Consider the following 50,769-nt stretch of genomic DNA (forward strand, 5'->3'; position numbering starts at 1 on the left):
GGCGCTACTGCCAATCAGCGTGGTTACAATGAACTGACCAGCACCCTTAACTATACCTATTCGTTTTGATAACATATCCTGCATTGAAAATGCCTCGTATATTCCGATATCTGTTTGGCCTGCTGATACTACTCACGGGCTTCTATCATGCTGACGCCCAGCAATCCTGTCACGGCAAGTACGCAGATCGTACCGCCCTATAGCGTTTATCTGCCGGATTACGCAGTACCCGGTAGTGATAAACTACGTGTGTACTGTTACAGAATGACCTGACAGTCCCACAGTTACGATATCAGACTACAGTAACTGTAGAGCAGATGGTACCGTGATCATGCGGTCATCTCCGAATTTTATTCCCAGACCTCTGACCTTAAGTCCGGGCATTCCTACTATTATCGGCGGTATTGATCTGGCGGATTATCTGAATCCGGGGAATCTCCAATATAGCGGTGGCTTCAGCCGTGAAGTATATGAGAAGACGCGCTCCCTGCCGGAAGGGGCTTACCGCATATCATTTACGGCGTATGATTATCGTCGTCCGCAGGTACAGGTGAGTAACACCGCGCTAATGTATTCTTCTTCCGGAAGAATGATCCACCTTTACTGAACCTGCCTATCTGTAACAGCCGGGTGGAAAAGCTGGATCCGCAGTTCCTGACATTCAACTGGAGCACCCGTAATTCACCCGCCCTTTGCCCGGCAGTGGTACAGAATACGTCTTCTCCCTGTATGAAGTAAGACCGGCGGGCAGTAATCCGGACTATATCGTCAGAAGCGCGAAGCCTATCTATACACTGGTGACCGAGATGAATACCATTGTATATGGTCCGGAGAACCGCAGCTGAGAGATAGTATGCAGTATGTCTGGACAGTGCAGGCACGGGACAAGAGCGGCAGGGATATGTTCAGCAATAACGGACTGAGTCTGAGTTGTACGTTCAATTATCTGGGAAATAATCCTTTCACACAAAGAAATATACCAAACCTGTATTGGTGGGCGTAGTACGGACAACGCAGCGTACGTTTCAGCTGGCCGCTGGCAGACGCAACATATCAGGTAGAGGCCTCTCGTTTGCAATACCGGGCTGCTAAAACAGGAAGTACAGAATTTGACTGGCAGACACAGGAATCAGCGGGAGACACCGCATTCACTGCAAATGGCTTAGAGCCCGGACGTGCTTATGAAGGCAGGTTACAATGGAAAATAGAAGGTTATCTACGGGCCTCTGAGCAATGTTGTGACCCTGAAGACAGACTCTGCCAAAACCTTCGTTTGTGGAGATCCTGCGTTGCTGACAGCGCCTGCTAATAAGAACCACTCGCAAGCGCACATGTAGGAAGTATTTTCGTGTAGGCAATTATGACGTGATCCTGACCGAAGTGAGTGGTAGTGCCGGAAGTTCACCGGTAAAGGCCGTGTTTATCACACTGGGCTTTGGGATCGGTCTGCAGATGGAGTTTAAGAACGTTACCGTCAATACAGACATGGTGGTGACAGCAGGAGAGATGCATGCAGTGACGCGAAGGCATCGATAAATTCATTCAGGATAAAGTAGATGAACAACGCGGAGGTAATGATGGTAGGGTACGTGAAACAGGTGATTTACCGGATATCACCACAAAACTGAAGATCTTCTCTCCGCAGTATCAAAGTAGATATCAATGCAGGTACAATTACTCTGAAAGATAGTGAGACGGGTAAAGAGGAAGTCATTATTATAAGACAAGGGTAAGACCCTGCCCTTAGTGCTGGAAGATGCAGATGGGAACCTGTATAATATCGATAAAGGTGGGAAGGTGACTTCCGCCGGTAACGCGATAGTTCACTGACGAAAGAAGTACTGGCCTCGCTGAAACACTCAACCTCAGTAAAGGTACGTCCTGTTCACAGCTGCTGATGGCAATGCTTATGCGTTTGATGAATGGAAAGAAACTTATAAAGACAGCCCGTACCCGACAATAAATATGAATCGCTCGCAGATGGTAAATACCGCGTAAGCGCCAAAAGCCATTTACCGGGTGTGCAGGAAGAAGTGATAGCTGTACTGAAAGGTGCAGGCCCTGACATCACTACGTCTAAATTGAAATTTGTTACTGGTAAGGGAATTGTGCTGGAGTCAAAAGACCTCGGCAATGGCAGATATACCGTGAAGGTAACAGGTGTCCCGGCGGCGATGCACAGGAAGTATATGCGGCTTATCCGGATGGAAAAGGTGGCTATATAACATGGGTAAACTGCTGATCGCAAGTTATCAGCCATTACAGAAGACCGTAGTGTTGGTGCCGGTGGGTGCTGCGAATCTGAATAAAGAAGTCCTGCTGGATAGCCTGCAACGCATCTATGGAAAACTGGGTATTAACTACTCCGTTGAAGTGGATGAGTCTTTCAGAAATAACAGGGAATGGGACAGCAATCATGATAATATATTACAGGACAAGGGTAGTGCATTCCTGAGTAACAACTTTACGGGTGAAGAGAAAGCCCTGAAGAAACTATACGGAAGAAGACAAAATTGAGAGATGATGCGGTGTATCTGTTTGTAGTGGATGAAGTGGCATTGTCCGATGGTGACCTGCTGGGTAAAATGCCGCGTAATAGTCAGTTTGGTTTCATCTTCACAAAGGATGCCACACGTGAGGCGGTCGTGCGTACGGTTTTACATGAGATCGGACACGGCGACTATACGCTGGAACATACTTTCAGTGAAGGTGTCGGACTGGAAAACGCACGACAGATAATCTGATGGATTATACTGGTGGATACAGACTGCTGAAATTCAGTGGGATATCCTGCATGATCCGGGAAGTGTCTGGGGCATATTTGAAGATGATGCAGACAGTGAGAATTTCTTTGGTGTAAACATCAGCAAGATCTCCTAAATCAGGATAAGAAGAAGTCTCCTTCCTGACACCTTCGGCAACCGTATTGGTATTGCCATGGGAAAAGCTGGCGAGGTTGAGTTCCAGTATGGCGCCGTATACAAATCATCCGGAACTGATCAGCTGACTTTTGGCCCGGATCTTACAGTGGGTGCACTGAGAAGTTTTGAATTAAAAGATACCGGCACGGCGGTACAGCGCTATCTGTACTATGATAATACCGGCACCTACAGAACGACAAACTGGTATTGCGTTCCAACAGGAGGCCGCCGAAGGTATGATAGACGGGTTATCTATCCGCTGCAGTGTGATGGTAAGGTGAGAATGTATAAGTTCACACGCAGGGTATTCCGCTCTATAAAGAAGGAGATCCGATAAGAAAGTTTGCGGACTTTGCAGAAACGTTAGACCATTCGCTGTCAACACGATCATGAACGATCCGATGTCGTTATTGCTTTAAGTCAGGAGCTGCCGGCGGTAAACGACAGATGTCCATATTGTATTGCTACTACCACGGTGAGTATGATGAAAGACCATTGTGGAGGTGCAGAATATCTCTGGCTGGACAAGATCGCACAGAGCGACAGGTATATCCGGAATATTTCGTCAGGTTCACACAGCCGGAAGTAGTGATCGATGAGAGTCGGACCGCAGAACCAGTAAAAGAGAAAGGCAACTGGGAAATACCGGTCAGTTTTACAATGGAGGCATCAGCCACCCGTATCGGATATCCTATCTATGAGGATGCAGAAAATATCCATGGGGTAAATTATTGGCAGATATGCAGATATAAAGGCAGCCTATAAAAGTGACAGGGTCAGATTCTATAAGAAGTTCTACACCGAGTTGCTGATTTTATCAGTAAGACAGCAGTGGTAGTGGATAACAAGTTCTGGGACACACTCACAAAGAAGGCATCTCCATATGTTGTATTTGATCAGGTGAAAAATGATCCTGCTTTACATCTGCAGACGATAGCAGTTGATAAAAGGGCTATCGGTCTGGAAATTCTTACAGAGTCTTTCAATGCGGGTGTCGTTGTTGTGCCGCATGATAATGAGTTATACCTGAAGTTGTTAACCAGCTTTAAAGGTGCTGCCGATCAGACGGCTCTGCTGGAATATATAGAAGAGAATATGAAGTTCGGCGGTGTCTATGCGCCGTTCAACAGATTCCTGAAGCCGAGGAAGATGCAGGTTGCGACGATGATGGCATACAGCAATATGATTACTGCTTCAGGGCATTGTAATTATCTTGTTGAAGAGAAGGCCGAACAGATGGCGCATAAGAAGGTCATTGCTAAGCTTGAAGGAAATATGCTGCAGTTTGATAATGCAGGCATCGATTTCCCGAAAGATGGTAATACCATGTACATTGATGACATCCCATACCAATATAATGATATTGTAGCGGTAGAAGTGGCAGGTAGCTTCACCATCACTATCGATGGAAAACCCAAAACATTCCCGCAAGGTACCATTCTGAATATTCCTGCTTTACAACTGGGGATGATGTCGGAGATCAACACAGCAGATGTGGCACAAAATACCATGTGGCTGGCTGTTGATATCGGAACAATGGCGATCGGTATCGGAGAAGCAAAGGTCCTCTTCAGCGCCGGTAACTATGTCAGAAAGACCATTGTAGCAATGGACATCATTGGTTCTTCGGTAGGTATGGGCTTACAGCTGCTGGATGCGGATGCGATATCTCCGGAACTCAGAACCTCCCTGCAGATCGCCTGCTTCATTACATCTGTGCCGAACATGGCATTGGCTATACCGAAGATAGATAATGTAGTAAAGGATCTTGATGTTGTTATTAATACCAAATATGGCAAGAGTGGTCTGACGGCAAAAGAAGCGAAGGAGCTGGAAACCTTACGGGCAGTGAGGGAAAAATTGCATAGCAGTGCGAATCTGTCAGATCTGGCGGAAGATGGTGCAGAAATCACGAATCGTGCGGTGACGATCTCTGGTAATGACAATGTGAAAAATGTGACGGAATGGTTGAAGAAAGCGGAGGGATCAGATAATAACCTGTATCTGGTAGTACATGCTACAGAGAATGGAGAGGCTTTCAGTGTAATACATAAAGGTGAGGAGATCGTCATGAGCCATCGCTCACTGGCAAACTGGATCCGCGCAAATGAGAAAAACTTCCCGGCCGACAAACAACTGGTATTGCTTTCCTGTACCAATATAGAAACGGCACAAAACCTGAGCAGGAAACTGAAACGTTCAGTGGTAGCCAATGATGGTCCGGTGAGGGTATATTCAAATGGTGTGATCGATGCTGATAATGGGTTTAGATATATAGATGAAGCAGGGAATATTGACAATACAGGCGCTATTGCGGTAGGCAGACAGGGGCCGGTATTATCTGAAAAAGAGATGGTTCAGTTAGGCGCAAAATCATCAAAAGCTCTGACGGCCGCCGAACTTGTCATAGAATTTGAGCGCAGGTTTAAGATCGGTAACGAACTGGCATTGAAGCTGTCTAAGAATGCAGATTTTGTAAAAGCATATGAGGCAGATGCAAGGATTTTCGAAGTGATAGAGAAGTGGCTTCCTGATCTGGAGGTGACTGTAAAAGACAGGAAGTTTGAAACATATCGGGAAGCATTATTATCGGCATGTGCAGATGATCCAAAATTATTCACGAAAATGAATACCTCGATCAATGAAGCAATTGACATAATAGCCAATGCTGAAAATGTTACTGCCTTTGAGCGATTCAGTGACGCACGTAAAGTGATGACGGAATATATGGCAGACGCTGCGGGCTTGAATAAAGACTTTTTCGCTAATGGGGTATTAAACTCTGCGGTATTCAGATATGCACCACTGGATGGAAACGGATGGGGCAAAATTGATAAGGCCAGAAGAGACTTCAACATTCCTGACAATAAAAATGTGCTGGTGGTGCGTCGTGAGATGGAAAATGGGGAGAATTTCGATGAGGTCGCACATAGCGGCTTCCTGGGTGAAGGGAAAGGAGGCCAAAGCGCTGCAGGCACTATTGAAAAGGTGAGTACAGGAAATTTCGGCCAGTTTAAGGTAGGCATCCATCGTCTGCAGGATTCTGAGTCAAAATACTTCGAGTATCTTTTACAAATGATAAAAGATGACAAATTGAAAGCAACAGAAATTAAACAATTAATTTTGTACACAGAACGACCGGTGTGTCCTTCCTGTTTGAATATTATTAATCAATTCCAGAAGGATCATAAGGTCAAAATTATTGTTTACGAAGGAAAATATCGTAGGTAATGAGTCATCCTACATTTTTGTATCTGGATTTTTTACAGGAATATGCAAAGGATCGTGATTATGACGATTATGCCTGTACAGATGAAGAGGTAAATGAACTCGAACGTTTGCTGAATGTAAAATTTCCGCTGGCGTATCGGGAGCTCTGTAAGTTGTTTGGTAAGTACAGGGCATTCAATATAGTTGATAGTAGCTTTGAATATCCGGCATATCAGGAAATGAGAGCAGCGGCAATAAAAATGGCGCTTGCTGATGGGGAGATTACGATTGATGAAAATATCTTTGTTTTTAGTTGTGATCTTGAAGCCCCTCTATATCTTATTTTCCATTAAACGAGGGAGACGACCCGCCTGTATATGAATATGTAGAAGGACTGGAAGATGTGGGCTATAAGGTAGCAGATCATTTTTCAGCATACATGAAAATGTTACCCTGGTATAGGGGATATCTGCTGTCGAAAGAGGCAAAAACAAAATAGAACGCCTGCAGCTGGAGTGGCAAGGCATTTTATTAAAATTAAATCGCCTGATCTGATTACAGATCAGGCGATTTAATTTTATCGGACTAAAAAATAGTTTTAATCCGCAAATATCAGGATCATCTTAATAATAAAAATGATAAACGCGATCACTCCCCAGATCACACTCGCACCGCTGCTATTTTCTTCTCTCGCACTCTCCACTGCTGCCGCTTTCTGTGCTGCATTTTCCATCTGCTGATACAGTTGTTCCGCATCATAAGTCGTCTGTGCATCTGCTTTCAGCTGACGTACATCTGTAATGATATTGCGGGCGCTGTTGAAATCTTTGGTCATCAGTGAACGTACCAGTTTAACGATTTCGTTACCGTAGGCTGTTCTGAATGCCTGAAAATCAACCGGCAGATAGTTCAGAATACAAATGGTCATCACACCAGTCTGTTCAGACAGTTCGATCATATCCACCTGATATCCTAACTGGATATTATTGCAGAGCGATATTAACCGGGCTTTTTTGTCTTCCAGCAATTTGAAGATCTTATCGAACGCCATCTTTTTGTGTGTGTCATCCAGCAGTAGTGGATTGGCGGCGATATCGCTGATCAGGTTTGTGTCTTTCAGATCAAAACACCTGAATATAGCCTTCACATAGATGTCTTCGAAATAAGGAGAAATAAAAGCCAGAAAGGCGGGATCCTTGTAGAGTTCTTCTTTGGCAAACTTCGCATTCTTGCGCAGGGTGCCGGTTTCAAGAAAATAACTCAGCGCAGGGTCGTTGCTGATAAAGGAGCGGAAAGCTTTCTCCTGTTCGGAGATAGTCGCGCCCGGGGATAGTGCGTATTTCATGGGTTTAGGTATATATAGAGCTTAACAGTTGCTGTTGTGATATGGCCGGGATATTGTCCGGAGTGCAATATACGCCGATATTTAAATATGTAAAAATATGTAATGTCTGGTGTGTAACGTAAAACGCGAATGGGGTATACCCATTCGCGTTATCAAGAAGTTGTATAACAATAAGTTAGTTTGACTTTAATTTATCTTTAAATACTTTTTTGAATTTAGCCAGTTTGGGTTGGATCACAAAATGGCAATATGGCTGCGAACCATTTTCGTTATAATAGTTCTGGTGATAGTCTTCCGCTTTATAAAAATCCGTCATAGGGGCTATTTCGGTGACCACCGGTTTGTCATATGCCCCGGATGCATCCAGTTTTTGTTTATACAATCCGGCCAGTTTGTGCTGATCCTCATTATGATAGAAGATAACCGAGCGGTATTGGGTACCGACATCATTCCCCTGCCGGTTTAGCTGGGTCGGGTCATGGCTTTGCCAGAAAGCCTGTAAAAGCTCGTCATAAGAGATTTTAGCCGGATCGTAGGTCACCTGTATCACTTCCGCATGGCCGGTAGTCCCGCTGGAAACGTCTTCATAACTGGGATTGGCTATGGTGCCGCCTGCGTAACCGGATTCCACACTGATCACGCCATCCAGATACTGAAACTGTGCTTCTGTACACCAGAAACATCCGCCACCAAAGGTGGCTTTCTCTGTTTTTATGTTATTACTGACTTCCATATCGTCTGGTACTTTATCCTTTGATTTTTCTCCTTGTCCGCAGGCACAAATAGTAAGTGCCAGTAAACAGCTTAATATTGAGTATCTTCGCATGATTTTTAATGTTGAAAGTGGCATATTGCGATCAGGGCTCAGATACCCGGAGCGAGTTAAATTACGACAAGATTAACGGAATAGATCAGCAAGTTAAGTAACTTTAACATTCCTTTTGCCGGCCCGTAAAAGGTTCGGAACGGCATCAGCCAATTTTAACCGTCTGTAAACAAAGGGTTTACAGGCTTTGTATGGATAAGTAAGATGAAATATTTTCCCGATTCAGCACTGGTACAGCTGGAATTTGACAAGGTACAGGCTTTGTTAAAAGAGCATTGTAAAACGGAGCTGGGCAAACAAATGGCAGATGATCTGCGTTTGCATACCCACATTGATTATGTAAAAACGGCCCTGCAACAGGCCCATGAATACAAGCAGCTGACTTTGCTGCAGGAACACTTTCCCAACGACTACGTACTGAACCTGAAAAATGAACTGCGTTTGCTGAGCATCCAGGGTGCTGTACTGAGCGAAGAACAGATTATGCAGCTGCGTAAGCTGGCGGAAAGTATGCACAGCATTGTACGCTTCTTTGATCACGACAGGCGTGTCACTTATGCAGGACTGTTCAGCGTGATTACTCATACCCACTATGAGAAGAAAATCACAGCCCTCATCGATGAAGTACTCGATGAGCATGGAGAAGTACGCGATAACGCCACCCCTGAACTGGCGAAGATCCGTATGAACCTGTTCCGTAAAAGGAACGAATTACGCCGCGCATTTGAGCGCTGTCTCAGTAAACTCAGCAAACTGGGCTACCTCGCCGATACGGAAGAAGCCTTCCTGAACGGCAGAAGGGTATTGGCGATCTATGCTGAAAACAAACGTATGGTGAAAGGGATCCTCCACGGAGAATCTGACACCCGTCGTACCGCTTTCGTAGAACCGGAAGAAACGATAGAACTGAACAATGACGTAATGTCCCTTGAAAGGGAAGAGAGCAAGGAAGTGTATAAAATACTGCGTACACTGACTCACCAGCTCAGTCAGCACAGTCATCTGCTCAATAATTATCACGAGATACTGGGACTATACGACTTTATCAGGGCAAAAGCCAGACTGGCGCTGGACATGGATGGTAACTATCCCATGCTGACGCCACATGCCGAGGCGCATCTCGTAGATGCACACCACCCTCTGCTGCTCCTGTATAACCGCCGTAACAAGAAACCCACCATTCCGGTGAACCTGACCCTGAACAAGGATAATCACATCCTCGTGATCAGTGGTCCGAATGCCGGTGGTAAAACCGTTACCATGAAAACGGTCGGCCTGATCCAGCTGATGCTGCAGGCGGGCCTGCTGGTGCCTGTACACCCCAGCTCACAACTCGGTATTTTCCGCCAGCTCATGATTCACATCGGTGATACCCAGTCTCTGGAATTTGAATTGAGTACTTACAGTTCTCACCTGAAGAACATGAAGTATTTCATGGAGAACGCCAACGGCAAGACCATGTTCTTCATCGACGAATTAGGTAGTGGTTCTGACCCGAATCTCGGGGGCGCCTTTGCCGAGGTGATCATGGAGGAACTGGCCAAGAAACACGCTTTTGGTATCGTTACCACCCACTACCTCAATCTGAAGGTAATGGCCAATAAGGTACGTGGTATCATCAACGGTGCGATGGGCTTTGACGAGGAAAACCTGTCACCTATGTACAAACTGATCGTAGGTAAACCGGGTAGCTCCTATACATTCTCCATCGCGCAGCGTATCGGTCTGCAACCTGCCCTCATCGCCCGCGCCAAAAACCTTGTGGACGAAGGACACTTCCAGTTAGATAAACTGCTTAACAAAGCAGAGCAGGACCTGCAGAAGGTAGAAGCCAAAGAGAAAGAACTGCAGAAACTCCTGAAGGAAAATGAAAAGCTGAAACGTGAATACGAAATCCTGTCTGATAAGGAAAGGAAAACCCAGCAGTTCACCACCCTCAAGCTGCAGAACCAGATCAAGGAAGAAGAACTCCAATACCTCAAGGATATGGAGCGCAAGTTGAAACAGATCGTTTTTGAGTGGAAACGCACAGATGACAAACAGAAAGTCATGAAACAGGCAGAAGCCCTGTTGTTCCACAAACGTCAGAAACAGATCAACGAACGCTTCGAAAAGAAGATTCAGGATAAATTCCAGGAGGTAGTAGGAGCCGACCTGAAACTGGGCGATCAGGTAAAGATCAAAAGCAATGGTCAGGTAGGAAAGCTGATGGAGGTACGCGATAAACGCGGTATCGTAAAACTCGGCAATATTCCGATGAACGTGGCGATGTCTGATCTCGTACTGGTGAAAGAACGGCCGAAAGAAGAAACGGCTAAGTAATGTTGAATGAAGAACTAAGCATTTAATACATATTATGATAGGAGGGCGCTTCATTTTGAGGCGCCCTTTTTCTTTGCACCCTGCCCTTGACACAACATAGCTGTTCCATAGATGCCTCGGGTATACGCCCGGTATAGTTCGGGTGTGAGCCGTTTTTTGCTCTGATAAGGGGCATTCAGGACAAACCATTATTTCCTTTACCTGATTTCGCTTCGATATGCTCTATAAATCAATTTGTTACCGTAGATATCCCGTAGATAAGCCGTATATAATCCGTACCTATAAGAATAGCTTATATACGGCTTATCTACGGAGTATCTACGGCTTATCTATGAATTATCTCAAATATTGAATGCCGACCCGGTCGAAAAACGCTAGGGTTGGGGTAGCCCCTTTAATCCCCTTAAGCCGGAACCCGTAAATGCCGGTTGATATGTTATGAAAATTAATAATCTATAGTTTTTTACCCATGTCTCTGCTTTTAATTCCTGATGCTTTCAATATTTACTTAGCCGGCTAATTAATTTGTATTATCTTCGTGCTATGAACAGACCGATGATGTGTAGTACCATCAGTCACCTGCTCACGCAGATCTGCAAGGTACACAGGAATAAAGGCAACCAGATGCTGGCTGCCCACCAGCTCCATGCCGGTCAGGAGCATTTTCTGGCGCAACTGCTGTGTGGAGGACCTATGACGATGAACGAGCTCACGGAAAATCTGGAAGTAACACCCGCAACAGTGACAAGAACAGCCGAACGACTGGAGAAAAACGGGTTTCTCACAAAAGAAAAATGTAATAATGATCAGCGGGTTGTGAGAGTCAGCCTGACCGATAAAGGCAAAGAAGCAGCCACCGATATAATAGATACTACTTGGAATAAGCTGGAGCAACAGATGGTAAAAAATATGAGCACAGAAGAAAAGATATTGCTCAGACGACTGTTAATGCAGGTATTGGAAAACATCGAAGAGGAAGAATAAGGGCATTTTTCCTTTTTTTTTAAATTATTTATTTAGCCGGCTAATTAAATGCAGGATTGAGAAGTAGCGCAAACCGTATGGAACTAAATTATCGAGATATAAATTAATATCAGAAGAATAACTATGATTTGTGGGTGGAATGTATACTTTTGTACCACCATAACGAACACCATACGTTAATACTACTTGTTACCACCTGCTTCTGTCCGGATCCAATAATGAGATCTGCCTGATCCCCTTATTTACTGTAGTGTGCATTACTAATACCAAACGTCAAGTATTATGAGGAATAATGTATTGATACCCGTTTACGACTATGCCGACGTCAACAGGCCTGGTAATCCTGTGAGAGGATTTCATATCGACCGTACAACTTATCTGGTACAACCTGAAGATGTGTCCGAACCGCACAGACGTTCCAATTATAGCCTCACGTTGTTATTATCCGGCGAAAGCATACAATATATAGACTTCGAAAAATATACCGTGAAAGCACCGGCACTGATCATGTTATCTCCTGATCAGATCTACCGGTACACCGGTGATAGCTTGTCTGAAATTGTAAATATTTCCTTTTCTCCGGAGTTTCTGCTGCCGGAAACATCTGCCAGCGGAATGGTCTGCTGGTCCTGTGTATTTGAAAAAGCAATTGTGCCATTGACTGACGGACAGCTCAAAGAGCTGCTGGGCTTCGCACGCCTGATGCTCAGAGAAACGGAAAACCCGCAGCCACTCAGCGACCTGATTATCCGTAGTCAGTTGAAATCACTGATGGCAGCTACTGCCAGACTACCGCAACTCGATATCGCATCTATACAGTCAGATACTTTACCTAACCGTATCGTCAGACAATTCAATGAACTGTCCGACATTCATTATAAAGATAAAACGCAGGTAGCCCACTACGCAGAACTGATGTTTGTAACACCGGGGCACCTGAACGATACGATTAAATCCGCATTGGGAAAGACCGCTAAACAAATTATAGACGAAAAACGTATTACTGAAGCGAAGCGGCTATTATATTGGGGTGAACATACAATTAAAGAGATCGCAGGACAACTGAACTTTGAAGATGACGGCTATTTCAATCGCTTCTTTAAGAAACATACAGGTGCAACACCTGCTTCTTTTCAACGTAGCATCCGTGAAAAGTACAATTAATACCGTAATTAGTTAAATGATTTTCTTTTTTATACGTCCTATTTTTGTAAATCGGATAGAATGGAAACTGTTTTAGCAATCGTCAACTAAAACCGAACGCTCATGAAGTACAATGATCTCACCTGTTAATTATCAGGAACCAAATTTCTCTATTAGCTATTATTAGTAAATCTACCTCGTAGTTCCAACACTACGCAACAACAACTATTTTCTTTCCATCAACAGGGAAGGGATATGGCAAGGTTTGCCCATAGCTCCACAATGTGTCTGAAATCGCCAATAAGGATTACAGCGTGACCGGCTATTGTCAATAATCAAGAAAACACAAAACCGTATGAACCACTTATTTCAACAAGTTTACAAACAAAAGCCTGTAGGCTTTCTCTATAGCCTGATACTGCTGGCAGTATTATCAGGTTGCGCTTCCTCTTCCGCTAATCCGGAAGGTGGCGCACCGCCTGTGACTGCTCTGCCTGTATTCAAGGCTGCCGCAGTTCCTGCTTCTACTCACCGTGAATATAATGCTGCACTGGAAGGTAAAGTGAATGTAGAAATCCGTGCACAGGTAGATGGTTATCTCGATAAGATCTTCGTAGATGAAGGTGCTTATGTGAAAGCCGGACAACCATTATTCCGCATCAACGATCGTCCTTATCAGGAACAATTGAGCAATGCATCCGCCAGTCTGCTGGCTGCACAGGCCAATGAAGAAAAAGCTTCACTGGAAGTATCCAGACTGACACCACTGGTAGATAATAATGTCGTATCAGACATTCAGCTGAAAACGGCCAAAGCCGCTTATCAGGCTGCCAAAGCAAATGTAGCACAGGCACAGGCCATGGTCAGCAATGCACGCATCAACGTAGGATTTACTTTGATCACAGCTCCTGTAAGTGGTTATATCGGACGTATTCCTTATAAGAATGGTAGTCTCGTAGGGCGTAGTGAAGCACTGCCACTCACCGTTCTCTCCGATGTAAATGAAGTATATGCTTACTTCTCCATGAGTGAAGTTGACTTCCTGCAATTCAAGGATAAATTCCCCGGCAATACCATCGCAGAAAAAGTAAAACAACTGCCTCCGGTTGAACTGGTATTACCTGATAATACGATCTATCCTGAAAAAGGCCGCATCGAAACAATGGAAGGACAGTTCGATAAAACAATGGGTGCCGTAAGCTTCCGTGCTGCGTTTCCTAATCCGAATGGCCTGCTGCGCTCCGGCAATACAGGTAAAGTAAAACTCTCCGAATCATTTGCCGCTGCACTGGTAGTACCTCAGGAAGCTACCTTCGAACTGCAGGATAAGATCTTCGTTTTTACTGTTGGCGACAGTAATAAAGTAGCCAGTAAACCCATCACCGTGTCCGGTAAAAATGGCGCCTACTATTTCGTAGCGAAGGGCGTTACAGCTGGTGAATCTGTTGTGTACACCGGATTGGACCGTCTGCGTGATGGAATGGTCATCCAGCCACAACCCATTTCAATGGATAGTCTGCTGAAAGCCAGACCACTCTGATTGACGACAGTATAGTAATGTACTCCCCGCTATCACGGTTTGCAAAGACCGCAGGGGAGCGTACACGCCGGACATCCTGACAAACAACTAACGCAAGCAAATTATGTTAAGAAAATTTATAGAAAGACCCGTACTGGCAACGGTGGTGTCCATTATCCTGGTACTGCTGGGATTATTGTCGCTCGCCACCCTGCCCGTTACGCAGTTCCCCGATATCGCTCCGCCCAGTGTGGCTGTAACAGCGTCTTATCCGGGTGCGAACGCGGAAGTGGTAGCCCGCTCAGTAGCGACGCCTATTGAGGAAGCGGTGAATGGTGTGGAAAACATGACCTACATGACTTCCACTTCCAACAACGACGGCTCCATGACGCTCACCGTATACTTCAAACTCGGTACTGATCCTGACCTTGCCGCCGTAAACGTACAGAACCGTGTTGCAAAAGCGACGAGTCTGTTGCCCGTAGAAGTAGTAAGCGCCGGTATCACCACGCAGAAACAACAGAACAGTATGATCATGGTGGTGAATCTCGTCAGCGAAATGGCGGAATATGATGAGAAGTTCCTGCAGAACTATGCAAAGATCAACATCATCCCTGAAATACAACGTGTGACCGGCGTAGGCCAGGCAATGGTATTCGGTGCGAAAGATTACTCTATGCGTATCTGGTTACGTCCTGATCGTCTGGCTGCCAATAACCTGTCCCCACAGGATGTATTGACCGCTATCCGCGAACAGAACCTCGAAGCAGCGCCGGGCCGTTTTGGCGAAAGCAGCAAGGAAGCATTCGAGTATGTGATCAAGTATAAAGGCAAACGTAATCAGAACGCACAGTATGAAGACATTGTACTGAAAGCAAACGCAGATGGTTCTCTGCTGCGCCTGAAAGACGTGGCACGCGTGGAATTTGGTTCCTTTACATATAGCAGTGACACACATGTAAACGGTAAATATGGTATCGGAATCGCGATCTATCAGACGGCAGGTTCCAATGCCAATGAAATACAGACACAGGTAAATGAGCTGATGAAAAAAGCAGCCGGCCTGTTCCCGAATGGGGTAGACTATTTTAATATCTACAGCACCAAGGAATATCTGGATGAATCGATCGATCAGGTAAAACATACACTGATAGAAGCCTTTATACTGGTGTTTATCGTCGTGTTCATCTTCCTGCAGGATTTCCGTTCTACACTCATTCCTGCTATCGCAGTACCTGTAGCGATCATTGGTACCTTCTTCTTTATGCAGCTGTTTGGTTTTACCATCAACCTGCTGACCTTATTCGCACTCGTACTCGCCATCGGTATCGTGGTGGATGATGCCATTGTGGTCGTCGAAGCCGTACACTCGAAGATGGAGACAATTAATATGTCGCCAAGGGTAGCCACGATCACCAGTATGCAGGAAATATCCGGTGCGATCATCTCCATCACCCTTGTAATGGCCGCGGTATTCATTCCGGTTGGTTTCATGCAGGGCCCTGCAGGTGTATTCTACCGGCAGTTCGCCTTTACACTGGCCATCGCAATCCTGATCTCAGCACTGAACGCTTTGACCCTCAGTCCGGCTTTATGTGCCCTGTTACTGAAGAATAATCATAGTGATCAGGCACATGGCGCTGCTTATACAAAAGGCTTTGGTAAACGCTTCTTTACGGCTTTCAACTCCGGTTTTGAAGCAGTGACCAATAAATATATCAGCAGCATCCGTTTCCTCGTAAGACGTAAATGGATCGCTTTAACAGCTCTGGCCATTGTCATCGGTGTCACCGTATGGCTGGTAAAAAGAACGCCGACCGGCTTTATTCCTACTGAGGATAATGGTTTCGTGGTATACTCTGTGACCATGCCACCGGGATCTTCGCTGCAACGTACACAGGAAGTAGTGAATAAGGTAGAGCAGGAAATGAAGGCGCTGGAATCAGTAAACAGCTATCTGAGTGTATCCGGCTTCAACATCCTGACCAACTCTAACAGTTCTGCCTATGCAGTAGGTTTCGTGAAATTGAAAAAACACGAAGACCGCGGAAAAATGAAAGACCTGAAAGATGTAATGGGTATGATGCAGGGCAAACTGGCCGGTATCAAAGAAGCCAGCATCTTTATGTTCAACATGCCGACCGTACCGGGTTTTAGTAACGTGGATGGTTTTGAAGTGATCCTGCAGGACCGTACCGGCGGACCACTCGATAAACTGGCTAATACGGCGTATGGTTTTATCGGTGAACTGATGAAACGTAAAGAGATCGCTTTCGCTTTTACCACTTTCAATGCCGGTAACCCGCAATACAATCTGGAGATTGATGAAACAAAAGCCAAACAGCTGGGTATATCTGTATCTGATATCCTGCAGACAATGCAGGTATATTATGGTAGCACCTTCGCATCTGACTTCAACCGTTTTGGTAAATACTATCGTGTAATTGTACAGGCAGAAGCACCTGCCCGTGCAGAAGCCGCTTCACTGAATGATATCTTTGTAAAGAACAGTACTGGTGAAATGGTACCGGTGAACGCAGTCGTTAAACTGGAAAGAGTATATGGTCCGGAAACAGTGACCCGTAATAACCTCTTCAATGCGGTAACGATTAACGGTCAGCCGAAACCCGGTTACAGCTCCGGCGACGCGATCAGGGCAGTGGAAGAAGTTGCACAGCAATATCTGCCAAGAGGGTATTCCTATGAGTGGGTGGGTATGACGAAAGAGGAGATCGCAGCAGGCGGACAGGCAGGTATTATCTTCCTGTTATGTCTCGTGTTTGTATACTTCCTGCTCGCAGCACAGTATGAAAGTTATATCCTGCCATTGTCGGTGATACTGTCTATTCCGCTGGGTATTTTCGGTGTATTCGTATTCATCAACCTGTTCGGTATTGATAACAATATATATGTGCAGGTAGGGCTGATCATGTTGATTGGGCTGTTGGCGAAGAATGCGATCCTGATCGTGGAATATGCAGTACAGCGACGCCGTAATGGTATGGGACTGCTCGCTGCTGCTCTGGAAGCTTCCCGTTTGCGTCTTCGTCCGATCCTGATGACATCCTTCGCCTTTGTGGCAGGTCTGACACCTCTGATGCGTGCGACAGGCTCTTCTGCATTAGGTAACCGTTCCATCAGTACCGGTGCTGCGGGTGGTATGCTGACCGGCGTGATACTGGGTATCTTCGCTATTCCTGTATTGTTTATCATTTTCCAGTATCTGCAGGAAAGGATCAGCGGTAAGCCATTCAAGACGACGCATACAGATGTAGCAAGCGATGCGACCGTATAAGCGCATCTAATATTAAAGTATAAAGAAAAAGAGGATGACACTAAAATATATTCGCCTTTCAATCGTCTCTACACTTATAGTTGCAGGATTGGCATCGTGTCGGGTAGGCCGCAATTACCAGCGGCCCACCCTCGCACTGCCGGCTCAATACAATGATACGGTGGCGACAGCTTCGGCTGACAGCAGCATTGCGACGTTGGAATGGAAACAGTTTTTTACAGATACGACTCTGCAGGGATTGATAGGAAGGGCGCTGAGCGGGAACTATGATTTGCAACTGGCAATTAAACGCATAGAAACGGCACAGGCATACTTAAAACAAGCGAAATTAGGTTGGCTGCCAACAGTGAATCTCCAGGCGGCAGCGTCTACTTCCATCCCTTCAAAGAATAGTTTGAATGGTACCAGTCTGAATACATTTCTGGGTACCGAGCATATTGAAGACTATAGTCTGAATGCCGGATTATCGTGGGAGATCGATGTATGGGGTAAGATCAAACGTCGCAAGGAAGCGGCACTGGCCAGCTACCTCGGCACGTTTGAAGGTATGCATGCGGTACAGACAGGACTGGTGGCAGATATCGCCAATAGTTATTACAACCTGCTAATGCTGGATGCACAACTGGAAATCGCAAAGAGTAATGTATCACTCAGCGATACGATTGTACAGATGATCCGTCTGCAGAAGACGGCTGGTGAAACAACCGAACTGGCTGTACAACAGGCAGTGGCGCAACGGCAGACAGCCGCCTTACTGATACCGCAGTTAGAACAGGCAAAAGTCATCGAACAGAATACCCTGCGTATACTGGCGGGAGAGCTGCCCGGTACTGTGGCGTACAATACGACACTGATCACTACTCCACTCCGCGAACTGATGCCCGCAGGCGTACCCGCAGCCCTGCTGAGTAACAGACCGGATGTAAAGGAACAGGAAATGGCATTGGTCGCTGCAAATGCAGAAGTGGGTGTCGCACAGGCAAGTATGTATCCTGCATTGAATATTACAGCCACTGGTGGCGTGAATGCCTTTAAAGCAAGCGACTGGTTTACACTGCCGGCTTCATTGTTTGGTATGGTGGCCGGAAGTCTGACACAGCCGGTATTTCAACGCGGACAGCTGAAAACAAATCTGGAAGTAGCAAAGATCCAGCGTGAGGAAGCGGTGATCCGATTCAGACAGATAGCGTTGAACGCAATAGGAGAGGTGTCTAATTCACTGGTAAGACTGGATAAACTGAAAGAGCAACAGGTAATTGCTTCTGATCAGGTAACTACTCTGGCATTGGCCACGTCACAGGCAAGAATGCTGTTCCGTAGTGGGATGGCTAATTACCTCGATGTGATCACCGCGCAAAGCAGGTCTTTACAGGCATCACTGACACAAGCTGATATTACCCGTCAGCAACTGAGTGCTTCTGTGGAGTTATACAGAAGTCTGGGTGGAGGTTGGAAATAGGGTCAAAAGATAAAACAGTTGTAATAGGTAGATAAATGTTTGTAACCCAATAGCGCCACAACTCTGTGGCGCTATTTATTTTTGTTGTCAACTATAAAAAAAAAGCTGTTTCTGAATAGAAACAGCCGTTTGGTAACCAATGCCAACTTGATAAAAATATCAGGTTTAATTTTCGCTGATGATCCGATATCTTATTGATAACAATACAAAGATGAAAAAAATGATCCTGTGTAGCAATGCAGGAATCAGGGTTTAATTTGTATTAATTATGGACGTTAGTACTCCTTACTGAATAGTCTTACATAGGTCGATTGCGCATGCTGCAGAATGCCCAGTGTGTGTAGAAATTTAACCGATACTTCATTGCCGGCATGCATGCTGACCTCAATACCTGCAAAAGACTGCGCATGCCCCCGCATTGACAAGATTCCTTATAAAAGTACTGGCAATGCCCTTCCTGCGATGCAGACGGCGTATATGCATGGACCCGCTATGGGGCAAGTGTCAGATTATAGCATGTATTGTATTTTTTATCGGCAAAGACGCAATGCATGAAGCAGTAAAAGTAAAGGATGAAGAATTTGGGTACAGTAGAGGTCTTCGCGGTAATGCTTAATACTATAAAAATGACAACACTTGCAGGTAATTGGCAATTGCTCTGGCACCATATTGGAAATAGCTTTGCAACTATTAGCCTCCGGCAATTGTTAATTCATCAACATAAACTTTAAACATAATGAGCACAGAGATCAGGTTACCACTGGATCCGGATGTAGATCCTGCAATTGATAGCAAAGTAAAGGCGTTCCTGCATGCTTTAAATACAAGCGGCGGTCAACCACTGGAAACATTATCACCTGTGGACGCACGCGCTGTGCTGACAGGTGCACAGGAATCCGTACAGGTGGATATTTCAGGTGTGGAGTTTTCTGAGAAGACCATCACATCTGAAGGCATTACTGTAAAACTGGACATCGTACGCCCCGCAGGTGTCAGCGGTAAACTCCCGGTGTTCATGTTCTTTCACGGTGGTGGCTGGGTACTGGGCGATTTCCCTACACATAAAAGATTGGTACGTGACCTCGTAGTGGCATCTGGTGCTGCTGCCGTGTTCCCAAACTATACGCCTGCACCGGAAGCAAAATTCCCTACACAGATCAATGAAGCTTATGCAGCTACCAAATGGGTGGCAGAGCATGGTGATGAGATCGGTGTGGATGGTAAAAATCTGGCGCTGGCGGGTAATAGTGTAGGTGGTAATATGACCGCTGTTGTGGCTATTCTGGCAAAAGAAAAACAAGGCCCTGCTATCAAAGGACAGGTAATGCTCTGGCCGGTAACAAATGCCGATTTCGAAACCGGTTCTTATAACCAGTTCGCAACAGGCCGCTTCCTGACAAAGGAGATGATGAAATGGTTCTTTGATAACTACTCCACATCCGGACAGCGTAGCGATATTCATATCTCTCCTTTACAGGCGACAACAGAACAACTGAAAGGACTGCCGCCCGCTTTGGTGATGGTAGCTGAGAATGATGTACTGCGTGATGAAGGAGAAGCGTATGCACGTAAACTCGATCAGGCAGGTGTACCGGTAGCGCTGGTACGTTATCAGGGAATGATCCATGACTGGGGATTGTTAAACCCGCTGGCGACCGTTCCGGGCACACGTTCTGCGATGGATCATGCAGGTGCGGAACTGAAGAAATATCTTCAGCAGTAAACAAACACTTTTATATAAAGCTCCTGACAGATCAGTAATGACCGGTCAGGAGCTTATCTTTTATATGCCTGTAAAAAGTTAACCCGGGTTACAATTGTTGCGCGTAGCCGTCTGTAGTTTTGTTGGCTACAGGACACAGTCCTTTTCTGTCCGGACCGGACGCAGTAAGTACAATATTGCTCAAAATTGCAGCATAAAAAACTGACACGAATGTCCGTCATCAGGCCGGAGTGATGACCAGACATTCTTTTCTGAAATCAGAGAAAGTAATGCCGGTAGCATTTTTGAAAAATTTGCTGAAGTGCGCAATGTCTGAAAAACCAAGATACCACGCCACTTCTTTCATACATTCATCAGAATAGGCTACTCTTCTCTTGGCTTCCAGTATGATACGCTGACGGATATGATAGCTGGCAGGATAAGCAGTGGTCTTTTTGATGATCTCATTGAGATAGTTCGGCGTTACCGCCAGCAGCTTTGCATAGTCAGCCACTTTCCGGTGTGTTTTGAAATTGACTTCCACCAGTGATTTAAACTTCTCCGTGAGCTCCAGATTACGCGTCTGAATAACGGTTGTCAATGGTCCCTGAAACTGACGGGTAACATAGATCAGGAAGATCTTCAGATAACGGCGCAGCATTTCGGTTCTGAAGAGATAAACATTATTACTTTCTTTCAACATCTTCTGCGCTACTTCCTGCATCTCTCTGGCAATGTCATTATTCACACGGATACCGGCAGAACGGGAGAACGCCTGAAAAAGTCCTGAATTATACATCAGGTCAAATTCCTGCTCACCCATGTGAAGGAATGCTTCTGTAAATGATAAGATAAATCCTTCGGTGCTCTCATCTTCTCTCAGCTGGTGTAGCTGTCCCGGTGTGATACAGAAGATACTGTTGCTTTCCAGATTGAAGATTTCCAGATCCAGTACAAGAGAACCGCTTCCTTTAGTGATCCAGATGATCTCAATATAATTCTGCTTATGCGGTGTACTATTATGTGCGATGATCTCTTCCCGCATACTTTTAAATGTGCGGATCTGGAATGGCAGATTGTCGTCTACGTCTTCGAGCTTTAATAAGGGGCAATATTCCGGATACTTCATAATGCAGTGGTTTTATGCCAGAATAGAGGCCAATTGTATGCCTGAGTTGCCGTTGGTTGATAATCAGCTGTTTGTATGTTTTGGTCGCGATATAAAAACACGATATTTCGTCATATCGCAGCCTTTCACGTGAATTCCTTTATTAGATTTCGTAAAAATCAATCAGGAATTGTCCGATTAAGCCCCTTGCACCATTAGTCAGATCCCATTATTAATAATGGGGGATCCACTTCATGACACCTGTTCCTGATTTTTCACTGAGCGAAAAGGTCACGGCTATTCACTAAATAAAGTGGCTAAAAACAGTGAAATCACTAAATATAGTTAATTATCAGATGGCGGTTTTTTATCAAATGATTGTCTCCCAGCCATTTAGCTGTGTGGTATGTGATTTGTTTTCCTTATGCCGCTATACCGACGTCACAACAAAACAGCAAGAAGAATGATAGACTTTAGCGTACCCACAAGAGAACAGATTTATCCCGGAAACGAAGCGGCCTTTGACACATTGCAAAGAAGACTGGGAATGGTGCCGAATTTATATGCTACGATCGCCTATTCCGAAAACGGTTTAAATAAGTATCTGGCCTTCCAGACAGCAAAAACCTCCCTTTATAGCCGGGAAAGGGAAGTGGTTAATCTGGTCATGGCACAGGTGAACGGTTGCCGTTATTGCCAGAGCGTATACACATCTCTGGGCAGGAAAAACGGTGTATCGGAAGAAGAACTGATGGCAGTCAGGGCGGGAACCAGCAGTCATCCCCGATTAAACGCATTAGCCGGCCTTACAAAGGAGATCGCGGAAAATAAGGGACGGGCATCCGTAGAAACCCTTGATCGCTTTTTTGAGGCGGGTTATGACAAGGGGAACCTTGTTGACCTCATCCTGCAGATCAGCGATAACATCGCCATGAATTATCTCTATAATCTAACCCAGATAGAAATAGACTTTCCGCTGGCCCCTGAGCTGGCAGAAACGCACAACGCCTGACCAATTTTTTAGGAACCATTAATTACACTCTATGACAAAAACTAGTCGAAGTTGCATCGTACAACGAACCTCAGGCAGCAATGCTGAGCAGACCCAGGTCCGGGAAGACAGAGCGCACGTACCCTTCGAGATCTATAAACTGGAAGATGCGTCCGGCAATCATCACCTGAAAGACAGTGCTCCGCACCTGCATAACAGTTTTGAACTGGTATGGGTACTGGAAGGTAGCGGCGATTATCTCGTAGATAATGAACAGCATGAAGTCGGCGCCGATATGGTGTATTGTCTGACACCGGGACAGCTACATCAGTTCAAACCCGATACGACAACAAAAGGGTTTGTCATCACTTTCAGCCCTGAATTCCTGCTGATGCCCGAAGATAATGCTGCCCTGATATTTCATGCCAGTTCCTTTCACAAACTATCCGGTACAACCATTATTCAATTGTCAGCCGACATTCGTGAAGAAATGGAAGATCTGGCCGGAAAGATGCTGAAAGAGTTTGCCAATTTCCTGCTGCTAAGATCAGAGATATTAAGAGGACTGCTCAATATCTTCATGATCTATCTTACCCGTCAATATCGCCCCGCAATAGCACCTGTCGTAAAGGCAGGCAACAAGGTACTGGTCAACCGGTTTTTCTCCATTGTTGAAAAGAAATATATGGTATATAAGCTCGTCGCTGAATATGCCGATGAACTGGCGGTAACGCCTAATCACCTGAATGAGATGGTAAAGAAAGTCTCCGGCTTTCCTGCCAGTCACCATATCCGACAGAGGGTCATTCTGGAAGCAAAACGATTGGCTACCTATTCAGGAGCCAGTATGAAAGAGATCGCCTATAGTTTAGGTTTCGATGACATCGCACACTTTAGTAAGTTTTTCAAGAATTTTTCCGGCAGAAGTTTTACGGATTATAAGAAGGATGCCATGCAGCAGTTCCTCAGCATATAAAGATCAGGAACCGGGAATCAGGAATTTATTCATCAATAGCCCTACGCTTCATATACCATCAGTTATACAGCTATTATCGAAAGTTTTTGCAGATATGCAATAAGTAACACCCTCCCCTTATATAGTATATGAACATACCACTCCCACTTCCGGCTAAACAATTTCTGATTCCCTTGTTCCTGATTGAATCCTGCGGTATGATTTCAAGTCACAACATCTAATTTTGCATTAAGTCGCACCTATATGTAACAACACGTAGCGTAATAACCCTGGAAATTTCCTAACTAAAAACTGATAATTATGAAATCCCTTGTCAGAGCACTCGCTTTGGTGACAACTATTGCCGTTGTTTCCTGTAACAAACAATCCACTGTAGAAAAACTGAACCCCTCTGGCAGCATTGCCGCTGCTGAAGCACAACCTAACAGAGACGCACAGTTACTGGCACAGCTTTTTGCCAGTGCAGGTCCTAAAACCCAGTTCTTCACCGTGCAGGGTAAGGAGAAAGTAACGCTTACCACTTCAAATGGTAACAAATACAACATTCCTGCCGGCGCCCTGCGCAGAAAAGACGGTAGCGCACCTACCGGTCCGATCTCCGTTGCCATCAGAGAAGTATTGAGTCCGAAAGACTTTGTATTCAGTAACAGGCCTACCGCTGCTTCCGGTGCATATCTGCTGTCTTATGGAGAGTACTTTGTACGTGCCACAGAAGCAGGTGCTGATCTGGTACTGGCCGCACCAATTGCCGTACAGACTGTCGTAAGAACACAGGTTCGTCCGCAGGATAAAGTACCTATGTGGGATGGTGACACAACTGTGTACTTCACCCTCAATGGTTACAACCAGCTGAACCAACCGACTTCTGTAACACAACCTGCTTCACAGGATCCCGGTATCAACTGGACACAGGCGCCTGACTATGCCCTGTTTAACGCTACGACCGGTACACTCGACTTCCAGTTGTCCCAGTTGTTGCAATGGAGGAACTGTGACGTGTTTAGTGGTTCCGGCGGACCAAAAACAACGGTGCTGGGTTATTTTGATGTCTATAATAATGACACCCCTAACTCATCTCCTGAACAGCCAAGTATGCTGTTTTTTAAACCCAGAAACATCAATTCTGTTGTTAAATTTTTTAACATCATTCTGAATGCGCCTGCCGGTTTTAAAGGCTTCCTGAGCTATCAGTCAATTATACCTGTCGGACAGCAGGGTACATTCCTTGCGATTACTGCCCTCAACGGACAGTTCTACGCACAGCTGCTGGATGTAACTATTGCTGCACCAGCCAGTGGTACTAACTACACACCTGTCAGCTTCAATCTGCAGCCGGTTACTGCTTCACAGCTGGTGACCATGATCGCCGATCTGAACAACAGATAAACATAAAAAAATAGTGTGGCGTGCAAATGCCACACTATTTTACAACACAGACCGGCTACCCTTTAACGCTGGCTGAGTAAACGTTGCAGGGCTCTCTCTCCGTCCTTGTTGTTTGGGTTTAACGCAATGGATTTCTGATACATAAGGATGGCTTCCTGTTTTTTACCTGTCACCGACAGCGCTTCCGCATAGCTGTCATATGTATTGAAACTGTCCGGATATAATAACATGTTGATCATAAAGGTCTGTACCGCCAATTGCGCATGTGCCGGGAAAGACGAAATGTATAAGAACTCATATCCCAGCTGATTCATTTCTTTTTCGCTGAAATAGTAGTGACTGCTGTCGCTTTTTAAGGTATACAGACAACTGACCGCATTGTCAAAGCCATATTGTGTAATAGCCTGCGCAAACAGACGGACCAGAGACTGTCTGACATGCGTGGGATATGCCGGCCGCTGATTCATGATATAAAACGCAGCAGTAATGACATCTCCAAACGGCTGGGCGGGCGCATTATCAAACGCAATGATCGTCTGACCCAGATCAATATTCCTGTAATAGAAAGTGGCCAGACCGAACTTAAAACCACCATGCCCCACGGCCGTGCCGGATCCCGGTTGCCTGAAGATATCCCATCCCAGACCGTAACTACCTTTCCCTTCCCCCCGCATCGTATCCATATGCTCCCACAACGTATCTCCATTATTTAATACTACCGGTGTAAATGCCTCTTTCATCGATGCCGTACTGATTAACCGCCCTTCAAAGAAAGCCTTGTCAAATAATTGCAGATCTCCGGTTGTACTGACGATGTTTGAAGCACCTGTAGCAGCATCATTATTATAGACCGTATACCGGTATCGCTTCACATTAAAGACCGCCGTCCGCACTGAGTCATACAGCATTCCATACACATGCGGTGTAACGATCGCCGTATCCGCCGGACGGAAAGAAGAGAGATCACAGCTTGTATTCCGCATGCCTGCGGGCTGGAATATGTATGTGTCAAGATAGACGGGAAAGGATTGTCCGCTCAGCTTTTCCACCAGCAGCGCCAGCAGCGAGTAATTGGTATTGGAATACCTGAACCGGTCACCGGGAGTAAAATACAAGCGCAGTTTTTCCTTTATCAGCGTGGGAATAATGATGTCATTTGTAACGACAGTATCCGGGTACGCTTTGATCAATGACTCATACAGCTCAAGATCCGGTAGTCCGGAAGTATGTGTCAGCAGATGTCTGATCGTGATATTCCCATAAGGGAATGAAGGGAAATAATGTTGAAAGGTATCACTCAATTGCAATAAACCCTTCTCCTTTAACTGCAGGATCGCGGTTGAAGTAAAGACTTTAGAAATAGATGCGAGGTTAAACCGGGACCCGTCGTTGTTAGATCTGCCGGTGGCAAGATCTGCATAACCGAAAGACCGCTGGTAGATCGTATGCCCATTTTGTGCCAGCAGTATATTGCCATTCATATACCCTTGCTGCGCAACATGATTAAAGTATTGATTGAGCTTCCCTAACTGTCTCTGTGCAGTAAGAGGGATACTACACAGCAGGAGCAGCAGAAGGAAAGTAGTGTGTCTCATAGTAGTGTGCGATTTGACAGCAATACTAGCGAACAGAATACGGACTGTATGCTAAATGTGACGAAACGCAGGGGATAAGTGACCAAAAGAAACAGCCCCCGTTTTTACACGGGGCTGCCTGTATATAGTTAGCTTATTGGGGTATTGAATCTCTTTTCCAGGTAGTGTCTTTTTTCGATTTGTGCTTCATCTTCGATTTATTCCACGATGTATCTTTCCGGGGAACTGTGTCCTGTCTATACTGATCAAAAGAGGCAACATATGCCTCGTCTTCGGTTGTATTCGCTGCGTATGATGGCGTGGAGCTTCCCCCGAAGTAAACAAATGCGCCAGATACGATCAGCAGACAACATGTTGCAAGATGCTTTTTCATGACTCGTTGTTTTAAAGAATTAATAATAGTATTTATTGCTAAAATCCTGCTTGATTCTATCAATCATGGACAGGATTATAGATCATGCTATTACATCTCATGAATAATTAAGTATTGAATACAGACAATATGTTAATGTGGACTTCCCGATAAAAAGGGGGTAAATATGTATACAGGCACATCCATGGAATCGGATAGGTATCGTAATGTGAGGATTATCAGTCGATTCTGGATTATAAATCATATATTTGGAATGGGCATAATCATATATAGTACGTTTCGGGAATTCAGTTTTATCGTCACCATTTTCACGTTTTACACAACCGTATAATCCATAAAGCACCGGCATTATCAGTACCCCAGTAAAATTAAATTAACCTCTACATGAGATACGACTCTTTACCCCAGATCGAGGCTCGTTTCAAGAGTGAAGCAGCATCATTATTAACGCCATTTTCTCTGCAGGTTCCCAATGAACAGTTGTTTCTGAAAGGACAGTTGTACAAACCTGCTCGCAGTAATTATTTCTATCCCGCAACATATACCAAGGAAAGGATAGTGCTGCATTTTACCGCCGGTAATCTGAAGTCCGATATGCAAAGTCTGACCACACAGGACAGACATGTCTCCGTTCCCTTCGTCATCGCAAGGGATGGCACCATCTATCAGTTGTTTCCTTCGGCCAACTGGTCCGGCCATATTGGTCCGGGAGTGGGTAATCAGGGTACACAGAATGCACAGGACAAAGTAACCATCGGTATCGAATTATCTAATTATGCCTACCTCGTGCCCCAGAATGGTGTACTGGAAACGATCTATTCCCGTCAGCCGTTGAATGGCAAACCAGGTCCGGTAGACGAATACTGCGCATTAAGCAATAGCGCTGCCTATATAAAGATTAACCAGCCCTTCAGAGAGCAGGTGTATTATGCCTCGTATACCCCGGAGCAGATAGAAAGCACTATCATCCTGTTGCGCTATCTGACAGCGAAGTATAATATCCCCAGACAGTTCCTGCCGGAAGATAAAAGGTTTGGTACGACGGATGATGTCCTTACCTTTAAAGGCATCGTCTCACATATAAATTACCGCGCTTCCGGTAAATGGGATATTGGTCCGGCCTTCGACTGGAATACCCTGATCAGCGGTGTTACTGCTGCGGAGTTCACACCTGCCGCTACTGCCCGTTCACTTAGTTTCGCCGCCCGCGAACTATCACCCGCTATCACCTCTGAAGCAGGTGTCAATGCACAGTTTGCTGATGCAGCAGGTGTCGATGATGATGCGCCCGTGGCAAGTGATAACACCGGATACAATCCATTGACCTATGAAGAAACAGACACAAAAGATATTGCACAGCCAAGCGGTAAAGTATTTGCATTGCTCACAGGTATCAATGAATATGACCGGGTGCGTAAACTGAGCGGATGTCTGCACGACGTACAACAGGTAGAGAACTATCTGAAAAACCGTACACCGTTTGACTGTCGTATACAGAAACTGACAGATTCAGCTGCCACGCGTGCTGGTCTTGTAAGGGCTTTTGAAGAACATCTGGGAAACGCTACCCAAGGCGATACCGTGCTTTTCTATTATTCAGGTCATGGTACACAGGAAGATGCGGCTCCTATATGGGATGAAACAGATGGTAAACTGGAATGCCTCGTTTGCTACGATGGTGGTGCAGAAAAAGCAGCAGATTTCCTGTTGACAGATAAAGAGCTGCGCTACATGCTCGCAAAACTGTACGAAAAAACAGGGGCGCATATCGTCACTATTTTTGATTGTTGTCATTCAGGAGATAATACCCGCGGCCGGCTGGTGGATACTGCTTATAAGAATGACGTGGTCAATAAACGTATGGTGCACGACACCTCGCGTTATTCCGGTGCATTCCCTCAGCGTGAATGGACTGATTTTATCTTCGGCAGGGATATCAAAGAAGAGGATATCAAAGGCAAAAAACCAGACGAGTTTTTACCGGAAGGTCTTCATATACAGATGGCCGCCTGTGAAGTAATCAGTCTGCCGTAGAGGTGAATGGTGAGGGTGTCTTTACAAAGAAGCTGCTGGGTGCATTAGATGCCTGTACTGGTAATGTTTCCTACAATGAATTAAGCAGCCGTATCAGACAATACCTGCGCTTCAGCTTTGAGCAGACACCTAAAATTTATGTGTCAGAGAATATGGATGGACTGCTGGCACTTGGTTTCCTGAACCGCAGTCTCAGCGATCAGACCACCATTGCTGAAGTTACTTATAATGACAAAGGCTGGCAGTTGAATCTGGGTGCTATTCACGGCGTGGATAAAAACACAAAGATCACCATTGCTGATGCTGCGGATACCAGCCGTAAATGGAACGCTGTGGTGGACAATGTGTTTATCGATTATAGCAGTATTACCATTGATGGTAGCCCCGATCAGGACCGTGCGCATAAAGCCTTTGTAGAAGGACTGCTGAATGGCAGGATCCTGCTTGAGTTGAATAATAGTAATGGTCACCCGGCAGAAATGGCCAGACTGCTGGATGAAATAGAAAGTAAGGCAAGTGGCCATTTTGAATTCCAGAGTGCCGCAGGAGAAAATGGACGTAGTGCAGACTACACCCTGCACATCCGGGGAGGAGAGGCCGTGATCACACATGCCAATGATCCTTACCGTCCGGTAGTACGTCCTTTGGATCTGGTGAAAGAAAACGGTAATCTGGAGCTGGTAGAAACCCTGAAGCACATTTCCCAATGGCATTTCATCAGGGAACTGCAGAACAGCACTATTCCTCCCGGTTTCCCTGAGCAACCATTGCGTATTGAACTGACCCGCTTGTATGCGGATGGTTGTCGCGAGAAACTGGATGTTGCTGCTGGCAGAGCCACCTTCAATTTTGAAGAGCGTCCAGACCTATGGGAGGGTGCGATGGAAATAAAACTGACCAATACCACGAATCAAAATTTATACGTAGCAGCGATATATCTGGGCATACAGTTCAGCAGTTATCTGGACTATCAGGTAGATTCCCCATGGTTGCTGGAGCCGGGTAAGTTTATTATTATGGCTAAAAAAGGCAAAGACCGGATCGATATCCGTCAGGATAGTTTTGTAAGGGAATATAACTGGCCTTTGAGTATGGAGACCTTAAAGATCATTGCCAGCACTGAGCGGTTCAATGTGAAGGCATTGGCCTTGGGTAATCTGCCGGCGCCGTATGTATTGGCTGACAGAGAAAAAGGGCTGGTAAAGGGGCTGATGGAAGTCACCCGTGGTGCTGTAATGGATGACGACATTCCGGCAGTATTCAGTGGATGGATCACACAAACACTCACTCTGGTATTTAATAACCCCGGATTTAACCGCATTGATGGTGAGATCCTGAAACAACTGATGGATTACGAAGAGACTTCTTACTACGCCGCAGGCCTTTATTATGATCTGGTTCCTGATGAGAATGGGCAACCGACCCAACTACAGTTAAAACCGGAAATAAAGTTACCGGAAGAACAGAGAGGCCTCTGGGGAGATGTGGTATTGTGGGCAGCCAACACTATTGAAACCCGTCAACGCAGAAGGTTGTATAACCGGCTGAAGAAAACAGACCGGCTTCGTATTGTTGCAGAAGGCGATTCGTGGTTCCAATATCCTATCCGTTTGCTGGATACCCTCGATCATCTTTATAAGCTGTACGCCATCCGTAGTTACGCAGAAGCAGGGGATACTCTGGAGCACTATCTGAAGGAAAAAGAATACCTCAACGCTATCAAAGAAGAACAGGCCCAGATATTTCTGGTCAGCGGAGGTGGTAATGACATACTCGGTTCGCAATTCCAGCAGTTCCTGCGGGATACGCCGGCAGAAGATGATATCACACCGGGTCGTTATCTCAAGGGCGCCTTTAATGATAAACTGGATGATCTGGAAAAATGGTATAAGGATATGTTTACGGAACTGCATAACCGTTATCCTAACCTGCGGATACTGGTACACAGCTATGATTATATCATTCCGGTAGATACGGATCTGCAGCCAAAGAAAACCAGCTGGCTGGGTAAATACATGATCCTGAAACATATGAATCCACAGACGGAAAGAGAGTCAGTGATTAAGTTCATTGTGGATGAATTTAACAAACGTCTGCAGAAAGTTGTAGCGGCATTCCCGGCATAGTATACTATGTCAATGTGCGGGATATCGTGGCGCGTGATTCGTGGTATGACGAAATTCATCCTACCAATGAAGGGTTCGGATTGGTGGCCGATAAGTTTGTTGATATCATTGAATCACTGAGAAATGACCTGCAGCCATTCACGGAGACCGTGGCCGTGTCTGCAGAATCCTGAGCGGATTGTTTTGTTCACTATAAAAATGAGGGTGTAACCGTTGATCGGTACACCCTCGTTATTTATACAGTGGTACTGTTTATCGGTTGGATTTGATGAGTTTGAATGTCTGACCTTTGATTCTTATGATGTACATGCCTTCTGGCATACGACTGATATCAATGGTATTGACACCGGCATCCAGTTTACCGGTCTGGATTATTTTACCCTGAAGATCTGTCAGACTATAAACGTCTTTTGTCTTGCTTTGAATTTTCACCCAGTTGTTGGCAGGGTTTGGATAGAGTATGGGGGCTGCTGCATCCGTCTGCAGCTCTGCTTTGCTGGCCAGTGTATTGGCGGCTGCCAATGGTGCTGCACCAGTGGCTGCTGTACCACATACCTCCAGTTCATAAATGGAATAACCCCATTGTGTGTTCCTGACTGTACCATCCATCCGGATATAACGATAATTAGCATTCAGGTTGTCAATGATGTCTGTCCTGTTGCCGGTAGGCATGTTGGTTTTTGTCGTAATCGGCAACCATGTATTACCATCTACAGAACCAGTCAGTGTGTAGTTCTTCGCATTGGCTACTTCCCAGGAGATACTGATTTTATTCACCGTAGACACCACGCCCAGATCAACAGTCAGCTGCTGCGGATCAGTAAAGGCGCTTTCCCAGCGGGAGCCCAGACTACCGTCAACAGCCAGTGCCGCATTACCGGAAGTCGCGGTAGCGGTAGCCGGCAGTAAGCCATAACATCCTGTTGGTTGTTGTCCGGTAGTTGGCAGGGTAGGATAGGTTACCAGTGTTCTGGCAGGCACATTGAAGGAGGCAACGATTGCGCCGGCAGCATTGTACACATTACAGGTCTTTGCACTTGCTGTAGGGTTATATGCGACTGCGTGACTGAAAGCGCCATTCCTTTCGAATACACTGCTGGACGGGAAATTGGTACGGAAGTTAAAAGAGAAAAAGCCCAGGTTCTGGTTAGCATGGGTATAGAAGTAAGTCATACCTGCCACTTCATAATCCATGATGTATTTGCTGTCAGTCGGCGCCAGCGCAAGATTATTCGCCATAAAGCCCGCTGCATATTTAGGATCAAATAACTGTCGGAAACCGAGTGCCACATGTGCCCAGTCATCACCGAAGTCTGTTTCACTGGTATGTCCGTCTATTGCAGCTGATTCTGTCATCATATCGCTGTATTCTCTTTTCGCCCAGGTGGTATCTTTTGCGAGGTATTTGAAACCGGGATTTACCGGCAGGTATTGTATACCGTGGATATGCACCGGACTGGCGCTGAAATACGTACCGTAAGCAAAACCCTGATTGGAGAGAATACCTACTACGTTATGCGGATAGGCAGCTGGCAGGTTCCTGTTTTTCCAGTCAAACCAGTATTCAAGTGTAGCATATGCTTCACTGATATAACCGAAGGCGCCGGCATCGCGGATGGCTTCATCATTCAGCATATCGCCCAGCAGGAAGAGGCCGATCCATGATTGCATCGCTTCTGAAGTGGACTCCTGATTATTGCCGGTGGAAGAACTGGTACCACCTGCATAACTGTGTCCTATCCATGGATCAAATGTTCTGAAGAATGGGAGGAAGTTGTCTGTTCTGTCCCAGTTAGCGTATTGTTTAGCGACCAGTCTGATCATCGGACCGTACTGCGTCAGGAAGTCCGGATCTGTCATGCCATACAACGCACAGGCATAGATCAGGTAGCCGTAATGGAAGTGGTTGTCAGTAAATTCTGATGAACCATAAGACTCATTAAAACCAACAATAGCCCCCCATCTGTCATAACGGGCGAAGAACTTTTCCGTTTCGCCGGGCGTGTAGGTCAGCCAGTTGACCAAAGACTCTCTTGTTTTGGCTTTCAGTGACTGATACGCCTGATGATTCAGTTCTTTTGCCATCAGTGTGTATTTGGCATAGTTGACCAGATCTTTACCACCCCAGTAGGTATCGCCACCATAACCGGTTTTCTTGGAGAAGCGGGTCAGCATGTCAAACATGGCGTTTGCATTATAAGGGCTGGCATCTGCTGCATTACGATAAGGAGAATTGTAGGTCGGCAGGATACCATTAAAATCGTACGTAAAGGAGAAGGTCTTTCCAATGGCTGTTTTCATAGACCCTCTGGGTGTTACATAGTTCACCGGTGTGAATGCGATGCTGTTGGCGGCATTCTGATACAGGTGTGGCAGGAAACCCTGAATTGTGTTACCGGCAGCCTGTCCTTTCAGATTGGCGGTGGTAATGTTCCAGTTGACATAGACCTTACCGGCTCCGGCATCATAATCATAGCCAACGGCGGTATTAGTCACCTTATTGAATGCGTAGGTTTCGTAGGTCGCCAGATCGCCGGGGGCAGGCAGGGCGGATACCACAAAATAAGCATTTCCGTTGCCGGTATTGAGTACCAGACGTTCAGCTGCACTACCATCGGAAGCCCAGCGGGTACCGGTATTGCCATCATTGACATTGGTTCCGGCAAAGGCAGCTTCTACAGAAGATACTTCAACTGGTTTGTTGCGGGACAGCAGGGTGGTACCATTGAAAACTTCCATCTCCCACAGGGAATAAGCATAGATGGACCCTTTTTCACCCAGCGCCAGTCGGATATAACGACCGGAAGTGTTGAAACTCAGACTATCCAGTCCGCCGTTACCATTTACTTCTGATGCCACTGTGCTCCAGGTGGTGCCGTTACCGGATACCTGTATGGCGTACCCTTTGGCAAAGGCTGTTTCCCAGTTCAGTCTTACTTTGGTGATGTTCTGTACTGATCCGAGGTCAATTCTTACATATTGTTGCCCCTGTAACTCCGCAGTGGTGCTGCCACTGAGATGGATACCGAAATAACGGCCGTCCGTCTGTATAACAAATGAACTGCTGGTAGGGAACTGAATGGCGCTACCACTTTGTGTTAGATAGGAGGCGCCTCTGTCGAAAGAAAATTCGGGATTGATGCCCTGTGTTTCCAGCCACATAAATGGAATACCATGTGCCATGGTAACATCCATATTTTTGTTGTGGATACTGTCAGGAAGAGACATTACAAGGCCCCAGTCAGACCAGTCTTTGGCGATCGCTTTGGATGGCGTATAGCCGGCGGCTTTGATCATCATACTGCCACCGTAGGCAATGTTGGATCCGTCGGCAACAAAGCTGTTCGGATAGTACATTTTGACGCCATAGTCCTCCGGATCTGCCACTAATGGATAGGCCCACATCAGACCACCATATTGTGACACAACAAGATCGGTCCACCAGTCATTGGTCGGAATAGGCTTGTTCATTTTGTCGGCCGCGACATAGATCGGCCGTTCATAGACGAACTGATAGAGATCTCCCTTGCCATCGTTATTCCCATCGATGGTGTTTTCTGAGGCCGGTGGAAAAGAAGCATAGCTTCCGGCGCCAACAGAAACGGGCGTTTGTGCATGCGTTTGCAATGCAGCGGCAGCCAGCAGGATCGCTGACAGATACAGGCTTTTCATAGATTTTACCAGGTTATTTTGAGTTTACATAAAGGGTGTTGAAAATCTGCGTCGGTTCTTTAACGTGAAATATCCAGGGCATAAGGGGTAGATCCATTCAAATATACTACTTAAAATAATAGATACAGGAAGGATATACGGCGCTTTTCCATAGATATGTTTCACTGTGTTTAATGGTTATTGTGTACTGATGATCACGCGTTGTGATAGCTTTAATGGTACGTAAAGATAGTTGTAAAGAATTGTAGGAGGAATACTACTTTTAGTGTATAGAATATACCTATGAAATACGCAAAGATCTACGCATTGTCATGTGTGGCAGCTTTCCTGTCTGCCTGCCATCAACCAGCTGAAAATACACAAAATACTGCTGCTCAGTTCTTAGATAGCGACGGCGCTGTCAGTAAAAAAGCGCAGGGCAATCATGCAGCAACACTATTACCTGTGAACAGAGAAGATGCGGGCTATCCGGAAGGAGGTCAGTTCCCACAGGATACTCTGACCGCCAGTGGCTGGTCAGTCAGATATCTTGTAAAAGATGATAACACGAAATACAAAGACCTGTATGTGGAATGCAGCAATGGAAAAAGTAAGCTGGTAATTCCGCAGTCGCAGGTACTTGCTTTGAGCTGGAAATACATTCCACGTTATGCCGGCGAAAATACAAAGCACCTTTTCTTTGAATACTATTGTGGTAATGAATGTTTTGCGGTAATGACGGTCAGCAAGGAAAGTCAGCCGGAATATCAGGAATATGAACAGGTACTGGATTATGACGTGCTTAGCGGTCAGATCGTATACAACATCACCAGCAGTGATACAGAAGACAGTGTAAGAGTGGTTGCAGTGAATGTGGCCCGCAGAAAGGAAAAGAAGATGGCTTTCAACAATATGCGCAGGGCGGGTGCGAATGCAGGCATTGACAGTGTTGTATTCAAAAGTGGTAAAGTACAGGTGTTTGCCGGCCTGATAGACAGAAATGATCCTGAAGAGGAAGATATTATAAAGGAAAGTCGCAGTGTCTCATTTGATAATTAGAATATACCATTATACTTGCAGAAAGATATGGTATCATGATAGAAGCAACTGACGTGCGCTCCGGTAACCTGGTATGGTATTATGATCTGTATATGAATGAGACGGTGTTTGAGGTAGAAGGAATACTGGACGGATTTATCTATAATTCTGCACTGCCGAAAAGCAAACTGCCTCTGGCCAGTGTGCATCCGTTAACACTCGATACAGGACATCTCAGCAGTCTGGGATTTGTACAGGGAGATAGAGATCACGGGGAAGATGAAAATGTATTTTCCTTCAGATATAACCGGAAGGACAGTATCTATGTGAGAGATGAAGGCTATTCTTTTCAGCTGCTGGCAGAAGCACCGGGACAGCTGGTGCCGTACGGACAACCTTTGGTATATGTACACCAGTTACAGAACCTCTTTTATTGTCTGACCGGTAAAGAACTATGATTAACAGCGGGTATACTTCAGCAGTATGCCCGCTGTTGATCGTAATATCATGGATGAGGACCCATACAAACGACCTGTACGCCGCTGAAGGTACCCTTAACAGTCACCGTTTTTTCGGAACCGGACTCTATATCATTCGGACCGGTAAATTCAAAATTACCCGAGATAAATGCTTTTACATCATCAAATCTGATCTCTGTCAGAGTAAAAGAACCCTTTTCTGCACTGGAAGACACGTCTTTGCCGGACCCCTCGTCAGCAGTTTCTGTTGCTTCATCCTGCGGATAGTTCAGGAACTGTGCGAAGTTGCCCACCTGATCTTCTCCGGTAGACTTATCAAACGTAATAGTAACTGGTTTGAATTCCCCTATTTTTTTCAGATCAAATCTCAGGGACAGGATTCGTTTTCCGTCACGCAGTGTACATTCCATGTTCATAATAGCCAGCTTGCTGCTACCGATAGTAGCATTCCCTCTGATATCTTTAGAGGAGAAGACCGTACCATTTCTTTCGATGTTTAATGTACCTGGATTAGGCACCTTTTTTTGTGCGGATACAGTGGTGACGCTCATACAGAGGATAGCAACAACAGCGGTTGTTATCCGCGAAAGTGTGTTCGTTTTCATGTAGGTTTCGTTAGGGATAGATAGGTGAATCAGATTTACTGACGAAAGATACAAAATTTATTATCAAAGCGCCAGTAGTGAGACTCTTCCTTTGTGATTATATAATATTGGCGTATCTTTTACTGTACTTTTTATGGTGTTGTAATAAATTGATTAACAGTTATATGTGCCGATCAAGTCCACCTCATCTCTACCTCACTTCCACTACGCATACTGCACCACTTCCCCTTGGCTTTTAATGATTGACTGTGAGGCCCTTAAGTGTCTCTATTGCCTTTGCGGCATCTTCCTTTGCCACAAAGATATGATCGTGATAAAAAGCGGCTACTACGTTGCAGCTGATACCTTCCCTGCCCAATGCCGAAGAGAAGGCGGCAGTGAGTCCGACGGCTGACAGCGAAGAATGGACTTTCAGCGTGATCCACGCAGCAATATAGGTATAGGACAATTGTAGTCTGTCGGCTGTTTCCCGGGAAAGAATCAGTGTGATACCTTCTTCTTCCCGGAAGCTGCCGAGGATGTCTTTTATGTCAATTGCCTGATTATCAGGTACGGTGCAGAAAACATACTCGCCTTGCTGTAATTGAGGCGTCATGTCTTTGAGCAACCGGGCGAGATCTGTAATACCACTCATGCACTAAATATACAGAAAACCGCCGGGCAGGAGTGGGCGCTTATTTTTTTGAGGGAGATATAAACGACACGCGTGCTATTTTCCCATTTTCAATAGTATAAATGGCAATGGCTTCCAGTGGTTTATTTCCCATACCTGTTACGCTTTCCTGATCTATCACTGTATTTCCTGCCACCATTCTGTTCACCAGCTGACAGTGCAGGTTTTTAGCTTTCTCAAACAGTCCGCTATACCGTTGGCGCATCTGTTCTTTCCCTTTCATGATCACCTGTCCTGTTGCCTGATCTGTGATGATTACACTGTCACTATAGGGCGCCAGAAAGGCGTCAATATTTCTCGCATTATAAGCATTGAGTTGTTGCTGTGCGAGTATTTCAGGCGTAACCGGCAATAGTTTTCCGGCGTCAATGGTTTTACCCCTGTGTATTAAGGTCTCTATATGTGACAGCGCATCCAGATCCTGTAAGGGGTCTTTGGATAACAACAGGAGGTCTGCCATCTTTCCTTTTTCAACACTCCCATAGTCTTTGTCCTTTCCAAAACCTTTGGCGGCGTTGATGGTCGCTGCGCGGATAATCTCTATGTTGGTCAGTCCGGCGCTTTGCATGGCTTTCAATTCTGTAAAATAAGAAGAGGCATGTAGTGTACCTATATTCCCCGCATCGGTGCCCGTAACGATATTAATACCTGCATCCTGTGCCAGTTTCAGGTTTTTCAGCATGATCGTATCTTCTTCTGACGGCACGCGATGCAAGGCACGTAGTTGTCTGTAACTGAATTTAGCAATGCTGCTGTCAATATGTTGAAGATCAGTCAGTGTACCAAGCATAAACGGATCGCCATAAGCCAGATCGTGTGCAGGAAAATCAAACTGTTGCGTAAAAGCGCGTTTATAACCATGCATGACGGTTAATGTGGGAATGTATACGGTCTGGTGACTTTTGAGCAGCTGCAGCATTTCATTATCAAACAATTTATCGTCTACACTGTGTACGAGAATATCTGCTCCCGCACTGACTGCCAGTTTTGCTGTTTCATATTCGGTACCGTGTACGGCTACTTTCAGGCTGTGGGCATGACTTTCTTCTATAGCGGCACGTACGATATGCAGAGTGCTTTCTGCCGGTTGACCGGGTACTACGATGTACCAGATCTTAATAAAATCAGGTTTGTAAGGCAGTTGTTTTCTGACGAGTGCACGCGCTTCTTCCGGTGTGGTGACTTTCACAATAGGCGGATCATTTTTATCCAGATTGGGCGGCAGATAGGTGGATACCAGCGGACCAGTTACCCACGCATTGGTACTCAGGGAGTCTTTGGCTGCCTGTTCCCTGATCGTAAAGTTGCGTAGCGGGCCTCCTACATCTGCAACCGTGGTGATCCCACAGGCCAGATAACGGGCCATCAGATCGTTCAGGTGATCTTTAACCCATTGCTGGTCTTTTTCGTAGGGATAGACATGTCTCAGATCCAGCGCGTCTGGTCTGGTATATAATCCGCCGCTTTGGAAAAAGTGTATATGCGCATCTGTCATTCCCGGCATTATAAAACGTCCTGTGGCATCGATGGTGGTAGCGCCGGCAGGAATCTGCAGTTTTTTGGATGGCCCCGTCATCACGATCCGGTCATTCTCAATAATGATCGTCTGATCAGGCAGTGTTTTGTTGTGAATGACGTCTATGACGTTTGCATGCGTAATGCAGACAGTCTTTGTGGTGGCGCCCGGCACTGACTGAGCATATACCGGTAGGGTACAGGCGATTAGTGCGGTCTTCAGTAGCAGATAGCAGCGTTTCATGGGTTACGTTTGAAAGCGTTAAAGGTAGCAGATTTTAGTTTCTTTATATATATTAGCCGGATGAATCAGGAGTTGAAAATCCCTATGCGACGTCCGTTTGTACTTTCCGGTGGTGGCGCCCGCGGGTATGCCCACATCGGCGTATTAAAGGCATTTGAAGAGCACCACATCTTTCCCGAAGCTATTGCAGCCACCAGTGCCGGCTCTATTGCTGCCGCCTTTATATGCGACGGGTATAGTCCGGATGAAGTAAGAGAAATATTCCAGCATACGAAGATGGGATTGTCTATGCAATGGAGAAACCTGAAATCAGGTTTTCTGTCATTGAAGACGGTAGAGAAAGTGTTGAAACAAACCCTGCGTCACACCACTTTTGAATCTTTGCCGCTGCCTTTATATATCGCGGCTACGGACTATGGTACCGGCAGACAAACCATTTTTTCCAGGGGAGAAATGATTCCCGCGGTATTGGCGGCTTCTACTATTCCTATGCTGTTTCCGCCGGTGGTAATAGATGGTATACCGTATATCGATGGTGGTATTTCCAGTAATCTGCCTGTTGAACCACTGTTGGGCACTTATCATGATATTGTTGGTGTGCATGTCAATCCGATGACGCCTTATAATCCCGGCGGCAGCATTTCGGCGGCCATGGACCGTACCATGCATATGGCAATTCAGGAGCCGGTATTGAAGAACAGGCAATTGTGCAGCCTTTTTATAGAACCGGAGGAGCTTGGACAGTTTGGAATGTTTGATTTTAAGCGTTTCGACGCTATTTATCAGGCGGGATTGGAATACACCCGGAAACGGCTGGAAGAGGCAGCCGGATGGCCGGATGTACAGGTGGTGTAGTGTATTCAACTTGTCAAGTCAAAAACAGGCTGACGGCAGTGGGGGAGGTATGTACGAAAAAGAGACATCATGCGTTTATATGGGTAGATCGCGTTGTTCACTTGCCTCCTATTGTAAACCCACTCAGAAAAATGAGACACTCGCTTAAAAATTCCATGATTATCGGTACCCTTGGTATCTTTTTATTGTCTGCCTGTAGCAAATCTGATATCGTCACTCCCGAAGAAAAGGCCGTAAATGAAAACTCAGGGGCAACGGGCGAAGTAGCCGCGCTTGCAGTACCTGTTGGCACTGTTGTTTATACCAGCAATGGTTATAAACTGACCCTGACCAACAACGATCCAAATTTCAATGAAACAGTACGTCAGAAGATCGTAGACATCTTCTTTGGTACCTATCCGCAGCTGTTGACCCGCTTCAACCCCGGTGTCACCAAGTCAATTACCTATGTAATTGACCCTAACTACAGTGGAGTAGCCTATACTTCCGGTACAACTGTTACTTACAGTGCGGCATGGTTCCAGAGCAATCCACAGGATGTGGACGTAGCAACGCATGAGATCATGCATATCATTCAGGCGTATACCGGCGGTACACCCGGCTGGTTAACTGAGGGTATTGCGGATCTGGTACGTTACAGATACGGCGTGAATAACTCAGCAGCAGGATGGTCTTTGCCTGCATTTTCTTCCTCTCAGTCTTATACGAATTCTTACCGCGTTACCGCACGTTTCCTGGCATGGCTGGAAAATCACGTAAGCAGCACGATTGTAACCAATCTGAATACCGCTTTACGTAATCATACCTACACCGCCAATACCTGGGTAACGCTGACTGGTAAAACCGTTGATCAGCTCTGGGCTGACTATGCAGCTAACCCTGCATTGTAACGGGAAACGGTATCGCATCAATGTGTTGCCATTATTAGTAATTAATAACTATCACACCGGGAGGTGATGAACAGCGATCTTTTTTGCAACACATACCGATATCCCGGCTGCTGGACAGCCGGGATATTTTTTATCAGTCAAAGAAAGGTTCAGGTGCAGTTCTGTCTACACGGAATGCCTGATCAAGATAATACAGCACCGTTTCAGGTGCTTTGGCAGTTCTGACCAGTTCCCGCAGGGGTGTCACTATTCTTGGATATTCATCAATAAACTCCAGTCCTTCCACAAAAGGTAGTTCAAATGATTGCATCAGCAGGCGGAACCGTTCCAGTTCTGCACCCCAGTAACGGATGTATTTACTGGCGCTGATGCCCAGTTCTATCAGGATATCTTTGGTCTGAAACAGCATGCCGGCTTCCAGCATGCAATCCTGTGCCAGCTCCGGCTCATACTTCTCCAGCTCTTTCAGCACAAATTCTTTTTGTAACAGGGGAGTGGTCATGTTCTCTTCTTCATAAATGCCATATACACAACTCACCTTTGATGGCAGGGTCTCTGCCAGCGTAAGAAAAAGCGCCCATAAACGATCATTGTCAATATTGATTGTCGCCTGAAAACGATAAGGCAGGCGGGGATTTTCATTCATCTGCAGATTGTATCCTTCCATGATCTTCGCCTTTCGCCGCCGGATGAGAATTTCATCAATATCAGGACGGTGATCCAGTTCCGCGTCAGTTGGAATACGCACAGTAATGGGCAATTGTAACATGCAGTAAAGGTAAGGGATACCTTTGTTTTAGGCATGGTTCATGATAAATACCAGTATGAAGCATCAGGAACGGCCATATCAGCGTATTGAAAATTATGGTATCATCGGCAACCTTGAAACAGTCGCTCTGGTTTCCCTGACAGGGTCCATTGACTTCATGTGTTTTCCCCGCTTTGATGCCCCCAGTATTTTTGCTTCCCTGCTGGACTCCACAAAAGGAGGGTTCTTCTCAGTAGAACCACAGATGGGAGAGTACAATTCCAAACAATTGTACATACCCGGTACCGCCATTTTGCTGACCCGCTATTTTTCTGAATCAGGTATCGCCGAACTGACAGACTATATGCCCTTACAGGCAGCGGGCGACGAAACAGACAGCACCATCGTGCGTAAGATCAAGGCGATCCGTGGTGATATCACTTTTAAAGTGCATTGCGCCCCCCGTTTTGATTATGCCGCAGCAAAACATGAGGCCGAGCTGAAACAGAAAAAGAACGAAATCATATTTACTGCTATCAACGATGGGAATGTGCAGCTTCGGCTGATAGCGGATATTCCCCTTCAGCTGAAACGGAAAGATGGATATGCGGAGTTTACGCTGAAAGAATCAGAAACCGCTCATATCGTATTGCAGGCTGTCAAAAAAGACCATAAAGGGGCTTTTGCAGGCATTAACTACTATGCGCACGACACTTATCATGAAACGATTGCCAAGTGGCGGGAATGGGTCGGAAAATCGACTTATAAGGGGCACTATGGGGAACTGATACAGCGCTCCGCCATTACATTGAAACTCCTGACTTCTGCCAGATATGGCTCGGTAGTAGCCGCAGCTACTTTCGGTGTGCCGGAAACCCTCGGCGGCAGCCGTAACTGGGATTATCGTTTTACGTGGATCCGTGATGCGGCATTTACCATGTATGCTTTCCTGAAACTCGGTTTCTACGATGAGGCGACAAACTTCATGAACTGGATTTCCAGTCTTTGCACAGAAACAAAACTACAGCTGCTTTATAAAGTGGATGGGAGTAAAAGTGAGGCAGAACTGGAACTGAAATATCTCGATGGCTATAAAGGCGCCAGACCGGTGCGTGTGGGTAATGCAGCAGCCACACAGCTGCAGATCGATATCTACGGAGAACTGATCGACACTATCTATATCTACAACAAGTCTTATAAACCGATCACCTACGAGTTCTGGACCCTGATACAACAACAGGTGAACAGTGTGGTGGAAGGATGGAAATTGCCTGATCATGGTATCTGGGAAATCAGGAATGTAAAACGCGAATTCCTGCATACCCGGTTAATGTGCTGGGTCGCCATGGACAGAGCGATCAAGATTGCAGAACATCGTTCTTTCCCTTATCCGGAAATGGAATGGCAGGCTGTCCGGGATGAGATCTATAACGACATCTATCATAATTTCTGGAATGAGGAACTGGGTGCATGGGTACAGTATAAAGGTGCTAAGACCGTAGACGCCAGCGCATTGCTGATGCCATTGACACACTTTATCACACCCATGGAACCAAGATGGTTATCTACCATGAAAGTCATTGACCGCGACCTCCGGCTGGATGTACTGATCTATCGTTACCGCAATCACCTTGAACGGATCGATGGTCTTGACGGTGTAGAAGGTACCTTTAACATGTGTTCGTTCTGGTATATCGAAGCATTGGCCAAATGTGGTGAAATAGACCTCGCCGTAGAAAGTTTTGAGAAGATGATCGGTTACGCCAATCACCTCGGACTATTCAGCGAAGAACTGGGTATGAAAGGAGAACACCTCGGGAATTTTCCGCAGGCATTCACACACCTTGCCCTGATCAGTGCCGCAGTAGAAATCAACAAACAATTGAGCCGCCGCTAACACTACTTCTCCATAGGAAATACCGGAAACAACAGATTGGTATTGCTGATGAAAGCAATGCGTTTGCTGTCTGGTGACCACGAAGGGGTGTTAATCGTCCCCTGACCGCCATAGAGATATGCAATGACTTTCGCCGGACCGCCACTTGCGGGCATCAGTCGCAGATATACGTGTTTATAGAATGGATGGTCCGAGGCGTCTACTTCCTCTTTCAGGAAGGAGAGGAAAACGATCCATTTGCCATCCGGTGAGATATGTGGAAACCAGTTATGAAACTCATCATCCGTTACCTGCGTCTGCTGACTGCCATCAGGCGCCATACGCCAGATCTGCATCATCCCGTTGCGTACAGAGTTGAAATAAATATATTTTCCGTCGGGCGTATATTCCGGTCCATCGTCAAGCCCCGGTGCTGTAGTCAGCCGTACCTCTTCTCCTCCTTTTGCAGGTACCCGGTATATATCAAATTCATTATTCCGTTGTCCGGTAAATACAAGATATTTCCCATCCGGTGACCAGCCATGCATATAAGAAGGACCGACCTGATTGATACGGACAGGGTCTCCGCCTGTACGGGGAACGACATACCCCACGGAAGCGCCGTTTTCTCCTTCCCCGCTACTGATAGCAAGCAGCTTACCATCAAAAGACAATACGTGATCATTGTTATTTTGCTTCGCCACACCGGTATTGATCAGCGAAGGGGTATTTGTGCGCAGGTCAAACTGATACAGTTTACCTTCTTTGTTATAGATCAGTGATTGGCCGTCTTTATTCCAGTTCGGCGCCTGTATAGATCCCGGTGTCTGATAAACAATTACACTGTGTTGGGTGGCTATATCCATCAGCTCCAGCTGACTCCCGATATATTGTTTATAGGCTTTCAGATCAGCAGGAGCGGGTACCGTCAGGCGTACATTGCTGAATATCGCTTTTTCTGAAACATCGGCATTGTGTGAACAGACAAAAAGCCCTGCATAGACTTCTTCTCCCAGCTCCAGGTCATGGAGTGTTTCACTGATAAAAGGAACGCCGTTGCGGGCAACGGATAAGATGTAAGTATTGCCTTTTCTTTCCAGCTGGACGATGTCAGCACCATTTACACTAGTTTTGATTTCTTCTGTATTGGCACCTCTGGTCTTTCTGTACTGAAGAGACGTTAATCCGTCCCCATGTACGACGCCATTGACATGCTGAGCACTGGTATCCAGACTACTACGCACCATCAGGCCCCATTTCCGGTGTGCTTCCTGCCCTTTACCACTAAACTGTGCACGGGTACGCAAAATGAAATCCCCTTTCATCTTTTTCCACGCGAAGTGACATTCGTCGCTGCCAAACCACATATTCGTACCGGCGCCGGTAATAGTGTAATGTTGTGTCCGGGAATCGTATTGCAGATTGCCGGAATGTTTCACCTGACCGATGTCGGTATGGGCGTCAAAGATACCGGTGTTTTGTGCCGCAAGGGGAATGGAGAATAGGCTGAAAAGCAGGAGGGTCAATATTAGAATGTACAGTTGTTTACCCATAATGAACGAGTATAAGTGTGTGTCGTGGAATTTGAAATCTCTTCTAATTTACTGATGTTTCTGTAGGTATAGCACAGGGGCAGGGGGATTATCCACTATTAATTTGCATAGTGGGCTGTAAAAAACACAAGGGGGGAGTTATGTCTGATAACTCCCCCCTTGTGTTTTAAGGTAATGCTGTGGGTCAGTCACCTCTTTCAACAGGTGTAATACGTAGTTCCAGCAGGGTATTATCCCTTATCACGTTGATGTACTGGAATTGTCCGATTTTGTCGGAAGTAAGCATTTTGAAGAACTGGTCGGCCGTTTCCACAAGATGGTCGTTGAACTGGAAAATGATGTCACCATTCATGATACCGGCTTTGGCGGCAGGACTGTAACGTTCTACATTGGACACGAACAGGGCCTGTTTATTCCGGATCTGGTGAATACTGCGTAAGCGGGGTACGAGGTCTATCTGTTGCATGGCAACGCCGATATAGGCCCTTTTTACCTTTCCGAAACGGATCAGCTGATTGGCAATGGCTTTTGCCGTGTTGATACTGATTGCAAAACAGAGTCCCTGCGCCCCCATGATCACAGCTGTATTGACACCAATTACTTCGCCTTCGCTGTTGATGAGTGGTCCGCCGGAATTGCCGGGGTTCAACGCAGCATCTGTCTGTATCATAGCATCCATGGTCACCCCGCTCTGCCCCTGTAATGACCTGCCTACGGCACTGATCACACCGGTGGTAACGGTATGCTGAAAGCCCAGAGGGTTCCCGATGGCAATGGCCAGCTGACCTATCTTCAGGTCATCCGAATCTCCCAGTTTACCGTCGCAAACTCTCCTGCGTCAATCTTCAATATGGCCAGATCGGTGGCTACATCCTGTCCTGCAAGCGTAGCGGTGTATTCACGTCCGTCCTGTAACCGCACTTTTAATTTAGCGGCGCCATTGATAACGTGACTGTTGGTGAACAGGTAACCATCGGAAGAGAAAAGGAATCCCGATCCTGTTCCGGATATGGCGTCCTGATTACCACGACGTTCCAACCGTTCTATTTTGACAACTGCAGGACTGGCCTTCCCGACAGCGTCAATGATGAGTTGAGAATATGCATCCATAGTTTTAATAAAATCGATTCATAATGGCACATCAAATACCCTACCCCGGAAAAATCAGGGTCAGTATGGCAGCAAAGGGAGGGAATGATGCCGTAAAACCTGCCAGAAGGTTGGCCGGGTAAGCAGGAGGACGACGCAAAGTCAGGTTTACACTGTTAGGTGTGTAGTGCGCTTTTGAACCGTTTTCTGTATTCGGAGGGTGTTGCTTCCATGACCCGCAGGAAGACCTTGCGCATATTGTCTGCATTCCCAAAACCACTTTGTAAAGCAATTTCTGACTGGTCAGTTTCTTTTCTGTCAGACTTCTGCAGGCCAGTTCCACACGCAGTTTTTCAATATATCTTGCCGGCGTGATATGCAATTCCTGTACAAACAACCGCGCGAAGTTGCGGGGACTCATAGCCGCTTCCTGTGCCAGTCGCTCAACAGTGATGGCTTCATGGAGATGTGTTTGTAACCATGACAGTGCATTGTTGATGGGTGTATAATCGGTCGCCTGTGCGGCCAGCATGGTGCTGTACTGTGATTGATTTCCCGGGCGTTTCAGGAAAAGCACCATTTGTCTGGCGATATCCAGCGCAAATGTTCTGCCCATATCTTCTTCTGTCAATGCCAGTGCCAGATCCATACCGGTAGTGACGCCGGCGGAAGTATAGATATGTCCGTCTTTTACAAAAACCGGTGTGTGCTCCACCAGCACCTCCGGATATTTTTCTTTCATCTTTTGACAGAGCCGCCAATGTGTAGTGGCTCTTTTACCATTTAACACACCTGCCTGCGCCAGCATAAAAGAACCTGAACAAACAGACCCTATCCGCCGTACCAGATTGGCTTGTGTGGCTATCCACGGCAGTAGATTGTGATGTAAAGGCTGCTCATCATCCGCAGGAATACCGGAAAGGATCAATGTATCAATGGGGTAGTCTATCTCTTCAAAGTTGCTTCACATAATATGGGCAGGAAGGAAGATGTAACGACCTGTCTTGTTGTTTCGCCTGATATAGTGTGTACAATGTATTGTACATGATGCGCCATTTTAGTCTGTTCTGCTGCCGCTCTGCTGAAAACTTCCATAGGGCCGGCCATATCCATCAATGCAGAATTGGAAGGCACCAGTATGACGATATGTTTCTCTTCTTTGCTCATAGATCTGTAAGATAATGCCTGTCTGAGATTGGCAGGAATGAACGGTTTTTTGTCCTCCTGTCCGGATTGTCGCCGGACTAACTTTGCTGCATGAGACACATGATGATTCTAACAGCATTATTCACATTTTTATCCGTTGGCACAATGAAAGCACAAATGCCCGCAGCAAAATTTATTGAGATCGAAAGTACAAAGCTTTGTTATTATGAGCAAGGTGAGGGAGACGTTATCCTGTTATTACACGGCTGGCCACAGACCTCCTACGTATGGCGGAAAGTGATACCGCTGCTGGCTAAACATAACAGGGTCATTGCGGTAGATCTGCCCGGACTGGGCAACAGTAGTCCTGTATCGGCTTATGATACAAAATCAGTAGCAGCTCTGATCAGCCGTTTATCAGCCATGCATATCGGTAAGGTGCATCTGGTGTCTCATGATGTAGGTAGTTGGGTGGCGGTATCTTTTGCCCTGAATCATGAAGCACAGTTAAATACACTGACAGTAATTGATGCAGCAATCCCCGATTGATGTCAGAAGCCGTATTCAGACCCGAGAATGCACAGAAGATCTGGCAGTTCTATTTTCATGCTGTAGGAGATATTCCGGAGTTACTGGTAGCGGGAAAGGAACGTGCCTATTTATCGTGGTATTTCACTAATAAGTCTTTTATTAAAGCAGCTATCAATGAACAGGATCTGGATGAATATGTACGCGCTTATACAGGGACAGAGCGGCTGAAACATGGTTTTGCCTATTACAGGGCCTTCACGGCCAGTGCGCAGCATAACAAAGACGATCTGCATCGCCTGCAGATACCGGTGCTGGCTTTGGGCGGACAGCATGCGCTGGGTGAACAGATCGGTAATGCTTTGCAACAGCTGGCAGTACCTAAGGTGATTGTTATAAAGGATGCGGGGCACTACGTACCGGAAGAACAACCGGAGGAAACCGTGCGATATATCAGAGAAATGACAGATCGTTTTGCGTCAGATGCCAATGATCATCTTCCGATGGTGTTTACCCCATCTGATCATTTCATTGATTAATACACCATACTCTTTTGCGTATTCGGTAAACTCATATTCTACCAGCGTCGGTACATTCGGATCAACTGTACGGGTGATCAGCTTATTGTCTTCGAGCTCCCGCAGACTTCTCGAAAGCATTCTGGTGGTGATACCCGGTATACTCCGTTCAATTTCTTTGAAGTGTTTATTGCCATTACAGATGGAATGTATGATGGGTAATTTCCATTTGCCACCGATCACATAGATGGTGTCCTGTAATGCTTTAATGTCCTCTTCGGTTTGCTGTACTTTGATGCATTGATCTTTCATGGTATTGGTATCATCCGTGATACTGCTGACAAAGGTATAGTAAGTTGCAGATACCTTTGATGTCGAAAATTATGAATGTAAGATGAACGCAAATAAAACAAGAGTCGGTATTATCGGCGCAAGCGAAAAAAGAGGTTGGGCAGCCTGGGGCCATATCCCGGCTCTGAAGGTATTGCCTGATTATGAGACCAGTGCATTGTTTACCTCTAAAAAGGAGAATACGGAGGGCTTAAAAGCCACTTTTAATGTGCCGGTCGTCTATAACGAAATACAGGAGCTGGTACATAGTAAAGAGGTCGATATGGTGCTGGTGGCAGTAAAGGTGCCTTCTCACTTTGAACTGATCAAAGCTGCGGCGGAAGCAGGAAAGGATGTCTTTAGTGAATGGCCTTTGGGCCGGAATCTGCAGGAAGCGGAAGCCCTGACAGCCCTGATAAAGGAAAAGGGAGTAAAAGGGTTTGTTGGTCTTCAGTCCCGGTCGGTACCTGCCGTACGATTCATTAAAGACTACATTGCGCAGGGGCATATAGGAGAGTGTTGTCTACCACTATGGTAGGGGCTGGCATTCTCTATGGCGAGGTGTAGATCAGGCGAATACCTACATTGTGAATCCTGAACAGGCGCTGGTTTATTACCCGTGATCTTTTCCAATGCGGTAGATGCCCTGTGTTATGTACTGGGTGAATTCACGGGTCTTTCGGCTACGACAGCTATCAGAAGAACAAAGACGAAGGTAATAGAAACGGGAGAGGAAATCCCGGTTAATACCCCGGATCAGGTGGCGGTGACAGGTATGCTGGAAAGTGGCGCAGTAGCAAGTGTACATTTTAGGGGTGGGACTATACCGGGTACAAATTCCTGTGGGAGATCAACGGTACTAAAGGTGATATTCAGATTACGGCGCCCGGTGCCAGTCTGGCGGTTTTTGACCTGAGCGTTAAGCCAGTAAGGGGGAAAACGGTCCTCTGGAAGAATGACCATTCCTGCCGGGTATAACCTGATCCCGATGCCATGGGGCCTATTCCTACCAATTCCGGACAAAACTATCCTCTGATCCGTTCGGGTCAGGCCCCGACATTTCAGGATGCCCTGATCAGGCACAGGATGATCCATGCCATAGAGACCTCAGCACGGACAGGGAGAGACAATCGTATGATTTCAGCCGTTAGTCCGGAGGCTGGCTTATCAGATAGTTGTCAAAGTATTAAATATTATATTTAATGTTTTGCAGCAAGATTTTAAGAGTGTACTTTTGCGCCCTGAGCGATAAACCTACGCTCTTAATTTTTATCCCTATGCGCAAAAAATTGTTGTTTGCCTGCTTGTTCGTATGGCATCCCTGATTACTTATCTCAGAAAGACCGACTGTTGACCGCAGTCCGGCTTTGAGGAACCAGAAAATGGCGCAAGCCGTTGTTATTGATGAAAAATGCAATACGCTCTTCTTTCATTTCACTCCTAAAAAAGGTATTGATGTAACCGTTTATGACGCAAAGCACCATGCGAAGGCTGTTGTACAATCAGGTGAATCCTGGAAGCCAAAGGCGATGAATCCGCCCAGATGGAAGGTATGTATGAAATAAACGTTTCAGGCCGTAGTATTCTTACAACAGGTGGTTGAGAGACGTCCTTGTCTGTACCGTCTCTGCTTTACAGCAAAGTGGTAAACTGGTAGACGAAAGCTGGTTGCCAATCTTCCCAGAATGGGAATGGGCGCAGGGTATGCGATCGCAT

The 50,769-nt window shown here is 46.0% G+C and carries 46 protein-coding genes and 2 pseudogenes; 32 read left to right on the forward strand and 16 right to left on the reverse strand.

What is annotated here, in order from left to right:
* The first annotated feature begins 331 nt into the window (after positions 1-331).
* From FEF09_RS23935 to FEF09_RS23970, 10 genes are all read left to right on the forward strand, one after another.
* Positions 332-607 carry a hypothetical protein gene (locus tag FEF09_RS23935; protein ID WP_146307442.1) on the forward strand — a complete coding sequence of 92 codons (276 nt, stop codon included), beginning with the start codon at positions 332-334 and terminating at the stop codon, positions 605-607.
* 85 nt (positions 608-692) lie between these two features.
* Positions 693-845, forward strand: coding sequence for a hypothetical protein (locus FEF09_RS30920; protein ID WP_186774493.1), 153 nt, complete (start codon positions 693-695; stop codon positions 843-845).
* A gap of 520 nt (positions 846-1,365) precedes the next feature.
* Positions 1,366-1,536, forward strand: coding sequence for a hypothetical protein (locus FEF09_RS30925; RefSeq protein ID WP_186774494.1), 171 nt, complete (start codon positions 1,366-1,368; stop codon positions 1,534-1,536).
* Between the two features lie 485 nt (positions 1,537-2,021).
* Complete coding sequence (locus tag FEF09_RS23940; protein ID WP_146307443.1) at positions 2,022-2,225, forward strand: hypothetical protein; 204 nt, start codon at positions 2,022-2,024, stop codon at positions 2,223-2,225.
* Position 2,226: 1 nt separating this feature from the next.
* A complete protein-coding gene (locus FEF09_RS23945) occupies positions 2,227-2,517 on the forward strand; it encodes a hypothetical protein (RefSeq protein ID WP_146307444.1) in 291 nt (96 codons plus the stop codon).
* Positions 2,514-2,744: a hypothetical protein gene (locus FEF09_RS23950; RefSeq protein WP_146307445.1), complete on the forward strand. Its 231-nt coding sequence runs from the start codon at positions 2,514-2,516 to the stop codon at positions 2,742-2,744. Before FEF09_RS23945 ends, FEF09_RS23950 begins: the two co-directional genes overlap by 4 nt.
* Before the next feature lie 193 nt (positions 2,745-2,937).
* Positions 2,938-3,258, forward strand: a complete 321-nt coding sequence (locus FEF09_RS23955) for a hypothetical protein (protein WP_146307446.1) — start codon at positions 2,938-2,940, stop codon at positions 3,256-3,258.
* A gap of 110 nt (positions 3,259-3,368) precedes the next feature.
* The gene (locus tag FEF09_RS23960) at positions 3,369-3,686 is read left to right on the forward strand and encodes a hypothetical protein (protein ID WP_146307447.1); all 318 of its coding nucleotides are present in this window, start codon (positions 3,369-3,371) and stop codon (positions 3,684-3,686) included.
* 72 nt (positions 3,687-3,758) lie between these two features.
* Positions 3,759-6,152, forward strand: coding sequence for a deaminase domain-containing protein (locus FEF09_RS23965; protein ID WP_146307448.1), 2,394 nt, complete (start codon positions 3,759-3,761; stop codon positions 6,150-6,152).
* Positions 6,152-6,484, forward strand: a complete 333-nt coding sequence (locus FEF09_RS23970) for an SMI1/KNR4 family protein (RefSeq protein WP_146307449.1) — start codon at positions 6,152-6,154, stop codon at positions 6,482-6,484. The genes FEF09_RS23965 and FEF09_RS23970 overlap by 1 nt, the downstream gene beginning before the upstream one ends.
* Positions 6,485-6,729: 245 nt before the next feature.
* Here FEF09_RS23970 and FEF09_RS23975 read toward each other — a convergent pair whose 3' ends face one another.
* Together FEF09_RS23975 and msrA are read right to left on the reverse strand one after the other, a co-directional pair.
* Entirely contained in the window at positions 6,730-7,476 is a 747-nt protein-coding gene (locus tag FEF09_RS23975) for a hypothetical protein (RefSeq protein ID WP_146307450.1), read from the reverse strand.
* Positions 7,477-7,651: 175 nt separating this feature from the next.
* Entirely contained in the window at positions 7,652-8,209 is a 558-nt protein-coding gene (gene msrA / locus FEF09_RS23980) for a peptide-methionine (S)-S-oxide reductase MsrA (RefSeq protein WP_186774497.1), read from the reverse strand.
* Positions 8,210-8,506: 297 nt separating this feature from the next.
* Between msrA and FEF09_RS23985 the strand changes: the two genes are divergently transcribed.
* The 7 genes from FEF09_RS23985 to FEF09_RS24015 all read left to right on the forward strand — a co-directional run bounded on the left by FEF09_RS23985 (position 8,507) and on the right by FEF09_RS24015 (position 20,747).
* Positions 8,507-10,624 carry an endonuclease MutS2 gene (locus tag FEF09_RS23985; protein WP_146307452.1) on the forward strand — a complete coding sequence of 706 codons (2,118 nt, stop codon included), beginning with the start codon at positions 8,507-8,509 and terminating at the stop codon, positions 10,622-10,624.
* A 543-nt stretch (positions 10,625-11,167) separates the two neighbouring features.
* Positions 11,168-11,608, forward strand: coding sequence for a MarR family winged helix-turn-helix transcriptional regulator (locus tag FEF09_RS23990; protein ID WP_146307453.1), 441 nt, complete (start codon positions 11,168-11,170; stop codon positions 11,606-11,608).
* A 282-nt stretch (positions 11,609-11,890) separates the two neighbouring features.
* Positions 11,891-12,772 (forward strand): helix-turn-helix domain-containing protein, encoded by an 882-nt coding sequence (locus tag FEF09_RS23995; RefSeq protein WP_012790437.1) that lies wholly within the window; start codon positions 11,891-11,893, stop codon positions 12,770-12,772.
* Positions 12,773-13,106: 334 nt separating this feature from the next.
* Positions 13,107-14,291: an efflux RND transporter periplasmic adaptor subunit gene (locus FEF09_RS24000; protein ID WP_146307454.1), complete on the forward strand. Its 1,185-nt coding sequence runs from the start codon at positions 13,107-13,109 to the stop codon at positions 14,289-14,291.
* 103 nt (positions 14,292-14,394) lie between these two features.
* On the forward strand, positions 14,395-17,565 hold the full coding sequence (locus FEF09_RS24005) for an efflux RND transporter permease subunit (protein WP_146307455.1): 3,171 nt from the start codon (positions 14,395-14,397) through the stop codon (positions 17,563-17,565).
* A gap of 34 nt (positions 17,566-17,599) precedes the next feature.
* Positions 17,600-19,024, forward strand: a complete 1,425-nt coding sequence (locus tag FEF09_RS24010; RefSeq protein WP_146307456.1) for an efflux transporter outer membrane subunit — start codon at positions 17,600-17,602, stop codon at positions 19,022-19,024.
* A gap of 736 nt (positions 19,025-19,760) precedes the next feature.
* A complete protein-coding gene (locus FEF09_RS24015; RefSeq protein ID WP_146307457.1) occupies positions 19,761-20,747 on the forward strand; it encodes an alpha/beta hydrolase in 987 nt (328 codons plus the stop codon).
* 220 nt (positions 20,748-20,967) lie between these two features.
* Here the strand turns inward: FEF09_RS24015 and FEF09_RS24020 are convergent, their stop codons facing one another.
* Positions 20,968-21,855 (reverse strand): AraC family transcriptional regulator, encoded by an 888-nt coding sequence (locus FEF09_RS24020; protein ID WP_146307458.1) that lies wholly within the window; start codon positions 21,853-21,855, stop codon positions 20,968-20,970.
* Positions 21,856-22,297: 442 nt separating this feature from the next.
* On the opposite strand from FEF09_RS24020, the gene FEF09_RS24025 reads away from it, so the two are divergent.
* The 3 genes from FEF09_RS24025 (at position 22,298) to FEF09_RS24035 (ending at position 25,187) form a co-directional block, all read left to right on the forward strand.
* The gene (locus FEF09_RS24025) at positions 22,298-22,846 is read left to right on the forward strand and encodes a carboxymuconolactone decarboxylase family protein (protein WP_146307459.1); all 549 of its coding nucleotides are present in this window, start codon (positions 22,298-22,300) and stop codon (positions 22,844-22,846) included.
* A gap of 31 nt (positions 22,847-22,877) precedes the next feature.
* Positions 22,878-23,801, forward strand: coding sequence for an AraC family transcriptional regulator (locus tag FEF09_RS24030; RefSeq protein WP_146307460.1), 924 nt, complete (start codon positions 22,878-22,880; stop codon positions 23,799-23,801).
* A gap of 300 nt (positions 23,802-24,101) precedes the next feature.
* Complete coding sequence (locus FEF09_RS24035) at positions 24,102-25,187, forward strand: hypothetical protein (protein WP_146307461.1); 1,086 nt, start codon at positions 24,102-24,104, stop codon at positions 25,185-25,187.
* Between the two features lie 62 nt (positions 25,188-25,249).
* Here FEF09_RS24035 and FEF09_RS24040 read toward each other — a convergent pair whose 3' ends face one another.
* Both FEF09_RS24040 and FEF09_RS24045 read right to left on the reverse strand, forming a co-directional pair.
* Positions 25,250-26,782, reverse strand: a complete 1,533-nt coding sequence (locus FEF09_RS24040; protein WP_146307462.1) for a serine hydrolase domain-containing protein — start codon at positions 26,780-26,782, stop codon at positions 25,250-25,252.
* A 133-nt stretch (positions 26,783-26,915) separates the two neighbouring features.
* A complete protein-coding gene (locus FEF09_RS24045) occupies positions 26,916-27,155 on the reverse strand; it encodes a hypothetical protein (RefSeq protein WP_146307463.1) in 240 nt (79 codons plus the stop codon).
* A 384-nt stretch (positions 27,156-27,539) separates the two neighbouring features.
* On the opposite strand from FEF09_RS24045, the gene FEF09_RS24050 reads away from it, so the two are divergent.
* The 3 genes from FEF09_RS24050 to FEF09_RS30930 are packed head-to-tail and all read left to right on the forward strand — an operon-like array spanning position 27,540 to position 31,488.
* Entirely contained in the window at positions 27,540-29,189 is a 1,650-nt protein-coding gene (locus FEF09_RS24050; RefSeq protein WP_146307464.1) for a caspase family protein, read from the forward strand.
* A 2-nt stretch (positions 29,190-29,191) separates the two neighbouring features.
* Positions 29,192-31,315, forward strand: a complete 2,124-nt coding sequence (locus FEF09_RS24055; RefSeq protein WP_146307465.1) for a hypothetical protein — start codon at positions 29,192-29,194, stop codon at positions 31,313-31,315.
* Positions 31,316-31,329: 14 nt separating this feature from the next.
* Complete coding sequence (locus FEF09_RS30930) at positions 31,330-31,488, forward strand: hypothetical protein (protein ID WP_186774495.1); 159 nt, start codon at positions 31,330-31,332, stop codon at positions 31,486-31,488.
* Between the two features lie 79 nt (positions 31,489-31,567).
* On the opposite strand, the gene FEF09_RS24060 is transcribed toward FEF09_RS30930, so the two are convergent.
* Positions 31,568-34,987 (reverse strand): glycosyl hydrolase, encoded by a 3,420-nt coding sequence (locus tag FEF09_RS24060; protein WP_146307466.1) that lies wholly within the window; start codon positions 34,985-34,987, stop codon positions 31,568-31,570.
* Positions 34,988-35,269: 282 nt separating this feature from the next.
* Between FEF09_RS24060 and FEF09_RS24065 the strand changes: the two genes are divergently transcribed.
* Positions 35,270-36,025 carry a hypothetical protein gene (locus tag FEF09_RS24065; RefSeq protein WP_146307467.1) on the forward strand — a complete coding sequence of 252 codons (756 nt, stop codon included), beginning with the start codon at positions 35,270-35,272 and terminating at the stop codon, positions 36,023-36,025.
* A gap of 35 nt (positions 36,026-36,060) precedes the next feature.
* Positions 36,061-36,462, forward strand: coding sequence for a hypothetical protein (locus FEF09_RS24070; RefSeq protein ID WP_146307468.1), 402 nt, complete (start codon positions 36,061-36,063; stop codon positions 36,460-36,462).
* Between the two features lie 47 nt (positions 36,463-36,509).
* On the opposite strand, the gene FEF09_RS24075 is transcribed toward FEF09_RS24070, so the two are convergent.
* The 3 genes from FEF09_RS24075 to FEF09_RS24085 all read right to left on the reverse strand — a co-directional run bounded on the left by FEF09_RS24075 (position 36,510) and on the right by FEF09_RS24085 (position 39,520).
* Positions 36,510-37,088: a hypothetical protein gene (locus FEF09_RS24075; protein ID WP_146307469.1), complete on the reverse strand. Its 579-nt coding sequence runs from the start codon at positions 37,086-37,088 to the stop codon at positions 36,510-36,512.
* Positions 37,089-37,323: 235 nt separating this feature from the next.
* Positions 37,324-37,722 carry an ACT domain-containing protein gene (locus FEF09_RS24080; protein WP_146307470.1) on the reverse strand — a complete coding sequence of 133 codons (399 nt, stop codon included), beginning with the start codon at positions 37,720-37,722 and terminating at the stop codon, positions 37,324-37,326.
* A 40-nt stretch (positions 37,723-37,762) separates the two neighbouring features.
* On the reverse strand, positions 37,763-39,520 hold the full coding sequence (locus tag FEF09_RS24085; protein WP_146307471.1) for an amidohydrolase family protein: 1,758 nt from the start codon (positions 39,518-39,520) through the stop codon (positions 37,763-37,765).
* 84 nt (positions 39,521-39,604) lie between these two features.
* Here FEF09_RS24085 and FEF09_RS24090 point away from each other — a divergent pair, with 84 nt between their 5' ends.
* Together FEF09_RS24090 and FEF09_RS24095 are read left to right on the forward strand one after the other, a co-directional pair.
* Entirely contained in the window at positions 39,605-40,375 is a 771-nt protein-coding gene (locus FEF09_RS24090) for a patatin-like phospholipase family protein (RefSeq protein ID WP_186774496.1), read from the forward strand.
* A gap of 131 nt (positions 40,376-40,506) precedes the next feature.
* Positions 40,507-41,265 (forward strand): basic secretory family protein, encoded by a 759-nt coding sequence (locus FEF09_RS24095; protein ID WP_261387715.1) that lies wholly within the window; start codon positions 40,507-40,509, stop codon positions 41,263-41,265.
* Between the two features lie 133 nt (positions 41,266-41,398).
* Here the strand turns inward: FEF09_RS24095 and FEF09_RS24100 are convergent, their stop codons facing one another.
* A complete protein-coding gene (locus FEF09_RS24100) occupies positions 41,399-42,034 on the reverse strand; it encodes a hypothetical protein (RefSeq protein WP_146307474.1) in 636 nt (211 codons plus the stop codon).
* A 55-nt stretch (positions 42,035-42,089) separates the two neighbouring features.
* Between FEF09_RS24100 and FEF09_RS24105 the strand changes: the two genes are divergently transcribed.
* On the forward strand, positions 42,090-43,910 hold the full coding sequence (locus FEF09_RS24105; RefSeq protein WP_146307475.1) for a glycoside hydrolase family 15 protein: 1,821 nt from the start codon (positions 42,090-42,092) through the stop codon (positions 43,908-43,910).
* Positions 43,911-43,912: 2 nt separating this feature from the next.
* On the opposite strand, the gene FEF09_RS24110 is transcribed toward FEF09_RS24105, so the two are convergent.
* The 5 genes and pseudogenes from FEF09_RS24110 to FEF09_RS31830 all read right to left on the reverse strand — a co-directional run bounded on the left by FEF09_RS24110 (position 43,913) and on the right by FEF09_RS31830 (position 47,797).
* Positions 43,913-45,442: a TolB family protein gene (locus FEF09_RS24110; RefSeq protein WP_146307476.1), complete on the reverse strand. Its 1,530-nt coding sequence runs from the start codon at positions 45,440-45,442 to the stop codon at positions 43,913-43,915.
* A 184-nt stretch (positions 45,443-45,626) separates the two neighbouring features.
* Positions 45,627-46,016 carry a S1C family serine protease gene (locus FEF09_RS34970; protein WP_409994881.1) on the reverse strand — a complete coding sequence of 130 codons (390 nt, stop codon included), beginning with the start codon at positions 46,014-46,016 and terminating at the stop codon, positions 45,627-45,629.
* A gap of 24 nt (positions 46,017-46,040) precedes the next feature.
* A pseudogene (locus FEF09_RS34975) lies at positions 46,041-46,552 on the reverse strand (S1C family serine protease); the annotation flags it as partial.
* Between the two features lie 40 nt (positions 46,553-46,592).
* Positions 46,593-47,459: a GlxA family transcriptional regulator gene (locus FEF09_RS24120; protein ID WP_222597106.1), complete on the reverse strand. Its 867-nt coding sequence runs from the start codon at positions 47,457-47,459 to the stop codon at positions 46,593-46,595.
* A gap of 17 nt (positions 47,460-47,476) precedes the next feature.
* Positions 47,477-47,797 (reverse strand): hypothetical protein, encoded by a 321-nt coding sequence (locus FEF09_RS31830; RefSeq protein WP_222597107.1) that lies wholly within the window; start codon positions 47,795-47,797, stop codon positions 47,477-47,479.
* A gap of 45 nt (positions 47,798-47,842) precedes the next feature.
* Here FEF09_RS31830 and FEF09_RS31835 point away from each other — a divergent pair, with 45 nt between their 5' ends.
* Entirely contained in the window at positions 47,843-48,226 is a 384-nt protein-coding gene (locus FEF09_RS31835; protein WP_222597108.1) for an alpha/beta fold hydrolase, read from the forward strand.
* On the forward strand, positions 48,226-48,744 hold the full coding sequence (locus FEF09_RS31840) for an alpha/beta fold hydrolase (RefSeq protein WP_222597109.1): 519 nt from the start codon (positions 48,226-48,228) through the stop codon (positions 48,742-48,744). Before FEF09_RS31835 ends, FEF09_RS31840 begins: the two co-directional genes overlap by 1 nt.
* Here FEF09_RS31840 and FEF09_RS24130 read toward each other — a convergent pair.
* The gene (locus FEF09_RS24130; RefSeq protein WP_146307478.1) at positions 48,685-49,035 is read right to left on the reverse strand and encodes a winged helix-turn-helix transcriptional regulator; all 351 of its coding nucleotides are present in this window, start codon (positions 49,033-49,035) and stop codon (positions 48,685-48,687) included. The genes FEF09_RS31840 and FEF09_RS24130 overlap by 60 nt on opposite strands.
* Before the next feature lie 82 nt (positions 49,036-49,117).
* On the opposite strand from FEF09_RS24130, the gene FEF09_RS24135 reads away from it, so the two are divergent.
* Both FEF09_RS24135 and FEF09_RS34980 read left to right on the forward strand, forming a co-directional pair.
* Positions 49,118-49,591, forward strand: coding sequence for a Gfo/Idh/MocA family protein (locus FEF09_RS24135; protein ID WP_146307480.1), 474 nt, complete (start codon positions 49,118-49,120; stop codon positions 49,589-49,591).
* Between the two features lie 75 nt (positions 49,592-49,666).
* Positions 49,667-49,969 (forward strand): annotated as a pseudogene (locus FEF09_RS34980) (hypothetical protein); the annotation flags it as partial.
* Between the last annotated feature and the right edge of the window lie 800 nt (positions 49,970-50,769).

The organism is Chitinophaga pinensis, from assembly GCF_007896845.1.
GTDB lineage: Bacteria > Bacteroidota > Bacteroidia > Chitinophagales > Chitinophagaceae > Chitinophaga > Chitinophaga pinensis_C.

Coding starts and splice junctions, on each gene's coding strand:
- msrA (WP_186774497.1), bottom strand. CDS start 8,209: ATGGAAGTCAGTAATAACATAAAAACAGAGAAAGCCACCTTTGGTGGC.
- FEF09_RS23945 (WP_146307444.1), top strand. CDS start 2,227: ATGGGTAAACTGCTGATCGCAAGTTATCAGCCATTACAGAAGACCGTA.
- FEF09_RS23985 (WP_146307452.1), top strand. CDS start 8,507: ATGAAATATTTTCCCGATTCAGCACTGGTACAGCTGGAATTTGACAAG.
- FEF09_RS24060 (WP_146307466.1), bottom strand. CDS start 34,987: ATGAAAAGCCTGTATCTGTCAGCGATCCTGCTGGCTGCCGCTGCATTG.
- FEF09_RS24075 (WP_146307469.1), bottom strand. CDS start 37,088: ATGAAAACGAACACACTTTCGCGGATAACAACCGCTGTTGTTGCTATC.
- FEF09_RS24065 (WP_146307467.1), top strand. CDS start 35,270: ATGAAATACGCAAAGATCTACGCATTGTCATGTGTGGCAGCTTTCCTG.
- FEF09_RS31835 (WP_222597108.1), top strand. CDS start 47,843: ATGAAAGCACAAATGCCCGCAGCAAAATTTATTGAGATCGAAAGTACA.
- FEF09_RS24050 (WP_146307464.1), top strand. CDS start 27,540: ATGAGATACGACTCTTTACCCCAGATCGAGGCTCGTTTCAAGAGTGAA.
- FEF09_RS24045 (WP_146307463.1), bottom strand. CDS start 27,155: ATGAAAAAGCATCTTGCAACATGTTGTCTGCTGATCGTATCTGGCGCA.
- FEF09_RS24110 (WP_146307476.1), bottom strand. CDS start 45,442: ATGGGTAAACAACTGTACATTCTAATATTGACCCTCCTGCTTTTCAGC.
- FEF09_RS24035 (WP_146307461.1), top strand. CDS start 24,102: ATGAAATCCCTTGTCAGAGCACTCGCTTTGGTGACAACTATTGCCGTT.
- FEF09_RS24095 (WP_261387715.1), top strand. CDS start 40,507: ATGAGACACTCGCTTAAAAATTCCATGATTATCGGTACCCTTGGTATC.
- FEF09_RS23970 (WP_146307449.1), top strand. CDS start 6,152: ATGAGTCATCCTACATTTTTGTATCTGGATTTTTTACAGGAATATGCA.
- FEF09_RS24000 (WP_146307454.1), top strand. CDS start 13,107: ATGAACCACTTATTTCAACAAGTTTACAAACAAAAGCCTGTAGGCTTT.
- FEF09_RS24030 (WP_146307460.1), top strand. CDS start 22,878: ATGACAAAAACTAGTCGAAGTTGCATCGTACAACGAACCTCAGGCAGC.
- FEF09_RS23960 (WP_146307447.1), top strand. CDS start 3,369: ATGTCCATATTGTATTGCTACTACCACGGTGAGTATGATGAAAGACCA.
- FEF09_RS24085 (WP_146307471.1), bottom strand. CDS start 39,520: ATGAAACGCTGCTATCTGCTACTGAAGACCGCACTAATCGCCTGTACC.
- FEF09_RS24025 (WP_146307459.1), top strand. CDS start 22,298: ATGATAGACTTTAGCGTACCCACAAGAGAACAGATTTATCCCGGAAAC.
- FEF09_RS24070 (WP_146307468.1), top strand. CDS start 36,061: ATGATAGAAGCAACTGACGTGCGCTCCGGTAACCTGGTATGGTATTAT.
- FEF09_RS34970 (WP_409994881.1), bottom strand. CDS start 46,016: ATGGGGGCGCAGGGACTCTGTTTTGCAATCAGTATCAACACGGCAAAA.
- FEF09_RS24005 (WP_146307455.1), top strand. CDS start 14,395: ATGTTAAGAAAATTTATAGAAAGACCCGTACTGGCAACGGTGGTGTCC.
- FEF09_RS24105 (WP_146307475.1), top strand. CDS start 42,090: ATGAAGCATCAGGAACGGCCATATCAGCGTATTGAAAATTATGGTATC.
- FEF09_RS24135 (WP_146307480.1), top strand. CDS start 49,118: ATGAACGCAAATAAAACAAGAGTCGGTATTATCGGCGCAAGCGAAAAA.
- FEF09_RS24020 (WP_146307458.1), bottom strand. CDS start 21,855: ATGAAGTATCCGGAATATTGCCCCTTATTAAAGCTCGAAGACGTAGAC.
- FEF09_RS24130 (WP_146307478.1), bottom strand. CDS start 49,035: ATGAAAGATCAATGCATCAAAGTACAGCAAACCGAAGAGGACATTAAA.
- FEF09_RS24010 (WP_146307456.1), top strand. CDS start 17,600: ATGACACTAAAATATATTCGCCTTTCAATCGTCTCTACACTTATAGTT.
- FEF09_RS24040 (WP_146307462.1), bottom strand. CDS start 26,782: ATGAGACACACTACTTTCCTTCTGCTGCTCCTGCTGTGTAGTATCCCT.
- FEF09_RS24015 (WP_146307457.1), top strand. CDS start 19,761: ATGAGCACAGAGATCAGGTTACCACTGGATCCGGATGTAGATCCTGCA.
- FEF09_RS24090 (WP_186774496.1), top strand. CDS start 39,605: ATGCGACGTCCGTTTGTACTTTCCGGTGGTGGCGCCCGCGGGTATGCC.
- FEF09_RS24080 (WP_146307470.1), bottom strand. CDS start 37,722: ATGAGTGGTATTACAGATCTCGCCCGGTTGCTCAAAGACATGACGCCT.
- FEF09_RS24100 (WP_146307474.1), bottom strand. CDS start 42,034: ATGTTACAATTGCCCATTACTGTGCGTATTCCAACTGACGCGGAACTG.
- FEF09_RS23975 (WP_146307450.1), bottom strand. CDS start 7,476: ATGAAATACGCACTATCCCCGGGCGCGACTATCTCCGAACAGGAGAAA.
- FEF09_RS23935 (WP_146307442.1), top strand. CDS start 332: ATGCGGTCATCTCCGAATTTTATTCCCAGACCTCTGACCTTAAGTCCG.
- FEF09_RS23990 (WP_146307453.1), top strand. CDS start 11,168: ATGAACAGACCGATGATGTGTAGTACCATCAGTCACCTGCTCACGCAG.
- FEF09_RS23995 (WP_012790437.1), top strand. CDS start 11,891: ATGAGGAATAATGTATTGATACCCGTTTACGACTATGCCGACGTCAAC.
- FEF09_RS31840 (WP_222597109.1), top strand. CDS start 48,226: ATGTCAGAAGCCGTATTCAGACCCGAGAATGCACAGAAGATCTGGCAG.
- FEF09_RS23955 (WP_146307446.1), top strand. CDS start 2,938: ATGGGAAAAGCTGGCGAGGTTGAGTTCCAGTATGGCGCCGTATACAAA.